43 protein-coding genes and 2 pseudogenes are annotated in these 49,327 nt (G+C 62.5%); 14 read left to right on the forward strand and 31 right to left on the reverse strand.

What is annotated here, in order from left to right; genetic code table 11:
- Positions 1-328: 328 nt before the first annotated feature.
- Positions 329-997, forward strand: a complete 669-nt coding sequence (locus tag AAHM40_RS22170) for a TIGR04211 family SH3 domain-containing protein (RefSeq protein WP_342246588.1) — start codon at positions 329-331, stop codon at positions 995-997.
- Positions 998-1,043: 46 nt separating this feature from the next.
- Here the strand turns inward: AAHM40_RS22170 and AAHM40_RS22175 are convergent, their stop codons facing one another.
- Entirely contained in the window at positions 1,044-3,047 is a 2,004-nt protein-coding gene (locus AAHM40_RS22175) for a peptidase U32 family protein (RefSeq protein ID WP_342246589.1), read from the reverse strand.
- 90 nt (positions 3,048-3,137) lie between these two features.
- Complete coding sequence (locus tag AAHM40_RS22180; protein WP_342246590.1) at positions 3,138-3,554, reverse strand: PaaI family thioesterase; 417 nt, start codon at positions 3,552-3,554, stop codon at positions 3,138-3,140.
- A 163-nt stretch (positions 3,555-3,717) separates the two neighbouring features.
- Here AAHM40_RS22180 and AAHM40_RS22185 point away from each other — a divergent pair, with 163 nt between their 5' ends.
- A complete protein-coding gene (locus AAHM40_RS22185; protein ID WP_342246591.1) occupies positions 3,718-4,497 on the forward strand; it encodes a CHAD domain-containing protein in 780 nt (259 codons plus the stop codon).
- Positions 4,498-4,511: 14 nt separating this feature from the next.
- Here AAHM40_RS22185 and AAHM40_RS22190 read toward each other — a convergent pair whose 3' ends face one another.
- The gene (locus tag AAHM40_RS22190; RefSeq protein ID WP_342246592.1) at positions 4,512-5,126 is read right to left on the reverse strand and encodes an NAD(P)H-dependent oxidoreductase; all 615 of its coding nucleotides are present in this window, start codon (positions 5,124-5,126) and stop codon (positions 4,512-4,514) included.
- 108 nt (positions 5,127-5,234) lie between these two features.
- On the opposite strand from AAHM40_RS22190, the gene AAHM40_RS22195 reads away from it, so the two are divergent.
- Positions 5,235-5,846 (forward strand): TetR/AcrR family transcriptional regulator, encoded by a 612-nt coding sequence (locus AAHM40_RS22195; RefSeq protein ID WP_342246593.1) that lies wholly within the window; start codon positions 5,235-5,237, stop codon positions 5,844-5,846.
- A gap of 19 nt (positions 5,847-5,865) precedes the next feature.
- Here the strand turns inward: AAHM40_RS22195 and AAHM40_RS22200 are convergent, their stop codons facing one another.
- From AAHM40_RS22200 to AAHM40_RS22210, 3 genes are all read right to left on the reverse strand, one after another.
- Entirely contained in the window at positions 5,866-6,711 is an 846-nt protein-coding gene (locus tag AAHM40_RS22200; RefSeq protein WP_342246594.1) for an alpha/beta fold hydrolase, read from the reverse strand.
- Between the two features lie 157 nt (positions 6,712-6,868).
- On the reverse strand, positions 6,869-8,245 hold the full coding sequence (gene nhaA, locus AAHM40_RS22205; RefSeq protein WP_342246595.1) for a Na+/H+ antiporter NhaA: 1,377 nt from the start codon (positions 8,243-8,245) through the stop codon (positions 6,869-6,871).
- A gap of 152 nt (positions 8,246-8,397) precedes the next feature.
- On the reverse strand, positions 8,398-8,949 hold the full coding sequence (locus tag AAHM40_RS22210; protein ID WP_342246596.1) for a GNAT family N-acetyltransferase: 552 nt from the start codon (positions 8,947-8,949) through the stop codon (positions 8,398-8,400).
- On the opposite strand from AAHM40_RS22210, the gene AAHM40_RS22215 reads away from it, so the two are divergent.
- The gene (locus AAHM40_RS22215) at positions 8,948-9,373 is read left to right on the forward strand and encodes a hypothetical protein (protein ID WP_342246597.1); all 426 of its coding nucleotides are present in this window, start codon (positions 8,948-8,950) and stop codon (positions 9,371-9,373) included. The genes AAHM40_RS22210 and AAHM40_RS22215 overlap by 2 nt on opposite strands.
- Before the next feature lie 71 nt (positions 9,374-9,444).
- Here AAHM40_RS22215 and AAHM40_RS22220 read toward each other — a convergent pair whose 3' ends face one another.
- Positions 9,445-10,701, reverse strand: coding sequence for an OprD family porin (locus tag AAHM40_RS22220; protein WP_342246598.1), 1,257 nt, complete (start codon positions 10,699-10,701; stop codon positions 9,445-9,447).
- 923 nt (positions 10,702-11,624) lie between these two features.
- On the opposite strand from AAHM40_RS22220, the gene AAHM40_RS22225 reads away from it, so the two are divergent.
- Positions 11,625-12,299 (forward strand): nitroreductase, encoded by a 675-nt coding sequence (locus tag AAHM40_RS22225; protein ID WP_342246599.1) that lies wholly within the window; start codon positions 11,625-11,627, stop codon positions 12,297-12,299.
- 125 nt (positions 12,300-12,424) lie between these two features.
- Here AAHM40_RS22225 and AAHM40_RS22230 read toward each other — a convergent pair whose 3' ends face one another.
- Entirely contained in the window at positions 12,425-13,693 is a 1,269-nt protein-coding gene (locus AAHM40_RS22230; RefSeq protein ID WP_342246600.1) for a sensor histidine kinase, read from the reverse strand.
- A 230-nt stretch (positions 13,694-13,923) separates the two neighbouring features.
- Positions 13,924-15,975: a multicopper oxidase family protein gene (locus tag AAHM40_RS22235; RefSeq protein WP_342246601.1), complete on the reverse strand. Its 2,052-nt coding sequence runs from the start codon at positions 15,973-15,975 to the stop codon at positions 13,924-13,926.
- A 307-nt stretch (positions 15,976-16,282) separates the two neighbouring features.
- On the opposite strand from AAHM40_RS22235, the pseudogene AAHM40_RS27340 reads away from it, so the two are divergent.
- Together AAHM40_RS27340 and AAHM40_RS22240 are read left to right on the forward strand one after the other, a co-directional pair.
- Positions 16,283-16,429, forward strand: a pseudogene (locus tag AAHM40_RS27340) (ISL3 family transposase); the annotation flags it as partial.
- 53 nt (positions 16,430-16,482) lie between these two features.
- Positions 16,483-16,701 (forward strand): nitroreductase family protein, encoded by a 219-nt coding sequence (locus AAHM40_RS22240; RefSeq protein WP_342246602.1) that lies wholly within the window; start codon positions 16,483-16,485, stop codon positions 16,699-16,701.
- Positions 16,702-16,857: 156 nt separating this feature from the next.
- Here the strand turns inward: AAHM40_RS22240 and AAHM40_RS22245 are convergent, their stop codons facing one another.
- Both AAHM40_RS22245 and AAHM40_RS22250 read right to left on the reverse strand, forming a co-directional pair.
- The gene (locus AAHM40_RS22245) at positions 16,858-17,193 is read right to left on the reverse strand and encodes a DUF883 family protein (RefSeq protein ID WP_342246603.1); all 336 of its coding nucleotides are present in this window, start codon (positions 17,191-17,193) and stop codon (positions 16,858-16,860) included.
- 152 nt (positions 17,194-17,345) lie between these two features.
- A complete protein-coding gene (locus AAHM40_RS22250; RefSeq protein ID WP_342246604.1) occupies positions 17,346-17,477 on the reverse strand; it encodes a hypothetical protein in 132 nt (43 codons plus the stop codon).
- Positions 17,478-17,716: 239 nt separating this feature from the next.
- On the opposite strand from AAHM40_RS22250, the gene AAHM40_RS22255 reads away from it, so the two are divergent.
- The 5 genes from AAHM40_RS22255 to AAHM40_RS22270 all read left to right on the forward strand — a co-directional run bounded on the left by AAHM40_RS22255 (position 17,717) and on the right by AAHM40_RS22270 (position 19,142).
- The gene (locus tag AAHM40_RS22255) at positions 17,717-17,875 is read left to right on the forward strand and encodes a DUF3309 family protein (protein WP_342246605.1); all 159 of its coding nucleotides are present in this window, start codon (positions 17,717-17,719) and stop codon (positions 17,873-17,875) included.
- Between the two features lie 117 nt (positions 17,876-17,992).
- Positions 17,993-18,328, forward strand: a complete 336-nt coding sequence (locus AAHM40_RS22260) for a DUF3509 domain-containing protein (protein WP_342246606.1) — start codon at positions 17,993-17,995, stop codon at positions 18,326-18,328.
- 81 nt (positions 18,329-18,409) lie between these two features.
- On the forward strand, positions 18,410-18,541 hold the full coding sequence (locus AAHM40_RS27345; protein WP_446731605.1) for a hypothetical protein: 132 nt from the start codon (positions 18,410-18,412) through the stop codon (positions 18,539-18,541).
- 259 nt (positions 18,542-18,800) lie between these two features.
- Positions 18,801-18,935 (forward strand): lmo0937 family membrane protein, encoded by a 135-nt coding sequence (locus AAHM40_RS22265; RefSeq protein ID WP_342246607.1) that lies wholly within the window; start codon positions 18,801-18,803, stop codon positions 18,933-18,935.
- A gap of 60 nt (positions 18,936-18,995) precedes the next feature.
- Positions 18,996-19,142 carry a lmo0937 family membrane protein gene (locus tag AAHM40_RS22270; protein WP_342246608.1) on the forward strand — a complete coding sequence of 49 codons (147 nt, stop codon included), beginning with the start codon at positions 18,996-18,998 and terminating at the stop codon, positions 19,140-19,142.
- A gap of 188 nt (positions 19,143-19,330) precedes the next feature.
- On the opposite strand, the gene AAHM40_RS22275 is transcribed toward AAHM40_RS22270, so the two are convergent.
- From AAHM40_RS22275 to AAHM40_RS22300, 6 genes are all read right to left on the reverse strand, one after another.
- Complete coding sequence (locus tag AAHM40_RS22275) at positions 19,331-28,042, reverse strand: GH36-type glycosyl hydrolase domain-containing protein (RefSeq protein ID WP_342246609.1); 8,712 nt, start codon at positions 28,040-28,042, stop codon at positions 19,331-19,333.
- A 664-nt stretch (positions 28,043-28,706) separates the two neighbouring features.
- Positions 28,707-31,880, reverse strand: coding sequence for an efflux RND transporter permease subunit (locus AAHM40_RS22280; protein ID WP_342246610.1), 3,174 nt, complete (start codon positions 31,878-31,880; stop codon positions 28,707-28,709).
- Between the two features lie 16 nt (positions 31,881-31,896).
- The gene (locus AAHM40_RS22285; RefSeq protein ID WP_342246611.1) at positions 31,897-33,066 is read right to left on the reverse strand and encodes an efflux RND transporter periplasmic adaptor subunit; all 1,170 of its coding nucleotides are present in this window, start codon (positions 33,064-33,066) and stop codon (positions 31,897-31,899) included.
- A gap of 169 nt (positions 33,067-33,235) precedes the next feature.
- Entirely contained in the window at positions 33,236-33,364 is a 129-nt protein-coding gene (locus AAHM40_RS22290) for a co-regulatory protein PtrA N-terminal domain-containing protein (RefSeq protein WP_342246612.1), read from the reverse strand.
- A 118-nt stretch (positions 33,365-33,482) separates the two neighbouring features.
- A complete protein-coding gene (locus AAHM40_RS22295; RefSeq protein ID WP_342246613.1) occupies positions 33,483-33,905 on the reverse strand; it encodes a cupin domain-containing protein in 423 nt (140 codons plus the stop codon).
- The gene (locus AAHM40_RS22300; protein ID WP_342246614.1) at positions 33,902-34,351 is read right to left on the reverse strand and encodes a carboxymuconolactone decarboxylase family protein; all 450 of its coding nucleotides are present in this window, start codon (positions 34,349-34,351) and stop codon (positions 33,902-33,904) included. The genes AAHM40_RS22295 and AAHM40_RS22300 overlap by 4 nt, the downstream gene beginning before the upstream one ends.
- 115 nt (positions 34,352-34,466) lie before the next feature.
- Here AAHM40_RS22300 and AAHM40_RS22305 point away from each other — a divergent pair, with 115 nt between their 5' ends.
- Positions 34,467-35,387: a LysR family transcriptional regulator gene (locus tag AAHM40_RS22305; RefSeq protein ID WP_342246615.1), complete on the forward strand. Its 921-nt coding sequence runs from the start codon at positions 34,467-34,469 to the stop codon at positions 35,385-35,387.
- A gap of 165 nt (positions 35,388-35,552) precedes the next feature.
- Here AAHM40_RS22305 and AAHM40_RS22315 read toward each other — a convergent pair whose 3' ends face one another.
- Positions 35,553-36,440, reverse strand: coding sequence for a formate/nitrite transporter family protein (locus AAHM40_RS22315; protein WP_342246616.1), 888 nt, complete (start codon positions 36,438-36,440; stop codon positions 35,553-35,555).
- 200 nt (positions 36,441-36,640) lie between these two features.
- Between AAHM40_RS22315 and AAHM40_RS22320 the strand changes: the two genes are divergently transcribed.
- On the forward strand, positions 36,641-37,105 hold the full coding sequence (locus AAHM40_RS22320; protein WP_342246617.1) for a PA2169 family four-helix-bundle protein: 465 nt from the start codon (positions 36,641-36,643) through the stop codon (positions 37,103-37,105).
- A 188-nt stretch (positions 37,106-37,293) separates the two neighbouring features.
- Here AAHM40_RS22320 and AAHM40_RS22325 read toward each other — a convergent pair whose 3' ends face one another.
- The 13 genes and pseudogenes from AAHM40_RS22325 to AAHM40_RS22380 form a co-directional block, all read right to left on the reverse strand.
- Positions 37,294-37,734: a PRC-barrel domain-containing protein gene (locus tag AAHM40_RS22325; protein ID WP_342246618.1), complete on the reverse strand. Its 441-nt coding sequence runs from the start codon at positions 37,732-37,734 to the stop codon at positions 37,294-37,296.
- A 51-nt stretch (positions 37,735-37,785) separates the two neighbouring features.
- Positions 37,786-37,962, reverse strand: a complete 177-nt coding sequence (locus AAHM40_RS22330) for a CsbD family protein (protein ID WP_342246619.1) — start codon at positions 37,960-37,962, stop codon at positions 37,786-37,788.
- 173 nt (positions 37,963-38,135) lie between these two features.
- On the reverse strand, positions 38,136-38,477 hold the full coding sequence (locus AAHM40_RS22335) for a hypothetical protein (protein WP_342246620.1): 342 nt from the start codon (positions 38,475-38,477) through the stop codon (positions 38,136-38,138).
- 707 nt (positions 38,478-39,184) lie between these two features.
- Entirely contained in the window at positions 39,185-39,598 is a 414-nt protein-coding gene (locus tag AAHM40_RS22340) for a cupin domain-containing protein (protein ID WP_342246621.1), read from the reverse strand.
- A 102-nt stretch (positions 39,599-39,700) separates the two neighbouring features.
- Positions 39,701-40,459, reverse strand: a complete 759-nt coding sequence (locus tag AAHM40_RS22345) for an SDR family oxidoreductase (RefSeq protein ID WP_342246622.1) — start codon at positions 40,457-40,459, stop codon at positions 39,701-39,703.
- Positions 40,460-40,926: 467 nt separating this feature from the next.
- Positions 40,927-42,306 carry a hypothetical protein gene (locus AAHM40_RS22350; protein WP_342246623.1) on the reverse strand — a complete coding sequence of 460 codons (1,380 nt, stop codon included), beginning with the start codon at positions 42,304-42,306 and terminating at the stop codon, positions 40,927-40,929.
- Between the two features lie 444 nt (positions 42,307-42,750).
- Positions 42,751-43,383: a TetR/AcrR family transcriptional regulator gene (locus AAHM40_RS22355; protein ID WP_342246624.1), complete on the reverse strand. Its 633-nt coding sequence runs from the start codon at positions 43,381-43,383 to the stop codon at positions 42,751-42,753.
- A 63-nt stretch (positions 43,384-43,446) separates the two neighbouring features.
- Positions 43,447-44,331, reverse strand: coding sequence for a methyl-accepting chemotaxis protein (locus AAHM40_RS27350; protein ID WP_446731606.1), 885 nt, complete (start codon positions 44,329-44,331; stop codon positions 43,447-43,449).
- Positions 44,305-45,078, reverse strand: a pseudogene (locus AAHM40_RS27355) (cache domain-containing protein); the annotation flags it as partial. The gene AAHM40_RS27350 and the pseudogene AAHM40_RS27355, both read right to left, overlap by 27 nt.
- A 247-nt stretch (positions 45,079-45,325) precedes the next feature.
- Positions 45,326-46,477, reverse strand: coding sequence for an acyl-CoA dehydrogenase family protein (locus AAHM40_RS22365; protein ID WP_342246626.1), 1,152 nt, complete (start codon positions 46,475-46,477; stop codon positions 45,326-45,328).
- A 29-nt stretch (positions 46,478-46,506) separates the two neighbouring features.
- Positions 46,507-47,592, reverse strand: coding sequence for an enoyl-CoA hydratase/isomerase family protein (locus AAHM40_RS22370; protein ID WP_342246627.1), 1,086 nt, complete (start codon positions 47,590-47,592; stop codon positions 46,507-46,509).
- A 2-nt stretch (positions 47,593-47,594) separates the two neighbouring features.
- A complete protein-coding gene (mmsB, locus tag AAHM40_RS22375) occupies positions 47,595-48,485 on the reverse strand; it encodes a 3-hydroxyisobutyrate dehydrogenase (protein WP_342246628.1) in 891 nt (296 codons plus the stop codon).
- 36 nt (positions 48,486-48,521) lie between these two features.
- A complete protein-coding gene (locus AAHM40_RS22380) occupies positions 48,522-49,295 on the reverse strand; it encodes an enoyl-CoA hydratase (protein ID WP_342246629.1) in 774 nt (257 codons plus the stop codon).
- Positions 49,296-49,327 lie beyond the last annotated feature (32 nt).

Consider the following 49,327-nt stretch of genomic DNA (forward strand, 5'->3'; position numbering starts at 1 on the left):
CCCCCCCCCCCCGCCCCCCCCCCCCCCCCCCCCCCCGGGGGGGGGGGGCGATAGCAGGCCCCCCGAGCAAACTCGCATAGCATCGCCCTGGATGCATTCCCGCGTCTCACCGCCCATCCCGCGCCGGTTATGCGAATGAACTCCTTCCGGGTGTCCGGTGTCTGTCTGCTGTCGGCCCATTGGGTGGATTGCATGGCCATTCGCTACACGGCTGGCTGCGCTGTCCCTCGCTCGATCTGATCGCGTTCCTGTCTAGAGCACTTCGCGTGGCCGGCCACTTTCGCGCCCGTATGCCGGGTTTTGTCCCATCGCCATGTGAAGATTGCCCATGCCCCTATCCCGTCATTTCTCCGCCGGTGTTTCTCCGTTCCAGCCTCGCGCCTTCGCTGCCCTCTTGTTGAGTGGCCTGCTGACGTCGGGTGCGCCAGCCCAGGCGGAGGAGCCCGCCGGCAACGTGCGCTGGGTGAGCGACAGCCTGACTACCTACGTGCGCAGCGGCCCGACCGATGGCTACCGCATCGTCGGTACGCTCACTTCAGGGCAGAAGGTCGAGCTGTTGACGACCCAGGGGGACTACAGCCAGGTGCGCGGTGAGAACGGCAGCACCGTGTGGATTCCCAGTCGCGACCTGCAGGAAGTGCCCGGCCAGACCGAGCGCCTGCCTCAACTCGAACAGAAGGTGGCTGAGCTAACCGCCGAACTGGAAGGTATCGACGGCACCTGGAAGACCCGTGTGCAAGGCATGCAGGAGACGCTCGACGCGCGCAAGAAGCTGATCGACGAATTGCAGGCAGCACGCTCGGCACTGGACGCCGAACTGACCCAGGCCCGCACCGAATTGCGCGACGCGCAGGCGCAATTGGGTGAGGAGAACAAGCAGGTATTGATGCGCTACATGGTTTACGGCGGCAGCATCGCTGGTGCCGGTCTGCTCGTCGGTCTGATCTTGCCGACCATGCTGCGGGTGCGGCGCAAGCGTAACGATCAGTGGGTCTGACGACGCGAGAAGCCCATCGGCCTTCCTTGGCGGTGCGCGCCGCGAATCAGTGCGGCGCGCGGTTGCGGATGGTCTTCAGCAGGTCATCGGGCGTGATGTGGCCGACAACGCTGCTCGCTGCGCTGCCCGGCTGTGGCAGGTCGAGGATGTGCCCCTTCATCTTGCCCACCACGTGCATCTCGCAGGGTTTGCAGTCGAATTTCAGGGTCAGCACTTCGTCGCCGTGGACCAGTTGCATCGGCGCCACCTTGGTGCGCACGCCCGTGACGCCCTTGGCCTGTTTCGGGCAGAGGTTGAAGGAGAAACGCAGGCAGTGCTTGGTGATCATCACCGGCACTTCGCCGGCCTCTTCATGGGCCTCGTAGGCCGCGTCGATCAGTTGCACGCCATAGCGGTGGTAAAAGTCGCGCGCTTTCTGGTTGTAGACGTTGTAGAGGAACGACAGATGCGCCTCGGGGTAGACCGGAGGCGGCACGCTGACGGCCTTGCGGTATCCATGCGGATGCGCGGCAACGCGGGCCACGGTCAGCGCCTCGATGGCTTCACGGCGCAGGGCCTTGAGCTGTGAGTTGGGGATGAAGAATGCCTGCGGGGCATCCAGTTCGATCTTCTCGGCGTGGTACTGGGTGGTGCCTAACTGACCGAGCAGGTCGTGCAATTGCTCCAGCGCCTGCTCGGGCTTGTTCGCCGCGCCGAACGGGCCGTCCAGTTTGACCGACGCGCTCACGCCTTCTTCGCTGGTAGCGGTCAGCTCCAGGCACGCTTCGCGCAGGGTGGCCTTCCACTCGACGCCAATGCGGCGCTCGGCAGAGGTCTTCAGCAAGGCCTGTTGCCAGTTGTGGTCCAGGTTGCGGGATAGCGGGTGGTTCGGGCGCAGACGGAAGAGCCCGGCCGGCATCTCGTTGGGCTCGACGCGGTAGCGCCAGCGCTTCTCGCCGTCTTCCTCGAACTCATCCTTGAGCTCGGCGATGTTGGCGCGGAAACCCACCACTTCACGCTTGACCAGCACGTTGAGGCCGTCGCCGTTGGACAGCGGCTCGCGGGTCACGGCGATCAGGTCGCGCTTGCCGACTTGCTCGACTTCGCCAACCAGCAGGCCGGTGAAGGTCGGTGTGTCGAAGGCGCCGATGTCGATCTTGCGTTCGGTGACGAAGTAGTCGGTGCTGCCACGGTGGAAGGTCTTGTCCGGGTCCGGCACGAAGAAGTGGTCGGTACGGCCACTGGAGGCGCGGGCGAGGTCCGGGCGCTCGGCGAGGATGCCGTCCAGGCGCTGGCGGTAGTAAGCAGTGATGTTCTTGACGTAGCTCGCGTCCTTGTAACGTCCTTCGATCTTGAAGGAGCGCACGCCGGCATCGACCAGGGCGCTGAGGTTGGCGCTCTGGTTGTTGTCCTTCATCGACAGCAGGTGCTTCTCGAACGCCACCACGCGACCCTGGTCGTCTTTCAGGGTGTAGGGCAGGCGGCAGGCCTGGGAGCAATCGCCTCGGTTGGCACTGCGGCCAGTCTGCGCGTGGGAGATGTTGCACTGGCCGGAGAAAGCGACGCAGAGCGCACCGTGAATGAAGAATTCGATGGCCGCGTCGGTTTCATCGGCGATGGCGCGGATCTGCTTGAGGTTCAGCTCGCGGGCCAACACCAGTTGGGAGAAGCCGGCCTGGTCGAGGAACTTGGCCCGCTCCAGCGTGCGGATGTCGGTCTGGGTGCTGGCGTGCAGCTCGATGGGCGGGATATCCAGTTCGAGCACGCCCATGTCCTGCACGATCAACGCGTCGACGCCGGCGTCGTAGAGCTGGTGGATCAGCTTGCGCGCCGGTTCCAGCTCGTCGTCATGAAGGATGGTGTTGATGGTGACGAACACCCGCACATGGAACTGGTGGGCAAACTCGACCAGCTTGGCGATATCTGCCACTTCATTGCAGGCGTTGTGGCGCGCGCCGAAACTCGGGCCGCCGATGTAGACGGCGTCAGCGCCGTGCAGGATGGCCTCGCGGGCAATGTTGACGTCACGGGCGGGGCTGAGCAGTTCTAATTGGTGTTTTGGCAGAGGCATGTCAATCACATTCGGCACGGGTGCAAGTGGCGCATTGTAGCGGGCATGCGCCACCCGGGCATCCGTGGGGTGCCGGATGGCGACCGATGATCAGGTGAGGCGGGCTGGAGGAATCGAGTAGGTGCCCACCACGTGGGCCACTGGTTCCTCCAGGCCCTCGGAATAGAGTGAAACCTCGCCCACGGCCAGGGTCTTGCCGATCTTCATCAACTGGCACTCGCCAATCACGCGTTTGCGCGCTTCGGGCTTGCGCAGGAAGTTGATGGTCAGGCTGGTGGTGACCGCGAGCGGTACGATTCCGATCTCGCCCAGCAGGGCGATGTAGAGCGCCACGTCGGCTATTGCCATCAACGTGGGGCCGGAGACGGTGCCGCCGGGGCGCAAGTCAGACTCGTCCACTTCCTGCGAAACCCGGGCGCTGCGGTCGCCCACGGCTTCGACCACGACGCGGGTCTGGGGAAATTCCTGCTGGATGAATCGGGCTATCGCTTCTTTCTTGTCGGCCATTCCGGACTCCCTGGTGTGCCATGGTCGAGCGGACGCTGCCACAACCATTCCGGCCTGTCCATGTCCGCTGCCTTAGCCGTCAGAGGCGTATTTGATCTCGTGCAATAACACGCTCATGTTGCTCGGCTAAGCTCCCCAGGCATGGTTTCGAAGGGTACCTGGAATGTCACTCACCGATTCGATCGTCGCTCAGGTTCTGGTGCTGGAAGTCGGGATTCATCACGCCTATGCGCGCCTTGCCTGTCGAACCGATGACGAGGCACTCCACGACCTGCGAATCAGCCTGCGCAAGTTGCGCAGCCTGTTGCGGCCCATGCGCCGACTGGAGGCCACGAAGGAACTGGATGCCGCCGCGGCCGATGTAGGCCGGTTGACCACGCCGGTACGCGACCTCGAAGTGCTGATCGCCGAACTGCAGCGCCAGGGCTTCCATGACCAGGCAGAGCGGCGCAAGCACCTGCTCGAATCCCGCTATGCCGTTATCGAGAACAGCGCCACGGTGCAACGCTTCATGGTCGTGCTGGATGGTTGGCCGGCGCGGATGCGTGAGGCCGATAGACAGGGCGAACTGGACCAGCTCCGCGACCGAATACGGATTCGCCTGCAGCGGCAGTTACAGCGTCTACGCGAGGCACTCGCCGACCCTGCATTCGACCGCCATGCGCTGCGTCTACTGGCCAAGCGCATGCGCTACGTCCATGAGGCGTACCCGAAGCTCTCACCCATTCCCCATGACGCCATCCCGGTCCTGAAGGCCGTGCAATCCGCCCTGGGGGATTGGCACGACCACTTCCAGTGGTGCCTCAAGGCCGACCAGGAGACGGACCTGATGGTGCTCAAGGATCGTTGGGAAATCGCCGGCGAAGCGGAACTGAAAGCCGCCGAAGTCGAGCTCTCGATCCTTGCCGAGTACCTGGCGGAACAGGCGCCCAAAGTGATGTAGGGCGCCCTGGCTGTTCAAGCGACGCCAGCCATTTCGTGCTGTGGAGTAACCTCGAACAACCTGAGACCGATGGAGCGCGCGGCCTCCAGTTGAGGCACCGGGTCGCTGGACTCCGATTCGAAGAACAGTTCGGAGGTCAGCACGCGGGCACCGCAGTAGTCGAATATCCCGTGATCGATCTGCGTTCTCATGGCCTGGCTATAGCCATGCCGCTCGAAGGTGCCGGCATCCGCGCCGGCTACGCCAATCAGGTGAACCTTGAGGTTTCGCAGTTTCTTCGTCAGGCCGCCTTCCAGGCTGTATTCAAACGCCCAGCCGTTGGCGAACACGCGGTCGATCCAGCCCTTGAGCAGCCCTGGCATCGACCACCAGTACACAGGGAAGACCAGCACCAGGGCGTCGGACCGGTCGATGCGGGCTTGTTCGGCGGTTACGTCGGCAGGCGGTGCTACCTGGTGGCGGTGGACGGCATGGTCCGCGAGGCTGAACCTCGGGTCGAAACCTTCCTGGGCGAGATCGCCGATCTCGGCGCTGTGGCCGGCCAGGCCCAAGCCTGCGGCGACCTGTGATGCGAGGCTGTGGGTGAGCGAGCGGGGATTGTGATGGGCAACAACGATCAGGGCATGCATGGTGAGAACTCCAAGAGGCTGATTGCGGCTGAGAGAGGCGCTCGATATGCTGAGCGCAAGTTACTTTCAGTAAGTTACGATTAGTAAGTTACTTTCGGTAGGTTCGCAGTGTCAACACATGAAGATCAGACGCGTCCGCGTCGCCGTTTATCCCGGGAAGAGCGGCAGCGACAGCTGCTGGATACGGCCTGGCAGTTGATCCGGGAGGAGGGCACCGACGCCCTGTCCCTGGGCCGGCTGGCCGAGCAGGCCGGCGTTACCAAGCCGGTGGTCTACGACCATTTCGGTACCCGGGCGGGGCTGCTTGCAGCGCTGTACATGGAGTTCGATGCACGCCAGACGGCGGCAATGTATGCCGCACTGCAGGCCAGTGATGAGAATCTGCAGGGCCGGGCCGGGGTAATCGCTTCGTCCTACGTCGAGTGCGTGCTGCTCCAGGGCCGCGAGATCCCTGGCGTGATCGCGGCACTGGCCGGCTCGCCGGAGCTTGAGTCCATCAAATGCGGGTTTGAATCGGCGTTTCTGGAGAAGTGCCGCGATGCCCTGGTGCCATTCGCCGGTGGGAACGGCATTGCTACGGCGGGTTTGCGGGCAATGCTGGGGGCGGCGGAGGCGTTATCCCATGCCGCCGCCACCGGGGAAATCACGCCGCAGGAAGCGCAGGACGAACTCCGCGCAACCATCGTGGCCATGGTCGAGCGCAGGGCCCAGCGCGGCTGATCCACGCTGCTGATTTTCCTCAGCCCGCAACAAAAGCCGCTATGTGCCTGGCGCTGGCGTACGGGTACTGCAGGTGCGGCCCATGGCCCGTACTTGGCAGCGTGACCAGGTGCAGGGTTGGCAGGGCGCGGCTCAGTGCGTGCCAGTTCTCGACCGGGAATACGATGTCATGGTCGCCGCCGAGATGCAGGACCGGCGTGCTGGTTGTGCAAAGCGCATCTAGCGCGGGCTGCAGAGGGAACATGGGATTGCGCGGCCCATCCCCCAACTGCTGGCCGGCCCATTCATGGGGCACCTCGGGGCATCTCCCCTCCTGGCGTGCAGCGATGCGCTCGGCGGAGCGGACGGCGGCTTCGCGGCTGGCAGCGGACGTCGGTTCGAAGAAGAGCTTTACGAAATCCTCGAAGTCGTTTTCCCGACGTGCCAGTTCGTAGAACAGCGCCTCGCCGGTTTTCACCAGTTGGCCGGGGGGCGTAGTGCCAATCAGTACGAGATGGCTGACCAGTTGCGGCGCTTGCAGCATGGCCACCTGTGCAGCAATGCCGCCCAGGGACCAGCCACCGAGCACGACCCTGCTCAGCCCCAAGGCATTGATCAGTTCGAGGGTGTCGCGGGCCAGCGATGCCGGGTCATAGGTGCGCGTTCCGCCAGAAAGGCCCAGACCACTGTAGTCGAACACATGCACCTTGAAGCCCAGTTCCGCGAGCTCGTCGAGAAAGGCGGGATCCCACGAATCCATGACGCCGCGGAAGCGAAGGCACAGGACCATCGGCGTGCCTTCGCCGATCACCCTGTAGGCCAGACGGCGGCCATTGCATTCAATGAATTGGTTGGGCACCTGACTGGCGGATTGGGCGTTCGGCATGACGTGGCTCCTTCTCGGCGTTGAGCGGCTTGGCCAGGAATGGCGGTAATGCGGTCAGTGCGCTCCGCGGCCGCAACACCTGGCCCGCAATGCAATGGTGGCAACCTTGCAGGGTAGACCAGGCTCAGGCGGCGGACTGGAGTCGTCGAGCGGTTCCTCAGCGCTCAGCAGGGCCGCGATCGCCGATCGCTCGAGCGCGGGCAGCCAGTACGCGTCCATAGGCCAGGCCGATGATGCCCGCTACGACAGAGGCCGCCAGGACACCAAGCTTGGCGGCGCTCAACAGGTCCTGCTGGGTGAAGGCGAGATTGGCGATGAAGATCGACATGGTGAAGCCGATCCCGGCCAGGCAGCCGATCAGTGCCATCCAGGACCAGGTCATGCCTGGCGGCAGGCTGCACCAACCCAGGCGAACCAACAACCAGCTGGTACACAGAACCCCCAGCGGCTTGCCCACGACCAGGGCCAGCGCGACGCCCGAAAGCACCGCGAGGGAGCCGGCCTCTGTGAGGTCCACGCCATTGAGGCTCACCCCGGCGTTGGCCAAGGCGAACAGCGGCATCACCAGGAAGGCGACCCAAGGGTGCAAGGCCATTTGTATGCGTGTTACCGGGGGCAGTAGTTCGCGCTGGGCCTGGCGGAGCTGTTTGATGGGTTGCATCAGCTCTGCGGCATCGCCGTTCGCGTTATGTTCGCGCGCGGCAAAATTACTGATAGCGCGGGTTGCCGCTTGTAATGGCGGCTCCACGAGCTTGACCGGACGGACGGGTGTCATCAGGCCGAGCACCACACCCGCCAACGTGGGGTGGGCGCCGGTTTTCAGCAGGCCGAACCAGAGCAACGCACCGGGTAGCAAGTAGGCATAGGCCGAACCGATTCCGATGCGCTGCAGGCCAAGCACCAGCAGGATTCCCGCTGCGGCGATGACGAATCCCACCGGGTCCAGGCCGCCTGAATAGAACAGCGCGATGATCAGCACCGCGACGATGTCGTCGATGATCGCGAGTGCGAGCAGGAAGATGCGCACCGAATTGGGTACCGAGCGCCCGAGCAGGGCCAGCACGCCCACCGCGAAGGCGATGTCGGTGGCCGTCGGGACCGCCCAGCCCTGGCGCAAGCCATCGGCGTTGTTGAGTGAGAGATAGAGCAGGGCGGGTACTACGACCCCGCCAAACGCAGCAACCATCGGCAAGGTGGCCAGTTTGAGGTTGGCCAGTGCGCCTTCGTGGATTTCCCGGCGAATTTCCATGCCGACCACCAGGAAGAACACCGTCATCAGGGCATCGTTGATCCAGAAATGCAGCGACTTCGAAACGACGAAATCACCCAGCCCGAAAGACAGCGGCAGGTGCCACAAGTGTTCGTAGCCACTGGCATGGGGCGAGTTTGCCCAGGCCAGTGCAACAGCCGCAGCCATCAGCAGGACGATGCCGCTGATGGCCTCGGTGTGGAGGAATTTATCAAGAACGGAGAATGCCTTGTCGGCAATACGCTGCGCAGCCGGCAGCGCCTTGGGGGAAGGGGCTTGGTTCATTGGTCGCTAATTCTCAGCAGCTTGTGCGGCGGCCCGACCAACACATGAAACCTGTCTGGTAACAACCAGACACCCGACGCGTAAGCTACAGCGCCTTAGCCGATTTGACCAGCCACTTGCCCGCCCCTTCATCCGAGGGGACGCCTCCTCCTTCACAGCACCAAGCTGTAGATCACTTGGGCCGGGTCCTGCGGGTCCCGGTTGCATTGGAAACCCAGTTCCCGGGCGAGGGCGTGCATGGGCGCATTGGCCGCGGCATCCATCGAGTACATTTCCTTGAAGCCATTCTCGCGGGCAGCCTGGATGAGGTGCCGCATCAGGACGGCGCCAAGCCCACGCTCCTGCCAGCCGTCAGCCACCGTTACCGCGCATTCGCATTGGCCTGGCTCAGCGGTGTCGGCATAACGACAGATACCGACCTCGACCAACTTGCCGTCCTGGTGAACTAACGCAACGAACGCCATCCTGAGCTGGTAATCGACGTCCATCAGGCGTTCGAGCAAGGCGGGGCTTGCTTCCTTGATCGCGCACAGAAATCGGAAATGGCGGGTTTCAGGGGACAGGTTGCGGATGAACTCGACCTCCCGCTCTCGGTCCTCCGGGCGCAAGGGTCTAATCAGTACGTGCGTGCCATTCTCCAAGGCTTCGACCCAGTGGTCTTCGGCAGGTACGGCGGGGATGTCGGCGATAGATTGGGTGGACATGCTGCGTACTCCGTTCGGGATACCGGCCTTGACTTCTACGCCACCCCAGCTGCGTTCATTTGATCGGGATCAAGCAATCGCTGGCGTCATCCCATCAGCTGACGAATTGCAGGTATCGCAGTCGAAATATCCGGTTCATATGCTGCGGGTCAACTCGGCGGTCGATACCCGGGTGCACGCTGGTGTCATCAGCCCGATGATTATCAGGAGGTTCGACATGGCCAAGATCATTCCTCTTCGTGCAGCTGCCTTGCCGCCAGCCAGGCGGACCGGACTGCGCGGCTGGATCGACCGCATGCGCAGCAACGTCGACCGGCTGGTGTATCAGCTGATCAGAATCCCGTCCGGGCGTGTCGGTAGCCAGCGCAAAGCAGCGCACGATGAAAAGGGGCAGGGCAGTGGCAAGGACAATGCCGGACGCTAGCAGTGCCCAACGGATTTCCTCGCAATGCTGGAGAATGGAGTCGCACCGGCGAACCGGCGCGACCGTGCGCATCAGAGAATGCTGAGCGGGTACTCGATGAAGGCGCGGACTTCGTTGAGGTCCGGGCCTACTTGGTTGTCGGCGCGGTAGATGGAGTTGCGCAGCTTGAAGGAGAGGTCCTTGGCTGGGCCGTCCTGCACCACGTACTTGAACTGGTTGAAGATCTCGCGTTCGGTACCGTCGTTCTCGCCGCCGGCGACGATATCGGTGCCACGCACGTAGGCGAATTTGTAACTCAGACCCGGTACGCCATAGGTGCTGAAGTCCAGCTCGTAGCTGGCCTGCCAGGACTGTTCGTCTTCCAGGTTGAAGTCGGAGTAGTAGGAGTTGGCCACGTAGATGGTGGTGCCACCGTCACCGAAGTCGTAGGCATAGCCGGCATCGCCGGTATTGCGCTGGTGGGCCACGATGAACGCGTGGGCGCCGATGCTGTACTTGGCTGCCAGGCTCCAGAGGGTGTTCTTGTCGTCCTGGCCATCACCACCGAAGGCCAGTGCGGCCACAGAACCGTCGTCGTACTTGGTGCGGTAGATGTTGAAGTCGAAGTTCAGCGCCTGCTCATCGGTGAACGGGATGTTGTAGTTCAGGTTGGCGTAATACTTCTTGTACATGTCCTCCACGTCGGAGTGGTAGAGCGACACACTGAGATCATCACTGACTGCATAGCTGCCGCCGATCACATCGATGCTCTTCAGGTGGTTGGGGTCGCGCGCCGGGTCGCCCATCGGGCTGTCGCCGGTGAAGCGGCCGACGTTCAGTTCCAGGCCCTCGATTTCCTTGCTGGTAACCAGGGTGCCGGTGAAGGCCTGGGGCAGCAGGCGGCTGTCGTCATGGGCGAGTACGGGCAGGCTGGGGAACTGGTTGCCGTACTTGAGCACGGTGTTGGAGACGCGCAGCTTGAGCACGCCGCCGGCTTCAGAGAGGTCGTCCACCGGATGGCCGTCGCTGTCGGTGTCGAAGAAGGCGCTGTAATTGCGGCCCCGGCCGCTGTCCAGCTTCACGCCGAGCAGGCCGTAGGCGTCGACGCCGAAACCGACGGTGCCCTGGGTGAAACCGGATTCGAAGGTGCCGATGAAACCCTGGCCCCAGGTCTTGGCGTCGTTCGTACGGTCCTTGAAGTCACGGTTGAAGTAGGCGTTGCGTAGCAGCAAGGTCGCGCTCGCATCTTCGACGAAGCCCTTGGATTCGGATTGCTCGCTGGCGAGGGCGGGCAGGCTGATGGCGGCGGAAACCGCCAGTGCCAGGGCGCTCAGAGGGTTGAGTTGCATCACGGGTGCTCCTGATGGTCGTTTTGTTGGTATTGGGATTGGCAGGAATTCAAGGCGCTATCAATGACCAGGAACAACGACACTGCCCCAGTCGTGACAAGCATACCCATTCATTATCGTTCTGGTGGCCGGCTGTGCCGACGCGATGCGCGCAAACAGTTATCACAGTTCGGATAACTGAAAAAACTGTAATCATCAATTTCATCTATCAATGATATCAATGTTTACGAAATTTACAGGACGGGTATCCTGCCTCCTGATGAAGGATTAACTTGCACAATCGCTTGTGTGAGTTGGAAGATGCTTCATCGAGTTACTCTTTGGTTTAGGCCGCTTCTTCGGAAGCGGCTTTTTTATGCGCGTAGCCATGCAGGGGTTGTCTGGATCATGTCAATGCGATAGGGAAGTTTGCAAAATTGCACTGAGCATTGACATTAAACTTAATCTGTTGATTCACCAACAATTTTATCGGTCTTAAGACAGCTTATCCGAAACTTGTCAAGCCCCATAAAATGTTGCCGACAGGGCGGCTAACAGCTAAATAGAAAGATTCCCATGGGTTGTCATCAATAGTTGCTATCAAGGCGTTTGATTTGGGCGTCGAGGTGAAACCAGTAAACTGGGTCCCGATGAAGATTTTGGCCGGACGCACTTTCTGGTCCTCCGCCAAGAAATGCGATCGGCTCCTCCGCTTCATCGTTCCTTTGGTTTTATTTAATGGCCGCCTTGCCCAAGGCGGCCTTTTTTTTATTTTTGGAAACAGTCACCGAACGCTCTTACCGCCGCCGGCAAGGTGCAGGCGTTCGCCCGCTGCCAGTATGAAAGCGGGCTCATTGGGGAGATGAGGGCTGTGCCTCACCAGGGTATTGATGTTCGAACCGATCTCGAGTTGACTGCCGTTGAACCCGCCAGGAAAACACACCATGTCCGTAGCCGAACTACTGAAGAAACGCATTTCCGTACGCGCGTTCAGTGACAAACCGGTCATTGCGCAACAGGTGCTGGACTTGCTTGAAACGGCGCGCTGGTCACCCTCGGGCGGCAACCTGCAGCCGTGGAAGGTGATTGTGGTCAGCGGCGCCGAAAAACTTGCCGTGGAACGTCTGGCCATGGACACACTCGCGCGCACCCCCCGGGGCGAAGCGGGCGATCACCCTATCTATCCGGAAGGATTGGCCGAACCCTACCGGACACGTCGTTATCGAATCGGCGAAGACCTCTATGCACTGATGGGCATACCGCGTGAAGACAAGACCGCACGGCTGCGTGCGGTGGCGCGCAACTACCAGTTCTTCGGGGCGCCAGTCGGGCTGTTCTTCGTCATTGACCGCTCCATGGGACACGGCCAGTGGGCGCACCTGGGCATGTTCATGCAATCGTTGGTACTGGCAGCGGAGGAGCAGGGGCTATCGACCTGCATGCAGGAGGCGTGGGCGATGGTACGCCAAAGCCTGCATCGGCACTTTGGGCTGCCGGAGCAGGAACTGGTTTATTGCGGCATGGCTCTAGGCTATGCGGATCCGTCGGCGGCGGTGAACAACTTGCGCTCCGAGCGCGCGCCGGTGGAGGAGTTTGCGGTCCTCAAGGGATTTGATTGACGGGGGCAGGGCTTAGCCGTGCAGTCATTTGGGGGTCGTGTTCACGGGAGGGAAGGTTCGAGACATACCCCAGGCGTTATCGGAGGTCCCATCATGATGGATAGCACATCGACTCACTGACTAGTTCAACCTGCAAACGCCATCTGCAACGCCTGGCTATGTCTAATGTCGAACTCCAGGACGTATCGGCTACCTCCCGAAGTCGCTGACGTATGGCGCACCGCCCAACCCAGGTGATCTGCCACTCGCTTGACGATGGACAAATTCAAACCAGGCCCGCTACTGGTTTCGCCATGAGCGCATGTTGGTCGTTTGAATGGTCCCCTGTTGGGGGCGTCAGATACCCCGGTCCCGTTGTCCTCGATTGCGATCCCTTCAGCACTCAATTGTATGGTTATTACCCCCCTTTCAGTGTGCAAGCAGGCATTACGAAGGAGGTGGCTCACCGCAATGGAAACCAACTCCGGAATGGCGGGGACGAGCACGTCATCAGTCGCGATAAACTCAATCTCAACAGGTTTTCCCAGCAGCAGCGGCTGGCAGCGCTGCAGTTCCTGCTCAATCAACGGGCGCAAGGCTATACGGAAAAGATGGCTGCTCTCGGGCACCCGCGCCAGTTCCAACAAGGCGCCCATTTGTTGAGCGATGTCCGCAGCGTTTTGCCGAATACACTCGGTCATCGCCTGCAATTTGGGATGATCCTTCAACCGCCGCCCCAGGGCTTCCGCTGCCCCTAGCAAAATAGTCAGCGGATTGCGCAGTTCATGACTGACGTCAGCCGTGAACCAACGCTCGCGCTGGAGGGCCCGGTTAAGTTGATTAGTGCGATCCTCGATCGCACGGGCCAATACGCCGAGCTCGTCAGTTGAATCGAGCCCGGGAAGCCTGTCCTCTCGCTGCTCATCCTGAACTGCGGAGGCTAGTTCGGTCAGGGGCAGAATCACCCGGCTTGCACTAGCCCGCCCAACGAGTAAAGCCATTGCGAGGCCGCCCAGAAACGCCAGGCTCAAGGCAATATAGGTGAGGTCTTCAATCGCTTCGAAGTCGCTTTGGTCATCCACGACGGCATAGCGCTGGCCCTCCGACTCGCCAATCAACACGTGCAAAGTCCGACCGTTTAGACGCAACTCATGGATTCCTGAGTTCAAGCTCCGCAAAGACTGTGGCAGCTGCTGACCGACGAAGAAGCTCAGGTCACTCGCCTGCAGCTGCGTTGTGCTGTACAAGCCTTCGGTCCAGAGTTCGGTTACTCGGACCAGGCGCTTATCGATTAGTTGGCTCTCGATCTCCTCGATCACGAAGAAAGCTGAGCCGGCGAATACTCCACCAATGATCGCCGCTAACAGCACAAAGGCAGCGACCATCCGGCCGCGTATCGAACTACGGTTTTTCATCGGTAGCCACCAAGCAACGACCCGTTGTGGTCATGTTGCACATTTTAGGCTGGGGCAGCGGAGACGCTGAGCCGTGAGCATGCACCAGGCGATGCAGAACCACCCACGCAGGATCAACGGTCGCTGGCGAGAACGCTTGCCTCAATGCTTCCCGGATCCCTGCGTCCGAGGGTCCATCGACAGTCGCAGGGATGGCTGGGGGCAGTGGGACCGTCCAGTTACCGTATCGTTCAAACCACCTGGAGTATCCGCATCATCTCGTGGTCCTCATGGGAGAGGATGTGGCAGTGCCATACATATTGCCCCGACTTGTTGAAGTGGGCTTTTACCCGAACCATCTGGCCCGTGGGATTGCCGGACTCGGGCTCGGGGTTTCCCGGCAACGCGATGACCATGTCCCTGGGGGCCGCCTCGAAGTACTCCGGTCCAACGGGAGCTGGGGCAAAATTTGTGACGAAGGAAATTTCCGGTGCCTCGCCGGTCATACCGTCGTGCTGATGCGTCATCTGCGAGCCGGTGACCTGATACTCGAATACTTGCCGGTCGAGGATCTCGAAGTTGACCAGATGCAGGTGGACGGGGTGTGCGTCGGCGGTGAAGTTGTAGATCTCCCAGATCTCCGTGGTGTCCACGCCCGGAGTTTCGGTTGTGGGTTGGAACCACGCGTACGCGGTGGCGACATTCGTGGCGTTGAGGCTGCCATCCTTGACGGTGCCCAGCAGAGGCTGGAGCCGCCCGAATTCATCCATGCCTTCGAAGAGTGCGACCCTGCGGGTCGAGGCACCGCCGGATACGCCCGCATAACTGGGGAGGCTTACCGGGTTGAAGGTGTCCGGCACCCCGGATTTCGGCTTGACCACATCGAAGGCCATGACCCGGTCGGTTTGGCGATCGTCGAACAGGTCTTCCGGGGCAAGGTCATCACCGAAGGCGCCGCCAAACGGCGTATCGCCCCCGAGGTTTTTCATGATGACGCGGCTACCGGCGGGGACCTGCGAGAAGTCGACGACGACGTCATAGCGTCCGCCTGGCTCGAACACCAGGGTGTCGGTCTGGCGCGGAGTGCCAAGTCCCTGATCGCTGCCAATGACCCAGAAGGGCAGAGGTGCGCCTGCGCTGGGGTGCTTAGGATCCGTGACGTGCGTAGCGACTGCTACGAACTGGAGAACCATGAACCGCGAATCGCAGCCATTCACCAGGCGCAAGCGATAGTGACGCGGCTCCACGTTGGCCTTGGGCCAGATCTTGCCGTTGACGACGATATGATCGCCGAAGAACTCGGCCAGCGCGGTCGGGCCACCGTTGGGGAAGAGTTCGGGAGGTAGTATCGCGCCTTCGCCGGTGATGAAGTCGGCGTAGGCGGGATCGCCCGGAAAGGCCGGATAGAACAACGCGCCCTTCTCGGTGAACATCCGGTCCTGGATGAGATAGGCAAGTTCGTACGGATAGGCGGGGAGATTCAACGGGTTGTCCGTACGCCCCGTATCGAATTCGTCGCGGACGAAGTACTGGCCCGCGAGACCTGCATAGACGTTGAGTCGTGTAATGCCCAAGGCATGGTCGTGGTACCAGAGGTGGTTGGCTGGCACAGCGTTGTTGTAGTGGAAGCGGTCGGTGAATCCGCCTTCAACGAAGTCCCACTGCGGCCCCTTTACCGTGGCATAGGGGCTGTAGAAGAACTCGGGATTGCCGTCGAACTGGAAATCGCTGTTCCCGCCATGGAGGTGGGTGCTGATCGGTACGCCATTCTCCCTGACGCTGAACTGCCGGTAGTCGACGCCGTTGGCCGAGTGTTCGCCGTGCAGCGAGTAGCACCAGTGCAGATTGGTATCGAGAGGAAGCAGGTGCTGCCTGCTCTTAAGTTCGTTCTTCCAGCGCACCAGAGTCTCGTCGGCTCCGCCCGCCGAGCTGCTGACGACCTGGATGGTCTGCCCCGGCCAGCTCACAGTCTTGTTTCCGTACCCCCAGACCCGGGTCCACAACTTCTTGGCACTCTTCGGGTTGATCAGCCCAGTCTGCTGCTCGGTTTCACTGACGCTAATGTTGAAGTTCGGCAGCTTGCTCGGGTGACCGTTACTGTTGAGGTCTTTGAAAAGGAACGCCGGATCCAACGCGTTGGGTGCAAGCTCGACGAACTTCGGTTGTAGCACTGGATCGCTCAGTAAGCCGACATTGGAAAGGAGTGCTACCGCCTGGGCCTGACGTAGAAAGGGGTGGGCGGGAAGCAGATAAGCGCCTGCGGCGAATGCGCTGTACTGCAAAATTTGACGTCTCGTGATCATATCGAAATCTCCCCATGCAAGGGACGAGAGACTGGTGGAGCCCTTATCAGCAATTGGCTGGAGGAAGGGTTGATCTCTTGTGGGCCGTGCTGAGGCGTCTCGAATTGACCTAAATCAACAGTTGAAACTGCGAACTGCAAGTGCATGCACGAACGGTGCTACCAGGGGAGCGAATGGTGTCGGGACTCAAAATACTGAAGTTCCTCTGATCTGGGCGGGATTGTTCAAGATGGTTCTCCATCCGAATCATGTTGGCGATGTGCGATGTGCGATGTGCGATGTGCGATGTGCGATGGGGTAGGGTCTGGTCCTGCCCATCAGCCGCGTCAGCCGCCTCACCGGCCTGCACTGGCACACCCTCAAGACGCTGGATAAACGCCGCCTGGAAGCAAAGGTCGGGGCCTTCGAGCCGGGCGACGTACGCCGCCTGCTTCCCCGGAAAGGCGCGATGAACCTTTTTTATTTCTGGAAACAGTCACTGAACGCTCTTACAGCCGCTGGCAAGCGTTGGTACTGGCAGCGGAGGAGCAGGGGTTATCGACCTGCATGCAGGAGGCGTGGGCGATGGTACGCCAAAGCCTGCATCGGCACTTCGGGCTGCCGGAGCAGGCGTTGGTTTATTGCGGCATGGCTCTAGGCTATGCGGATCCGTCGGCGGCGGTGAACAACTTGCGCTCCGAGCGTGCGCCGGTGGAGGAGTTTGCGGTCCTCAAGGGATTCGACTGAGGACCTATCCGGCTATCTCCATGGGGTTCGACCCGAGCAGGATGGCGGCGCCATTGCCTACCCGCTGCGGCTACGTGCGCAACGCAACCGAACTGGCGGCAGTCGGCTCAGAGTAACGTCTGCAAACCTCTGGGCGATGACAGGTGGGGTCATGCATCAGCCACGACGGGCAACTACGAAGCCGAACAGGAAGGCAGCGGCGGCGCTGGCGCCTATCACTTTCCAGGGCTGTTCGTGGACATAGTCGTTGGTGGCGGTAGCAGTCCTGCGGCCTTGCTGGGCAAGATTGTCGCCCAACTCGCCGATTGATTCCCTGGCCGTTGATATCCGCTCGTTGATTCTGGTTCGGGCTTGCGCCAGTTCGTCGCCGCTGAGCGTTTTGGTCTCCTTGATCAGGTCCTGGACGTCTGCGAGGAGGTTGTAGAAATCGCGTGATATTTCCTGGCTGGCTCTGCCCGTTGTCGAGCCGAGGCCGTTTGATTCGATACGCATGGGGTGACTCCATTGATGTGCAGTGGTGTGATCCGCGTGCGGGCCTTGTCGCGTTCGCTTTATCGAGCCCGGCGCAGTCGGGTATTCATACTGACCTCATCTTCCTGTCTCGTCTGTTCGCTGGGACGCTTAGCTGAGGGGATGGATGTTGCTCAGACCAGGTTCTGCCATACCTCCGCATCGGCCAGCTTTTCCTGGCTGACCTGTTTCTCCTCGCCATGGATTGGGTTGAGTGCATAAGTGCCGTCCACCTCTGAGACGGCCTGCCCCGTTGTATGCGTCATCGCACCTGGCGGGCACTCCACGATCGAAGGCCCGCAGGGCATTAGCCATCTTTTGCTTCTCTACGCCTGCGCCGGCATACGCAGTGCTGACGTCCAGTTCGATGCGCGCGAAGCGGCTCTGTTCGGTGTCGTACAGAAGCGGCCCGTAATTAAGGTCAATGTGGATGTCGGCAGATTGCTGCACTCCGACCGAGTGACAGCAGTCAGACATCTGAACGCGTACATCCGAGGACATCGCCATGAGCTTGGGCACCATCCTGTTAGTCATCCTCATCCTGCTGTTAGTCGGTGCATTACCAAATTGGCCGCATAGCAAAAGCTGGGGATATGGGCCAACCGGCGGGTTGGGCATCTTGCTGATCATCGTCATCCTGCTACTGCTCACCGGGCGGTTATGAGTGGCTTGAAGTCGGCATCGCTCGATGCAACACGAACCGATCAACTGCACCAGGAGCCCTGGATCTCAGACGATTTCACCACCACCGCTGCAGTCTCTGGGCGCAAGGGAGGTACGTATGCAATTCACATCACCCCTTTTCTCGGGTGCCTTTCCTGGATATGAGGTGTCACTGGCGTCGCGCCCGGATGGCAGGGTGCTGATGGTGCTCGCCCGGCACGGAGAGTGCCGTTCAAGCAAGGTCATCGATGCCGAGGCGTTGTCCAACCTGGCAACGGCGAGCAAGGTGATCAGGCAGATCCAGCGCGACCTGAGGTTGCAGGAGGGCAGTCTGAGATGGCACTCGCCGGATGGTCACTTGATAAGTCTTGAGCTGCCCACCTACCAAGGTGGCCCACTGTGGCAACCCTACATCAGGCGCTGGAAGGGGCTTGGCAGCAGCAGGCGATTCTGAAGTCCGAATCGCCTCCTGGGCCGGTAAGCTCGGTGGCGCGGCAACGTCCCGGAAGACGCCAACAAAGAGCTGGCCAGGAATATTGCACTGGGCGTCAGTGGAGTCGACTCCGTGGATAACCAGATCGTGGTGAATGCGTTGAAACCGACGCCGATCGAGAGCGTCAGGAACACCGCGAGGACGCTGGGAATGAAGTCGCCGACAGCTGGATAACGGCCAAGGTGTGAAGAGCGTTCGCTCGACAGAGCTTCGTTACTGACCCAATGCGCTGAAACCTCAGATTCGTCATGGCGCGTCTTGCCGGCTGTGACGCCATGACCCGCAGTTTCCAGGCCCGGTACTGACCACATGGTCCGGGTTCTGGACCGCACGCGTACGATGGCGCACAGACAGCCTCTGGCAAGCGCCTACAAACTGGTCTCCTCGATACAGGTACGAAGTCATTCGTGGAGGTGCAGTCATGGTAGGTGCAATGGTGATTATCCTGCTCATCCTGTGGGCGCTCGGGCTTATCACGTCTTACACGCTGGGCGGACTCATTCACATTCTGTTGGTCGTAGCGCTGGCTGGCCTGGTGTTCCTGATGCTACAAGGCCGGCGATTCTGACGCAGCAGATGACACTGCACCGCGGGTACCGTGGGCGCAGATTTCAAGAGGAGAACTCAAATGCTCCAAACCATTCTGATCGTGTTGTTGGTTCTGTGGGTGCTGGGACTGGTCACGTCCTACTCCATGGGTGGCTTCATCCATATCCTCCTGGTCGCGGCGGTCGTGCTGTTCGTGCTCATGCTCATTCAGGGACGACGTTCATGATTGTGACGCAGGAAGATCGGCGATCTTCTTGCCACTAAGGGGTAGTCCCTGGCCTCCAGGGCCTCGCAAAAAGGCCAACCCTCCTGGTGGTCAGGGCTCAAACCGGATCACGTTATCGATACAGGTTCCGACTTTTCTCCAGGGCCGGGACTGTTCGCCGAGGGCAACGGAAGCTGCCGTGTCTTGTTTCAGGCCGTGCCATCCCCGTGCCCCGATGTGTGCGCGGCCCTGTCCTCGGGCCCGGCTCGCGGTTGCACGAGGCCGCAGGGTTGGCAGTGGACTTCGACATGGTGGTCCTGGCCATCGTCCACCAGGGGTACGCGGCCATCATCGCGCTTTTCGCCATCAAGGCTGACCTGCTGTCTTCCAGGCACGACATCGGTCTGCACCAGGTTGATGTGGTACAGCGTCGAGCCGAAGCGGTAGTCCAGGCGGTACCCCCGCGAGGCTGCCTGCAGCACGGGTGCGAAGCTCAGGCTTGCGCCCTCGCGGTGTACGCCCAACAGGGATTCGAGGATCAGGCGGAACATCCAGCCAGCCGCGCCGGTGTACCAGGTCCACCCGCCACGGCCTTCGTGCGGTGACATGGCATAGACATCGGCTGCCAGCACGTAGGGCTCGACTTTGTACGCTTCGATCGCGCCAGCTAGGCCATGGCTGATCGGGTTGATCATGTCGAGCAGTTCCCAGGCTCGTGCGCTGTCGCCCATTTCGGCGAAGGCCATGCTCGCCCAGACCGCTGCGTGGGTGTACTGACCGCCGTTCTCGCGTACACCGGGTACATAGCCCTTGATATAGCCAGGATCGGGTTGCGAGCGGTCAAACGGCGGTGCAAGCAGCAGGATCAGACGGGATTTGCGCTGCACCAGGTGCTCATGGAGGGAATCCATGGCCTGCCGTCGCCGCTCGGCCGGAGCAGCCCCCGAAAGGACACACCAGCTCTGGGCGATGGAGTCGATGCGGCATTCCTCATTGCCGGCCGAGCCGAGCGGCGATCCGTCATCGAAGTAGGCACGTCGATACCAGGCGCCATCCCAGCCGTGCGTGTCCAGGCTTGCACGTAGCAGCGCCGCCTGCTGGTTGCAGCGCACGGCAAAGGGGGTATCGCCATGCTCCTGCGCGGTCACCGCGAACTGCTCCATGACCGCGTGCTGGAAGAAGCCCAGCCACACGCTCTCACCCGTACCCAGTTCACCGACCCGGTTCATGCCGTCGTTCCAGTCGCCGCCCCCCATCAGTGGCAGTCCGTGGGCGCCGCGTGCCATTCCCCGTTCCAGCGCGCGCAGGCAATGCTGGTAGAGGCTTTCCTGCAGCAGCGAACGCTCCGGCAGGTCATAGTAGGATTCCTCGCCCGCATTCAGTTCACGTCCTTCGAGGTAGCCGACCCGCTCCTCGAGCACGGTCTGGTCGCCGGTTATCCGTACATAGCGGCTGACGGCCAAGGGCAGCCACAGATAGTCGTCCGAACAGCGCGTGCGCACGCCGCGGTCCAGGGGAGGGTGCCACCAATGTTGCACATCGCCTTCCAGGAACTGATGGGCCGCGCACAGCAGCATGTGCTCGCGCGCGCTCGCGGGCGTCGTGTGCAGCATGGCCATGCTGTCCTGCAGTTGGTCACGGAAGCCATAGGCGCCACCAGACTGGTAGTAGCCGCTGCGGGCCAGGAAGCGCGAGGCGATGACCTGGTACAGCAGCCAGCCATTGAGCAGGAGATCCACTGCGGGCTCTGCCGTTTCCACCCGCACTTGGCCCAGGGTTTCGCGCCAGTACTCGCGTACGGCGTGCAAGGCTTTATGGGCTGCACCAGGGGCGAGGGCATTGCGCAGCAGGTCCCTGGCAGCCCCGGCGTCCGGCTCGGCGCCCAGACAGAACACCAGTTCGCGTGAGGCTCCGGGGGCAAGTTCGATGCCGACCTGGAGGGCGGCGCAGGGGTCAAGGCCGCCGCCGCATTGCCCCAGGAGTTGCCCCTGGGCCATCGCGGCCGGTGCTTGGAGATTGCCGTTGCGGCCTATGAACTCGCTGCGGTCAGCGGTGTGGCTGCGGCGTGGCGGGGTCACCGCGAAAAACGCCACCCGTCCGGGAAACTCCATTGAGTAGGCATTACGCGCGAGCAGCGCGCCGCTTTCGCTGTCGAGCTCGGTGACCAGGTGCATGGCGGTCTTGTCCCGCAGGTCGCCCAATACCCACTCGACGTAGCCGGTAACGGACAGTTTGCGGGGGCGGCCGGAAAGGTTGCGGACTTTCAGCAGGGAATACTTGATCGGCGCATCGAGCGCCACGTAGACCCAGAGTTCGCTTTCGATACCTTCTTCGCGGTGCTCGAAACAGCTGTAGCCAAAGCCATGGCGTGTCACGTACGGCCCGCTGCCGCGCCGGGGCAAGGGCGTGGGCGACCAGTAGTGGCCGGTCTCGTCGTCGCGCAGGTAGAGCGCCTCGCCACCGGAATCTCGAACCGCATCGTTCTGCCAGGGTGTCAGGCGGAACTCGTGGGCATTGAGGTTCCAGGTATAGGCATTTCCACTTTCCGAGATGACGGTACCGAACGCCGGATTGGCCAGCACATTGACCCAGGGAGCAGGGGTGGCGACACCGGGTTCCAGCTTCAGCACGTACTCCTTGCCGTCGCGACTGAAACCTCCATAGGCGTTGGCCAGGCACAGGGCGGGGTCGGCGACGCCGGTGGCCGGCACCGGCGGTTGTGTCGGCGGGAGGATGAGGTCCGGGTCGAAGCGCTGCCAGGGCGCCTTGGGCTGCCGGCGAAGTACCTGGTCGTGCAGTGTGCCTGCGGTGTCGCTGAGAATGATCCGCGCGACTGCTTTGATCAGGGTGCGATCTTCTTGCGAGAGCTGTTGCGCCGGCCTCACGAAGATCCCGCCGGGCCGGTCGATCAGGTTGGCCTCGGCGCCAGAGGTGATCAGGCCCATGATCAGGTCCTGCAATTTCTGCCGGTAGCCCGCGCTGTCCTCGTTCCAGATCACCAGGTCGACCGCCAGGCCCTTCTGTCGCCAGTAGGCGTGGGCCTGCACCAGCTGGCGCACCAGCTCGATGTTGGCCGGATCGGCGATCTGCAGCAGCACGATTGGCAAGTCGCCGGAAATGGCCTGGCCCCAGAGGCCGGACTGGTTGCGCTGATTGCTGGTCAGGGCGCCGTTCTTGGCTCGTAGAGCCCCATTGGCATAGAGGATGGACGCAGCCATTTGCTCGTAGAGCCAGGCATCTGCCAGGGATACGTTGAGCTGACGCAGCAGCACCTGACTGTGGGTCCAGGCGAGATCGAAAACCCGGTCGGCAAGGTGGCGGTCGCGGTACTTGTCGATCAGTTGCAGGCAGCCATCGCGGCTGTCGCTGACGCCGCTGACCAGGTCGAGGGTGACGCTCTCGCCCGCATCCAGGGAGATACGGCAGCGGATCGATGCAACAGGGTCGAGGACGGAACCGGAGGCGCCACCCAGCGCCTGCGCGTCGGAATCCATGGCCGCCGGGTTGACCAGGCTGCGGCCCCGGCCGATGAAGCGCGCGCGGTCGGTCTCGTAGGAGATGGCCTCGATGTTCGCCCCATGCACCGCCAGCAGGTGACAGAACCAGGGTGCCTGCTCCTCGCGCGAACGTGGCCGGCGCGTGCAGAGGATCGCCTGGAGTGGCTCGAGTAGTTCGGTCTGTACAAAAAGATTGCTGAACGCCCGGTGCAACGCATCGCTGATGGCCGGTGCCAGCACCACTTCGGCATAGCTGGTGATCTCGATGCTGCGCCGGGCGCGAGCGCGGTTGGTCAAGGTGATCCTGCGCAGTTCGATGTCATCTTCCGGGGAAACGACAATCTCACTGTGGGCGTCGAAGTCACGATGGCGAACGCGAAACTCCGCGCGGGCATCGGAGAAAATAGCTTCATACTGGTCCGGGCGTTTCAGCGTCGGCTGGTGCGCGGCGGACCAGAATTCATCGCTGGCGATATCGCGCAGGTAACAGAACATGCCCCAGTCATCGCAAGTGACGTCTTCGTGCCAGCGCGTGACGGCCATCTCGCGGCAGCGACTGTAGCCGCCACCGGCGCTGCTGACCATCACGTGGTAGCGGCCATTGGAGAGCAGTTGCACGGCGGGCTGACGGCGTCCCGGATCTGCGTATATACGCAGCCTGTTCTCGACGGGACGGGTGGCGGTGCTGCCGGCCTGGAAGTCGTAGGTGTACTGGTACTCCTGCGCGCTCTTGGGCACACGCTCCTGCAACAACAGCGCACTCGCCTGGAACTGCGGATCCGACTCGAAGCGCTTCTGCATGGGACGATCGAGCAACAGGCTGGCCAGTGCCAGCAAGCTCATGCCCTGGTGGTGGGCCATGAACGAACGCACCACTGCAAAGCCTTGTCCTCGGGGCAGGCGCGCCTGGGTGAAGTCGATGGCTTCGTACAGACCATAGCGTCCGGCCAAGCCTTGTGTGGCCAGGGCTTGCAGATTACGGCAGGCCAGCTCAGGGGCTATCAGCAGGGCGAGTGCCGAGGCGTAGGGTGCCACCACCATGTCATCGCCAAGGCCACGCTTGAGTCCCAGGCCGGGTACGCCGAAGGCCCGATACTGGTAATTGAAGTGCGCATCCAGCGTGTTGTAGCCGGACTCCGATACCCCCCAGGGAAGCCCCATCTGCTGGCCGTATTCGATCTGCCGGGCGACCGCGGCGCAGCACGTCTGGTCGAGCAGGGTGCCTTCGTAATTCGGCATCACCAGCAGCGGCATCAGGTACTCGAACATCGAGCCGGACCAGGACAACAGGACCGGTACTCCCCGAGTGCTGGTGAGCAGGCGGCCAAGGCTGAACCAGCTCGACTGGGGCAATTGGCCCTGGGCGATCGCCACGAAGGTGCTCAGCCGTGCTTCGGACGCGAGCAGGTCGTAGTAGCTGCCATCCCGGCGGCGTTCGTCGACGTTGTAGCCGATACAGAACAGGTTGCGCTCGCTGTCATATAGGAAGCCGAAGTCCATCTCCGCGAAGCCGGCCGCTGCCTCGGCCAGGCGCTCGGCATCGCCGATCCGTGCGGCTGCATGGCGGCGCACTGCGGCCACGCTGTCTCGCACCGATTCAGGCCACAGGTCGGCATCGACTTGGGCGAGTTGGCGCCAGGAGGGCAGGGGCGAAAGGTCTGCGCAGGCGGACTCAACGTCGGAGCCGGGCAACTGGCAGAGTCGCAACTGGTCGTGCAGGTCCGCGCATTGTGCGCGTAGGGCTTGCAGCCAGAATGCGGCATCACTGTCGGGCGCAGCTTCGCTGGCCGTCGCCAGTTCCTCCACGCGGTCGCGCAGTGTTTGCAGGCAACCGCAGGCTGCCGCCAGCGATGTCGGCGGCTCTGCCAGTACGGCATCCAGCAGGTCGCGAAGCCTGCGCAGGGATGGCCTCGCGTGTTCTTCTTCGGCGCAAGCGACCTCCAGGACGGCAAGGGTGTCTTCGAGACCACGCAACTGGTTCGCCTGGAATGGGCTATCGTCCGCCAGCGCCAGAAGTCCGGGGCCCAGGGTCAGCAGCATTCCCGCCAGGTTGCCGCTGTCCACGGTCGAGACATATTGCGGGGCCAGGGGCTGCAAAGTCTGGGTGTCGTACCAGTTGTAGAAGTGCCGGCGGTGACGGTCGAGACGCGCCATGGTGGCCAGGGTGTGTTCGCAGCGCTGTAGCAGGCGTGTCGCACTGAGGTAGCCGAAGTCATAGGCGGCCAGGTTAGCCAGGATGGCGGCCCCTATGTTGGTCGGTGACGTGCGGTGGGCGAGGGTAGGGGTGGGGTGCTCCTGGAGGTTATCGGGCGGCAGCCAGTTGTCCTCGGGGGCGACATGCTGGTCGAAGAATGCCCACGTCTGACGCGCCAGGTTGCGCAGAAAGCGCAGGTCTACTGCCGCTGGAGCAAAGCGCTTGGGTGTCGACGGCCTGCTCAGTCGCCAGGCGATGGCGGGGCTGGCCAGCCACAGCAACAGCAGGGGGGCGGCCGCCGCCAGGGCCGCCGGTTTCATCAGCAGCAACGCCGCGAGCAACACGGCCAGTGCCGGGCCGATCCACATCATCCGGTACAGGCCGCTCAGTTGGTTGGTGCTGGTGCGTTCGACTTCCCGTGATGGGCTCCACTGCAACAGCCACGATTTGCTGACGTACATGCGCCACAGCGTGCGGAGGATGGCGTCGAGGCTGTAGTGGCTTTCATGGGGCAGCCAGGCCAGGCTCAGCAAGGCGCGGGAAAAATGCTGGGAGGAGGTGCGCAGGCAGGCGGTGAGGTGCTGCCCCAGCGACATGTCATGGGGTTTGCGCACCAGATCGAGCAATGATGCGAGCAGGGGCGTGAGCATGCCGATGGCGAGTATCGCCAAAGTCCAGCCCAGGGGCTGGTCCACGAGAAGCCAGCCGGCCAGGAACATCGACAGAAACGCGGCGGGTTCGAGGCTGCGCCGCAGGTTGTCGGCGATCTTCCAGCGCGACAGGGCATCAAGACGGTTGCGCTCGTGGCGCCCTTGGGCGTTCGGCGCCCAGGGGAGGGTCCAGGGCAACAGTTGCCAGTCGCCGCGAATCCAGCGGTGACGGCGCTTCACATCACTGCTGTAGCGCGACGGGAATTCCTCGTACAGCTGCACATCGCTGAGCAGCCCGGAGCGTGCGAAGCAACCCTCGATCAGGTCATGGCTGAGGATCCTGTTATTCGGGAACTGGCCGTTGAGGGACCGCTCGAAGGCATCCACCGCGTAGATGCCCTTGCCGATGAACGAGCCTTGTTGGAACAGGTCCTGGTAAACGTCCGATACGGCACGGGTATAGGGGTCGACGCCGGCATCGCTGCCGAGCAGTTGGGCGTATACGGAGCGCGCCGTGCTCGGCAGGCTGATGCCCACCCGTGGTTGCAGGATGGCGTAACCACCGATGATACATGGCCGCCGGGGATCGAACCGGGCGCGGTTGAGCGGGTGAGCCAGGGTGCCGACGAACTGCCGCGCGGCATCACGCGGCAGCTGAGTATCGGTGTCGAGGGTGATGACGTACTGCACCTGACGGAGGATGTCGATCCTGCCGACAATCAAGGAGAAGCGATCCAGGCCGGTACCGCGCAACAGGGCGTTGAGCTCGGAGAGCTTGCCCCGCTTGCGCTCGAAGCCCATCCAGGTTCGCTCAGCCGGGTTCCAGCGACGCGCGCGATGGAACAGGAAGAACCGGTCTACCGCGCCGCCGGGGTATTTGAGGTTCAGCGCTTCGATACACCCTTGCGCCAGGGACTGCAATTCGACGTCCTGCTCCTGAACTTCGGTGCCGGCGTCCAGGAAATCGCTCAGAAGGGCGAAATGCAGGTTGTCGTCGCGGTTGGCCAGGAAACGGACCTCAAGGCCTTCGCACAGCTCGTCGATGTCCTTGGCGCTACCGATCAAGGTGGGCACCACCACCAGGGTGCGAGCCTCGGTGGGGATACCTTTGCTGTAATCCAACCGTGGTAGTTGGTGGGGAGTCACGGTCAGGGTGACCAGCCAGTTCACCAGGCTGACCGCCAACCGGCTCGCCATCAGGGCGGCGGACAGCGCCAACAGGGCCACTGCAATGGTAGGCAGCCCGCTGGCCAGCGCCCAATGGATGAAAGGCCAGGTCAAGCCCAGTGCCAGCGCGATCACCGGGCCCAGATAGAAGAGCAAGGGCGCGCTCCGCAATAAGCGTTCCCAGCGTTCCCGGAGTGTCAGGCGAACTCCCAGGCGTTGTTCGAGTTCAGGCCGTCCGTTGTCGATGAGGTAGTAGCCAACGTGGCCGGCGATCGCCTCGGCCGGCGCGCGACTTGCCAGCTCGAGGGCGGTGCGGGCAACGGCTGATTCCGAGTGTTCGCAGCGCTTGGCCAGGTGTTCGACCACATGCCGATAAAGGTCCCGGGTAGCGAACTCCATGGTGCTGTACACACCGGAGGGGTCCTCTTGCAACGACTGCTCGACATGGCTCATGGCTTCGACGAAGTCACGCCAGTTGGTTGCCGACAACAGGCGCAGGCTGGCAATGCTGTTGCTGACGGCTACCTGGTCGGCGGCTTGCTGCTGGGCATCAGCCGATACCAGGCGCTCGATGCTCAGCCCGGATTCGGCCAGATGCTGTTCGATCCAGCTCAGCGGCAATGCCAGCGCCGCGCTCTGACCTTGCAGGCGGCGGGCCAGTTCGGCGACGAAGGAGCTGGTCATCGGCGGCGAAGCGCGCGCCATGTCGGCCACTGTCAACACCACGCTCTTCGGGTCCTGCTCGGCAGTCTCGGCCAACCGATCCGCCCAGTCATCGGCCAGGTTGCGGTCATCCCAGTTGGCCATAACGCGTGAGGCCACGCGGCGCAGGTTCTCGATCAGCGCCAGGCGCAGCATGATGGGAATAGCCCAGAGTTCGCCGAGCTTGAGCGGGGTCGTCGCCTGGTAGGCGCTGACGAATCGACTGAGGCTGTCGCAGTCTACCCGTCCATCTCCGTGGGAAATGGTCTCCAGGGCGATGTCATAAACCCGCGGTAGCCCCTCAGAGCCGCCGGTAGCCAAGTGCGGCAGCTCCCGGCAGTAACCCGTCGGAAGGTGTTTCCGGGCGGTGCGGATCTGCTCTTCGATGAGGTAGTGGTTGTCCAGCAGCCATTCCCCGGCGGGCGTAATGCGCCGGCTCGACAGCGCGGCAGCCGTAAGAATCCTGCAACTGCTGGCGAGGGTCGCTTCGTTGTCGGCCAGCCGCTGCAACAACCCGTCCGGCTTCCTGAGGGGGCTGAGCCGGTGCAGCCCAGCGAGGAGAGGGCCATGCTGCTCCATCTGTTCCGCGCTGAAGAGGTCAGAGCGCAAGTCGGGCTCATACTCGAAATGTTGGAAGGCCGTCCGCCAGCGCGAGAGCAGGGCGTTGAGAGTGGGTGGCCGGAGCGATGCCAAGGTATGCAAGATATTCATCGCAGTAGTCGCCAATAGCGTCGGAATGCTCGTGCGCATGCCCGGCCGCTGGGGTCACGGCACGCAGTGCCGCAACCCCATCATGCAGCTACCCGGGTCACGTGCTGTGCAAAGTTGCCTGATCGAGTCTGGGTGGAGAGTCCACAGGCGTCTGTCTGCTAGCGCACATAGGTGGACGTTGCGCCGTTCGCCGGTCGAGCGGGGATTCCCCGCGCATTTTTCCCTGAGGTAGCCATGCACACTGACGCGGCGGCAACGTTCTTTGCGGACGTCTCGCCGAGTTCCCTGTTAGAGCGGTGTCTCTTTTGCCACTTCACGGGGCTGATGTGGAACCAGCGATTGGATGCCCGGCTGAATTCGCTGGCGTCTGAATAGCCGAGTAGTCCTGCGATTTGCGCCAGGCTGATGGACGGGGCAGCCTGCTCATCCGATTCGGATCAGCCCCTGGTGAGCGCACTTCTCCAACAGCCGGATAACGATTGTGACGTGATAGGGGCTAGTCGCTCGGCGCCTGCTGCTGGGGAAGAGGGAGAGACACGGATTTCGTAGAGGCAAGGAACCAGCTGCCGGCCTTTTGATCTGGCATGAGGGACCGAGCAGCCAGCAACACCGTTGAATGCAACGGCGGTATTGCTGGCTGCCCGGCTTCAAGTTGACGCAGCAGTTAACGGTGAGGTGCGTAAAGGGGAGCTCCATCGACTATGGGACGTGCGATTGACTCTCCGGATAGCTTGCGAATCGCCACGTAGAAGATGGGTGTCAGGAACAGACCGAAGAGCGTCACCCCCAACATGCCCGCGAACACCGTGACCCCGGTGGCCAGGCGAATCTCGCCGCCGGCGCCCTGGCCTAACAGCAGCGGCACGGACCCTGCGATGAACGCGATGGAGGTCATGATGATCGGGCGCAGGCGCAGGCGGCACGCCTCGATGGTGGCCTCTAGGGTCTCCCGTCCCTGCATTTCCAGCTCCCGCGCGAACTCCACGATCAGGATGGCGTTCTTGCAGGCCAGCCCTATCAGGACCACAAGCCCCACCTGCACGAAAATATTGTTGTCGCCACCGGTCAGCCAGACGCCGAGGAGCGCGGAGAAGATCGAAGCCGGCACGATCAGGATCACCGAGAAGGGCAGGAGCCAGCTTTCGTACAGCACGGCAAGGGTCACGAAAACCAGCAGGATGGCCACCGGGAAGACGATGATCGCGGAGTTGGACTGGGTGACCTCCTGGTAGCTCAGGTCCGTCCATTCCAGTTCGATGCCCGCTGGCAATACCTTCGCAGCTATCTCGGTGATCTTCTCGATGGCCTGGGAAGACGACATCACTGTTGGATCGGTTCCGCCGATGAGGTCGGCAGCCGGATAGCCGTTGTAGCGGATGACCGGATCAGGGCCAAAGCTCTGCTCGACGCGCACGACCGAGGAGATGGGTACCATGACGCCCCGGTTGTTGCGCACTTGCAAACTCTCGATGTCGCTCACCTTCTGCCGATAGGCAGCATCCGCCTGGACCATGACGCGGTACACGCGGCCGAACTTGTTGAAGTCGTTGACGTACACCGCGCCGAGATAGGTTTGCAGGGTCTCGAAAATATCCTTCACGGACACACCCTGGACCTTGGCCTTTACCCGGTCTACCACCACTTCGAGTTGCGGGATGTTGGCCTGGTAGGAGGTCACCGGATAGGACATGCCGGGCGTGGCGGCGATCTCTGCCTGGAGTCGGGTCAGGGCGGCGTTCAGCGCCGGAAAGCCCAGACCCGCGCGGTCCTTAAGGTAGAGGGAATAGCCCGAGCCATTGCCGAGCCCTTGGATCGGCGGGGGCATCAAGGCATAGGTGTAACCGCCCTTGATCTTCGAGAACTTCTCGTTCAGCTCCGCCGTGATCTCCGTTGCAGTGCGGGTCCGCTCGTTGAAAGGCTTCAACACCACATAGGAAGCCGAAACGTTCGGCGTGTTCACCGTCTGCAGCGCATTGAAGCCGATGTAGTCGGAAACCAGCTCGACGCCTTCGGTGGAGCGAGCCGCATCGCTCATCTGCCGCGCTACCTCTGCCGTCCGCGACAGCGAAGCACCGCCCGGAAGCTGCGCGCCACTGAAGAGGTAGAGCTTGTCCTGGGTCGGGATGAAGCCGGCAGGAACCTGGTTGAACAGGTAAGCCGTGCCGCCCAGCAGGACCAGGTAGAACGACAGGAAGATGCCGCGCCTGCCCAGCGTTCTGGCTACGGAGCGGCCGTAGCCGTTGGAGCTTTTCAGGAAGAAGCGATTGAACGGCGTGAAGAGCCAGCCGAGGCAGGCGGAGATCAGCCTTTCGAACCTGTCCTTGGGCGCCCCGTGGGGCACCAGCAGTTTGGCTGCCAGGGCGGGCGAAAGGGTGAGCGAGTTGATGGCGGAGATGACGGTGGAGATGGCGATGGTCACCGCGAACTGCTTGTAGAACTCACCGGTGATCCCTGAGAGGAACGCCATCGGAACGAAGACGGCACAGAGCACCAGTGCGATGGCGATGATCGGGCCGGACACTTCCTCCATGGCCTTGTGGGCGGCCGCCTTGGGTGTGAGCCCTTCGGCGATGTAGCGCTCCACGTTCTCGACGACCACGATGGCGTCGTCCACCACGATGCCGATGGCCAGCACCAGGCCGAAGAGCGTCAGGGTGTTGATGGAATAGCCGAGCAACAGCAGGAACACGAAGGTGCCGACGACAGACACCGGCACCGCCGCCAGCGGAATGAGCGAGGCTCTCCAGGTCTGCAGGAAGAGGATGACGACCAGGATGACCAGCACCACAGCTTCGATCAGGGTGACCTTCACCGAGCTGATCGAATCCCGCACGAACGTAGTGGGGTCCCACACGGCCTGGTACTTGACGCCTTCGGGGAAATCCACGGCGAGCTTGTCGAGCTTGGCGTAGACCGCGTCGGCCACTTCCAGGGCGTTGGCGCCGGGGGAAAGGAAGACGCCGATGGTCGTGGCGTTCTGGCCGTTCTTCTGGACGCGCATGGTGTAATCGCCGGAGCCCAGCTCGACGCGCGCTACATCGGCAAGGGTCACGACCTGACCTTGGTCACCCACCTTGAGCACGATCTCCTTGAATTCGTCTTCGTTTTTCAGGCGGCCGCGAACGCTGATGGGAATCAGGAAGTTCGTGGAAGTCGGCGAGGGTTCCGCCCCCAGCTGGCCGGCGGATGCCTGGGCGTTCTGTTCACCGATCGCGCTCACCACGTCGGATACGGCAAGCCCGCGAGAAGCCAGCTTGTCCGGGTCCAGCCAGACGCGCATGGCGTAGTCGCCGGCACCGTAGAGTCCGACGTTGCCGATACCCTGGATTCTGGACAGCTCGTCCTTGACGTTGAGGGTCAGGTAGTTGCGCAGGTACAGGGAGTCGTACTTCGGGTCTTCGGAGAAGAGGCTCACATACATCAGCGGCGTGGGCGACTGCTTCTGGGTAGTCACACCGTACTGACGCACTTCCTCCGGCAGCCGGCTCAGCGCCTGGTTGACCCGGTTCTGTACCCGCACTGCTGCAGTGTCGGGGTCTACCGAGGGCTGGAAGGTGACGATGATCTGCAGGGTGCCGTCCGAGCCCGAAACGGACTTCATGTACATGATCCCCTCGACCCCGTTGATGGCTTCCTCGAGTGGTGTTGCGACGGTTTCCGAGATTTCCTTGGGATTGGCGCCGGAATAGACCGCACGCACTACCACGCTCGGCGGCACCACTTCCGGGTATTCGCCCACCGGCAGCTGCGGAATGGACACCATGCCCAGCGCGAAAATCACCAGGGACAGCACGATCGCGTAGATGGGTTTTTCAATGAATATTTTCGAGAAGTTCATGGCGGCTCACCTGCGGCTACATGGTGATTTCGACGGGGGCAACGACAGCGCCCGACACGGGCACTCTATGCAGGCCGTTGACCACGATGCGGTCATTCTTCGAGAGTCCTTTCGATACGATGCGAAGACCGTCATCGGTGAGCGCGCCGAGGACGATGTCCTGGCGGCTGACGGTGTTGTCTTCGGCCAGCACGTAGACGTACTTCTTGTCCTGGTCCGTCAGGACTGCCTTGTCATCCACCAGGATGGCATCCGCCTTTCCTGCGTTGGCCAAGCGCACTCGCGCGAAAAGGCCAGGCGTGAATTTGCGCTGGGTGTTGTCCAGGGTGGCGCGCGCCCGGATGGTGCCAGTCTGCGGGTCGAGCACGTTGTCGAGGAAATCCGCCTTGCCCGAATGAGGGAACCCTTCTTCGTTCGCCAGCCCCACGCGGACGGCAACGCCGGACTTGGATTCCTGACCTTGCGCATAGCTCAAGAAGCTTTTCTCGTCCGGATCGAAGTAGACGTATATGGGGTTGATCGAGACGACCCTGGTCAGCACCGATTGGTCCGCGACGGCCAGGTTTCCGAGGGTCAGTTGCGCGGTGCTCACCTTGCCGTCGATGGGCGAACGCACCTGGGTGAACTCCACGTTCAGCTTCGCCACCGCAACAGCGGCCTTGGCTTCTCTGACTGCGGCTTCGCTTTGCAGCAGGGCCGACCGCTTGGCGTCGGCGGCATCCCGGGAAATGGCGCTCGTGGGCAACAGGCGTTGGGCGCGCTGGTTTTGGACCTTGGCCAGGGCGAACGCCGCCTGGGCCTGTTCCAGGCGGGCGAGGGCGCTGTTCAGTTCAGCTTCGAAGGGGCGGGGGTCGATCTCGAACAGCAGGTCGCCGCGTTTGACTTCGCTGCCTTCGGCGAATGCGATCTGGCGGATGTAGCCGCTGACTCGTGGACGAATCTCGACGGCGTCGGTTGCCGCGATGCGCCCGTTGAACTCGTTCCATTGCTGGGTTTCCTTGTGCACCACTCGCGCGACATCGACGCTGGGGGCGACGGACGGTGCCGGGGTATCGGCCACGCCTTCCTTGCAGGCGGTCAACCCCAGCGAAAGCGCGACCAACAGCGCGATAGCGGAAAACCCGTTGCCGGTTGCCGGGACGTACTTCCGAACTGAAGTTCCTCTGTTCTGGGCGGGATTTTTCACGGTGGTTCTCCGTCCGCATCATGTTTGCGGTGCGCGATGGGTTAGGGGCTGGGCGTGCTTATCAGGCCGTCTTGAGCGCCTGACGAAGTGCTTAGGGGTTTACGCGGCCGTCCCTGGCATGGGCGTTTCCGGGCCACTTGAAGGCTTCAAGGAAAGCACCGGTTGCTGCCTAGCGGCTGATGGACGAGGCGTGGCGGGCGTCGATCTGTTCGATCAGGCGATCGCTGCCACCCTCGGCAAATACCGGGGCTGCAGTACCCACGACGGCACAAATGAACAGGATTTTGAGGGCTTTCATATCGATCTCCGGAACGTGATGTTCGAGTAAGGGTGGCGCTCTCGTTTCCATCGAAAGTTGCGAGAGCACCGATTTCCGCGCGCAACCGGGGGAGGCCGCGTTGCCGCTGCAGGGCGAACTAGGGTTTCAACTTGACGGGCTGGACGAGCGCCTCTTTGCCGTCGGACAACAGCCAGGCCACCAATGAAGCCGGTTCCGAAGCGCTGGCATTGCGGGTGACACGGTGCAACTGCATGGGGCTTTCGTACCAGGCGTCGCCCGCCTTGAAGCGCTGCGGAGCATGGCCGTCGAGGGCAGATTCCACTTCACCACTCAGCACCACCACGAAGACGTGTCCGGGGTGACGATGGGGCGTTGAGGTGGCGCCAGGGGCAAAGTCCACGCGTACCGCAGTGGCCGTCCTGTATAGCTGGGGCGGCAGTGTGGTCTGCGCGACCGGCGTGACGATTTCGTCTCCGGCACCGCCGCTCCCGTGGGCCAGGGCAGCGGTACTGAGCAACCCCATGAAGGCAATTCCGATGGTCTTGGTGAGCAGGTTCATGGCGCTAACTCCGGCTGCATCGCAAAGCCGACGCCGAAGCGGTTCCAGGCGTTGATCGCGGCAATGACGAAGGTGAGTTCAGCCAGCTCCTGCTCGGTGAACACGGCGGCCACCTGTTCGTAGACCTCATCGGGCGCATGACGCGTGGCAACCAGAGTCAGCGTTTCGGTCCAGAGTAGGGCGGCGCGTTCACGATCGTCGAAGAACGGTGTTTCCTTCCAGACGCTAACCGCCATCAGACGCTGGAGGCTTTCGCCTTCCTTGGCCGCATCGGTGGTGTGCATGTCAATGCAGTAGGCGCATCCGTTGATCTGAGAAGCGCGAATCCGTACCAGCTCACGCAGGGAACGCGGCAGCACCGATTCGGATGCGGCTTTTTCGAGGCCCATCATGGCCTTCATGGCTTGTGGAGCGGCTTGGTAGTAGTTGAGGCGTTTGGAACTCATCGCTGAACTCTCCAGAGTGGCCGAAGGATTTCGGCTCTGGAGTGAACTTTATTGGTCGAATAATCGTGGATAAACTAGCTTCAATCGTATTCATTGTGCGGAAATCAGGATAATCATGGCCTTCGATCGATTGGAAGCAATGCGTGCCTTCTGCCGGATCGTGGAGGTGGGAAGCTTTACCCGGGCAGCGGAGGCGTTGAACGTAGCGAAGACCACCATCTCCGGCCAGATTCAGGGGTTGGAATCGTTGCTGGGTGTGAAGCTGCTGCACAGGACCACGCGACGAGTCACGCCTACCACGGATGGCGCCGCCTACTACGAAAGGGCTCGCTCTGTGCTGGATGATCTCGACGAACTTGAGGCGTCGGTTGCCCGGAGCCGCAGCGTGGCACGTGGGAGGGTGAGGGTTGAGATGCCTTCCGGCGTCGCGACTTGCCTTGTCATCCCGTCACTACCGGAGTTCACAGCACAACATCCGCAGATTCAGCTGGATATCGGGTGCAGCGAACGAGTGGTCGACCTGGTCCAGGAAGGTATCGACTGTGCTTTCCGGGGTGGCCTGGTCGCAGATCAGGACCTGGTGTGTCGCCCTGTGGGGCTGATGCGCTTCTGCCTCTGTGCTTCGCCTCTGTACCTGATGAACGCCGCGCCCATTCTCAAGCCCGACGACATGCTGCATCAGCGGTATCTCGGTTTTACCTTTCCTAGCTCAGGCAAGCAGATGATCCCGATATTGCGGCGAGGCGACGACAGCTTCAGGATCGAACAACTGCCGGCAATGCGGTTCAATAATGGCGGCGCATACATCTCGGCCGGGTTGGCGGGCCTTGGCATCGTTTCGGTTCCACGCGCGGAGGCGAGTCCCCATTTTCAGTCGGGGGCTCTGGTGGAGGTCCTGCCTGACTGGGAGATGGACGGCATGCCGATCAGCCTCGTGTATCCCCCGACACGGCATTTGTCTGCGCGCGTCCGCGCCTTCGCAGAGTGGGGAGCAGCGCTAATGGCCAACGATCCGCTCTGGACGACGAAACGCTAGGCCCAAGGCACGTGCTTATTGAACTGTGCGGGTCGCGGCCGCCTATCAGGGCTGTTCTTTCCGCCACGCTGGGTGCGGATTTCCTGTCGACCTCACGCCAGAACGCCTGATTGGCGATACCGCCTATGGCAATGCCCCGATGCTGACCTGGATGGTCGAGCGCAACTAATCTTCGTCCTGCTGCGCGACCCGCTCGCGTTGGCGCTCGCGCTCCGCCTGCTGGAGTTCCACATCGCTGCGGATCTGGGCGTGACTGATCAGTGCGAAGATGAAACTGCCGCCGACGATGTTGCCGGCCAGGGTAGGGGCGGCGAATACCAGCCAGAACTCCATCCAGCCCAGCTCGCCCGCGAACACCAGGTAAGCGGCCTCTACCGAGCCGACCACGATGTGGGTGAAGTCGCCCAAGCCCATCAGGGTGGTGATCATGACGATGATCCAGAACTTGGCGTTTTCCTGGGCTGGGATCATCCAGACCATGGTGGCGATCATCCAGCCGGAAACAACGCCACGGGCGAACATCTGGATGGTGTCGTTCTCCATCAGCTTGCGACCGATTTCGAGAAACGCCGCGTCGGTTTGCGCGTCGAAGATCGGCAGCCTGAGCATCACGTAGGCGACCAGCAGGGTTCCGACGAGGTTGCCCGCCAGTACCACGCTCCAGAGCTTGCCCAGGCGGCCGAAGTTACCCGGCGTGGGTTTGTTCATGACGGGGAGTACCGCCGTCAGAGTGTTCTCGGTGAAGAGTTGCTGGCGGGCCAGGATCACCGCGAGAAAGCCCGCCGAGTAGCCGATACTGGAAATCGCCACGGCACCCTCAATGCCATCCAAGCGCGCCCGCAGTAACCCCATGCCCATCATCGAAAGCCCCATGGACAGGCCAGCCGCAAGTGCTGACCACCACAGCGCGGCCACCGTACGTTGCAACTCCTGGTCACCCTGCAAACGGATGATCTCATGGACCACCGCGGCTCGCGGCGACTTGCCCTTCTGTACTTCGCGCTCTTCGCTGGGGGAGAGGGCGGGAGTTTTGTCGCTGTTGCTCTTGTCCATGGCGATAACCTTTGCAGGATGGCTACTCACTTGTGACCGTGCCCCGCGTGAGTGGACTCCATGCCATCCATCGCAGCACCAATGACCGCTGGGGAAATTACCTGAACGATCATCACCCCGAGCACGTCGGAACCTGAGGAGGCCCGTATCGGGTCAGCCATCCACCTACTGGTCGCAGCTGCGGCAAGGAGCAGAAACACATGGAACTCACAGAAGATCGCAAAGAGATCGTTCACACCCTCAACAATCTCATTGAAACCAGCAAGGACGGCGAAGCGGGCTTCAAGGTTTGTGCCGATGACGTCAAGCGACCGGACCTCAAGCAAGTGTTCATGGAGCACTCGCGGCAATGCGGTACGGCGGCAGCCGAATTGCAAAGGGCGGTGTTGGAACTCGGCGGCAAGCCCGAAGACAGCACCAGCGTCAGCGGCGACCTGCATCGGCGCTGGGTAGACCTGAAATCCCTGGTGACCGGCAAGGATGAGGAAGCCATCCTCAACGAAGCCGAACGCGGCGAGGACGTGGCCAAGAAGCACTATGCCGAAGCGCTCCGCAAAAACCTGCCGACGGATATTCGCGCAATCGTCCAGCGGCAGTACGAAGGCGTGATGCGCAATCATGATCAGATCAAGGCGCTGCGCAACGTAGAGCGTGCCAGGGGCTGACCCGTATAGCGTCGGTATTCGTGGTGCTGGACGCGCCCATGGCCCGGTCTTGCACCGGGCCTTTTAATTTGAGCAAGGCAGCGAAGGTCGCCGTGGCCATCAATGGTGTCCGCCACGTGAAGAACGGCCTGGTCCACAAGCCCGGTCCTGTAAGCGCCGGGCCTCTTGCTTGCCACCTGCCATAGCGCTTACAGGCCGCTGGAGCCCGCGGGTTTGACAGGCTGATAGTAGGCATGAATTTCCTTTTGCCATGCCTGGTCGGCCATGTTGGGCCAGTGGCTCTTGTCGAAGCCTGGCGCCTCCTTGAGGCGATCCTTGTCGACGTTCAAGGTAAAGCGCTTGTGTTTCGTATCGAGCGTCAATGCTTTCCAGGGGACCGCAAAGAGTTTTCCTCCCATGCCCAGGATTGGTCCGAAGGACAGGACCGCGTAGATCACTCGGCCCGTGCGCATGTCCAGCATGATCTCCTTGATGTCGCCCAGGTCTTCATCCTTGAGGTTGTAGACATCGTTGCCGATCAGGGTGTCGGCCCCCATCAGCTCAGGCCCGGGTCCTTGCCTGGTTTCCGGGCCCAAGTCAGTTTCGTTGGTGCGGTACATGCCGAAGGTGTCTTTTTCCACATAGTTCATAGTGATCTCCAGTCGCAGCAATGATGTCGCTTGCCCATCGATTGAGCGGACTCAACCGTCGTTCGTGAGATCTTCCCTGAGGTCGCCATAGTGCTCCTGGATCTTCCCGGCGGTGTCTTGCACTTTGCCTTTGTTCTCCAGGGTCTTGTTGCCGATGATCTTGCCGGTAGCTTGCTTGACCTGGCCTTTCACCTGTTTGACCTGACCTTTCACTTGATCTTTGTTCATGGGGTGCTCCAGCAGTGTGGGTGAATGAAACGCGCCGGGGTTCTGGCTCTCAGCGCCCGGCCGTCCAAGGATGAGCACTGCTCCCTGCAGCGTCTGTACGGAAACTCACATTGCCATTCCGACGAGCTGAGTCGATGGAGAGAAGCAGTACGCAGGGGGGATGCTCCGCGCGACTAGATCATCTGGGCGATCAGAACGGAGTTGGTATAGATCAGGCTGCCATCGCTGGCCCGATGCCCGACCAGGTGGAAATGGCCGCGGTGACTGTCCGGGTCCAGATAGACGCGCAGCTGGCAATCGGACAGAGGGCTATATTCCACAGGCATGCTCAGGTCCAGGGTCGTCATGTCGACATCGACCATGACTTCGGACAGGTGGCTCTTCTGCAGGTATTCCTCGGCCTGCTCCAGGCGTAGATGGTCGTTTCCAGTCAGGTAGAACTGGATATCCTCCACCGGGGTGGACCGCTGCCCGCTGCTGGTCTTGCACCAGCCTTCGATGGTCAAGGTACTCATGGCTCTGCCCCCTTGGGCTGATGCCCGGCCGGGATTGGCTGTGAAGACCAGCGTGGCAGCCTTCACGCGACCGGTCGGTACGCTGGCCAACTTAGCCGTTCCCTTAACTGGTCCTGCCGCTACTCATAGAAGTGCGGTCAGGGCAGGTGCAGTTGTGATTCTGTTGATAGCCCCGACGGTTTCATCCACTACCTGCTGGTTGTGGCCACCGGAGCGCTGGTGTTCCTGATCATGCAAGGCCGACGCGTCTCATGCTGTCGTTGTCAGCTCCGCCTCGCGTTTCCGGGCCGTAGATGCGCAGAGTGCGCGGTGCGGGCACCCTCGTTACTGCAACCGCAGTGTGGATCTAGAACCGGGTTTTAGCGGGCTCGCTTAACTGGCCGGGCGCGCAGGGACGTAGAGCAGCAGGGGCCGCCAGAAGGTCTGGCTTCAACGTTGTCGGTCGAGGTCGCGCCGCTCGAAAACACCATGATCGCGCCAGCAGCCGAGACCACCACGGCGCCGATGCAAAGCTGCAGACCTATCACTGTTCTCTTGTTGTGCCGCGGTACTTCGGCCTTGGTCTTGGAGCTTCCGCCGTGGGCCTTGGTGACCTTCTCTTCTGGGGGGCATTGTCTTGTTTCCTGTTGCAAACCGATAACCGCGCAACGTCCCGGCGGCAGTAGCCTGCCGCCGGGGTGCCGAGCGTCGATCAGCGCGTTGCCCTGCTATTTATTTGCGGGCGTGACGAGTTCCTTTTCGTTGCTGTCGAGAATGAACACGGCCTTCAGGCGAGCAGGTTCCGTGTCACTGGCGTTAGCGCTTACCCCGTGAAACGAGCCAGGCTCTTCGACGAAGTGTTCGCCGACCTTGTAGACCTTCTCTGGCGAGCCATTGACGCTGCTGCGCACCGCGCCTTCAAGGACCGTGGCATAGATGAAGGCCGACTTTGGATGGGTGTGGGAGGGCGACGCGCCGCCCGGCTCGTATTCGACGAGCACAACTTTCATGCTCTTGCCAGGGACGTTCGGCAGAGGGTGATCGAATACCACCGTCACCTTGCCTGGAGCCCGGTCGCCAGCCGACGCGGGGGTAATCGAGAAGACTGCAAAAGCTACGGCTAAGAAAAGTCGAGTGAGCATGACAATTCACCTTCGAATGTATCTGTGGTGAAAGCGCGGCCCACTGCCGGGCCGACGCTTTGCGGATTTGTTCATGGGTCTGACGTGTCCAGGGGATTGTTATTATCCGACCTTGACTTTCGACTCGGCGAGCCAGTCCTCGAAGCGGATAGCGCCGAGGCGTGCGTTCTTGCCGGGGGTCAGTGATCGATCGTCGAGAAGGGCGCCGAAGTAGCGCGCACGCACGTCCGGTACGACCCTGCGCATGTCCTGCGTTAATCGCAGGAAGCGCCTGACCATTTCGTCAAGCGGCACGGCCTCGGGACCGGCGACTTCGAGCGTGCCGTTGACCGGCGGTGCGACCGAGACATCGGCGAGCGCCGCCGCCACGTCGTCGGACGCGATCGGCTGGAACAGCGCCGGCGACAGGCGAATCTCCTCGCCGACGACGGCTGCCTGCGCAATGCCGCCGACGAATTCGAAGAACTGCGTGGCGCGCAGAATGGTGTAAGGAATACTGGACGCCTTGATGATGTTTTCCTGGGCGACCTTCGCCCGGAAATAGCCGCACTCGGGAAGCCGTTCGCTACCGACGATCGACAGGGCGACATGGTGGCGGACGCCAGCCGCCGCTTCGGCAGCCAGCAGGTTACGGCTCGACGTCTCGAAGAATTCGAGGACGGCCTGGTCCTCCCACGACGGCGCATTCGCCACGTCGACGACGATATCGGCACCCTCCATCGCGTGGGCCAGGCCTTCGCGGGTGATGCTGTTCACGCCCGTGCTGGGACCGGCTGCGAGTACGTCATGGCCGCGCTCGCGGAGGTTCTTCACAACTTTCGATCCGATGAGGCCAGAGCCTCCGATGACGACGATTTTCATGGGGTCTCTCCGCTTCTCGACGGCAACCATTGCCGTCGGTGTAGAGAGAGAGTGCGCGCGCGCTGCAGGGAAGTCCTTGTACGTGCCTTGAGTTTCCCTTCGGGGAAGCTTGGTTATTCGTCCAAGTAAATGGTTGTTCGACTGGCATCCCATGCCGTCGGCGGTGCAGCCAGTTGCGCGCCGCCGCATTATCACCTTCAGGTACTTATCACCAGTCGTCCGCGGCCCAGAGCCGAGGGCGCCAGGCTAGGAGATACTGACCTTGCAATACGTGTTTGGAGGACCAGGAATGCCGGGAACTGGCCTTGCGCGGGCAAGTTGTGGCCGTCGACCCGCAGGAAACGCCTCCATCCGCGCTCGTCCTCCCGGACAAACCCTCGCGGTGCCGGGCGTCTCGTCGGCATTGGGCCGAGCGATTGACCTGTGGGCGCTACATCTGCCCGCGCCGCTCTTGCGATGCTGACCCGTTACGGCAGCGTGAGCCCTATGAGTGCCGACTCGAAGTTTCCGCTGTAGGTCGTACTGCCGGCCGGTATGGACGCCTCGTGTGGAGGAATCGAAACCGTGCCCTGCGGATCCACGAGCGCTCCCGCAGGGGTCGCGACGGTGAACTTCGGCGAGGACAGTTTCAGCGACGCGTCCAGCAGCGAATACGGCGGGCCCTGGCTCGTCGTCGCCGCAAGCCGCACCGTGTTGTCGGCCGCAGCCGCGACCCCGCCGCCGGTCTCAAAGCCGGTGCCACCCCAGGTTGCCGCGGCCGTCACCTTCTTGCCCGTCGATTCCAGGCGCGCGACGAATGCATCCTGGGAGCCGACGCCCAACACCGTCGTTGTGCCGGCGAGAAGAACCGAGCCGTCGGGCGCCACCGCGATGCCTTCACCTGTATCGCCGCCCTTGGTGCAGCATTCCTTGCCGAACAACAAGCTACCATCGGAGCCGATCTTCAGGACCAGCGCGGCGATGCCGACGATGCCGCCCTTCGCCGCCTGGATGGCGCCAGCGGTGTATATGGACCCATCCGCGGCGGCGGCCATTCCGCCGCGCGCATCCACGACCTCGCCTGCCCCATACGTCCGTGCCCAGACCAGGTCACCCGCTGGCGTCAGCTTCAGCACCATCACGTCGAACTGGGAGAGATCGCTTCCCCGCAGTTTAGAACTGGCCGCGTAGATGCTGCCGTCGTCTGGCGAGACAGCCATCGCCTCGAAGCCGGCAGCATTGTCCCAGAGCCGTTGCCAGACAAGAGTGCCCGTCGGATCGAATTTCAGGACGAACACCCCGGCGGAGCTCGGGCCGAAGCTGGTTGTCCGGCCCGCGACGTAGACGGAACCGTCGCTGTGCGTCGCCACGGCGCCGGCGCTATCGGACTGGGTACCGCCCCAGGCCCGCACCCAGAGCAGGTTGCCGTTCGGATCGAATTTCAGCAACACGGCGTCTCCGCCTCCGTCCGCGGTGATGCCGGCCACGTAAACTGAACCGTCGGTAGCGACCGCCACTGACGCATCCGTCACCCCGACGATGGTCGGGCCGTTCCAGATCCGCTGCCAGACAACCGCTCCATTGAAGACCTTGACGATGAACATTCGCGTCGCGGGCTGGCCGAACGGGTCGAAGGCAAAACTATCCGTCGAGCCGACGAGGTACGCGCTGCCGTCGGCGGCCGTGGCGACGGCGGTTGCGACTTCGGCTCCAGTTCCACCCCATGTTGTCTCGGTGAGCAAGACCTGCCCGTGCGCCGGCCTTTGTACAAGAGCCAGCAGGACCAAAACCAAGCTTGCAAACAGCACCTTCCCGACCGCGATTCCATTCCGTCGTGTTAGCGAGGGACGAACGCAGGTATGCGTCATGGCGTTTCTCCTGTTAGGAGCGAAAAGGACCTGGAAGGCGCAGGTGGGATATAGCCGAACCGCTCGAAGCGAGTCGTCGGCCACCCGCTGCACGCCACGACAGCGCAGTACGAGCAGCACGAAGGTTTCCAGGTTGCCAACCCTCAAGTGTAAAACAGCGTGCAAAACATTCCAGATATCCGGGGTAAACAGCGTCCAATAGTTTCCCCCCTGGGTATGCAACCCTGCAGCCTTTAGCCGATGTTGAAGCCTGGGGCTTGGTCGCGGAGGAAAAGCTACTCGATCGACGTAAGGCCGGACCATTCAATGGACGGGGATCGTTGATCGCGGTAACAAGCGTGGGTAACCGGCTCGGCGGTAGAAGTACAGGAGGCGATGTCGCTACGGCATGAGGATGGGGGGCTCGGAATAAGACAATTCCACGGTTTCGCCTTGCCGAATGGCTCAGCGAAACCGATTCGTGCCGATGGCCCCTCGCAACGCGCCGATGGCCATCTCGCGCAGCAGGGTGATGTGCGCCCCGCTGGAGAATTGCTGTGTGTGAAACCGCGAAGGCAACTGGTTGAGGAGGAAGACCATGCCACGGGCCACGCTACGGAGGGCCGGGTCGTCGACGCCGTGGGCAAGCTGCCTGAGCGGTGCCAGGAAGTGCTCTTCGTAACGTTGGCGCAAGGCCAGGATGTTGCCCCGAAAGCTGTCGCCCAGGTAGTGGAAGTCATGTTCGGCCAGTTGGAAGTGCGCCGCCATGGTCTGGTGCAGGTCGAGATGGGCATCCACCAGTGCGTGCAGGCGCAGGACGGGTGTCTGTATGCGGCGCTGTACTTGGCCGGCGTTGGCGAGCAGCTCGGAGTAGAGGTCCTCGATCAGTTCCTGCAGCAAAGCGTCCTTGCTGTCGATGTGGTGGTACAGCGAACCCGCCCGAATACCCAGGCAGGCGCCCAGGTCACGCATGCTGACCTGGGCGAAGCCGCGTTGGGAGAAGAGTTCCAGAGCCTTGCCGAGGACGTCGGCATGCCGGTCGCCCTTGGCGCGGGACGGCGTCGAGGTGGATACCGCGTTGGCTTGGCCATGTCGCATCACGTCGTGCCCCATAGGTAGGTGGTGCATATGTTCCGGAGCTGGCGGAAAGCCAGGGCGGGTTTACACCTGGAATTGTTTCAGGGTCTGGTTCAACTGGTTGGCCAGCGTTTCAAGATGACGGCTGGACTCATTGGACCGGTTGGCCGCCAGGGCACTTTCTTCGGCCAGGGAAGCGGCCTGCGTCACATTCCGGTTGATGTCCTCGACCACCTGGGATTGCTCCAGAGTGGCACTGGCGATGGACGCATTCAGGCCCGTCAGGTTACGCAAGGAGAGGGCGATTTGCTCCAGACTCTTGCCCGCCAGGCGTGCCTGCTCGACTGTAAGCGCGGACGCTTGGCTGCTTTCGTCTATCACCTGTACGGCGGCTTCTGAGTTGGCCTGCAGGCGCTCGATCATCGTCTGGATTTCCGCCGTGGATCTCTGTGTGCGTTGCGCCAACAGCCGGACTTCGTCCGCGACCACGGCGAACCCTCGACCTTGTTCACCCGCTCTCGCGGCCTCTATGGCGGCATTCAAGGCCAGCAGGTTGGTCTGCTCGGCGATGGCGCGGATAACCTCCAGCACGGTGCCGATCTGGGCGCTGTCTTGGGCCAGTGACTGGATGACATCCACCGCCTTGCCGATGGTGCCGGAAAGCTGGTCGATCTGTTCCAGGCTGCTGTCGATGTTGTCCCGGCCTCGAAGTGCCTGCTCTTCGGCATCGCGCACTTCGCTCGCGGCGTGCTCGGCGTTTCGTGCCACCTCCTGCACGGCGTAGGAAAGCTCCTGTACTGCGGTGGCGACCAGCTCCATCTGCTGCAATTGCTGCTGGTTCTGGCGCTGGGCATCGCCGGCAATGACTCCGAGGGATTGCGAGGCCTGGTCGAGTGAGTCGGCAGTTTGCAGCGTGTGGCCGATGACGCCGCGCAGCTTGCGGGTGAAGGCGTTGAAATGACTGCCCATGGCGGCCAACTCGTCGCGCCAGTTATCGTCCAAACTGCGTGTGAGGTCGGCTTCGCCGCTGGCGATATTGGCCAAGGCACTGACCGCTTCGCGCAACGGAGACGCGATGCTGCGGGCAATCAGCATGACGAGGGCCGCGAGCAGTAAACCCGTCAGGAGCAGAATGCCCAGGGCGCGGAAGACCTGCATACGGAATTCGGCCTGCACATCGTCGACGTAGATGCCCGAACCGACTATCCAGCCCCAGGGTTTGAATAGCTCGACGTAGGACACCTTCTGCACCGGCTCATCGGAGCCGGGACGTGGCCAGCGGTAGTGGACCAGACCTGCACCGTCGCGTTTGGCGATGGCCACCATCTCATCGAACAGCGCTTTGCCATCCGGGTCCCGCGTGCCGGCCATAATCTTGCCTTCGACCTTGGGGCTGGGGTGCATGACCATACGGGTGTCCAGATCTTCCAGCCAGAAGTAGTCCTCGCCGTTGTAGCGCAGGCTGCGCATCAGCTCGATGGCCTGTCGCTGGGCCTGTTCACGGCTGAGTTTCCCGGCGCTTTCCTGCCCCTGGTAGTAGCGCAGGATGCCGCTGGCGGTCTCGACGACGTGTTGGGTCTTCAGCGCCTTTGCGCTGTGCAGGTCGCCAAGGTTCTGGCTCAGCATCAGGCCGGCGAGAGCCAGCAATAACACGAGGGCGGTCAATAGGATTAGCGACAGGCGGTGGCTGATGGAAATATGGCGCAGGCCGGGCATGGGCGTGGTCTTCTTGTTTTTGATGGGCGATATCCGGGGCAAGCCCTGTACCCGCGCTTACCAGACCTGCCGGAAAACCGCGCCGGAGCTGTCGTCCGGCATGCAACAGTCCGGCCGGCTGCTCTTGCGCCTGTTTCCGAATGAGGCAGCCGTTGTCTCATGCCGGTAGTCGGCTAGCGCAGTGGCTCAATGCGATAAAAAACCGGGCGCTCCACGGGAGCGGAAACGCCCGGAAAGCGTGGGTGACTCAGAGTAGGTAGCTGGCCAGTTCGCGGGCGATCACGAGTCGCTGCACTTCGCTGGAGCCTTCGTAGATCTGCGTGATCCGGGCATCCCGGTAGTACTTCTCCACCGGGTAGTCCTCCAGGTAGCCGTAGCCGCCATGGACCTGGATGGCGCTGGAACACACCTGCTCGGCGATTTCCGAGGCATACAGCTTGGCTTGGGAGGCTTCCGACAGGCAGGGCAGGCCAGCGCTCTTCAGGCGGGCGGCATGCAGGATCATCAGGTGCGCGGCATTGAGACGGGTCTGCATGTCCGCCAGCAGGTTGCCGATGCTCTGGTGCTCGATGATTGGCTTGCCGAACTGCACCCGCTCGCGGGCATAGCCCAGCGCCGCTTCAAACGCCGCACGGGCGATGCCCAGGGCCTGGGCGGCGATGCCGATGCGGCCGCCTTCGAGGTTCGACAGGGCGATGGCCAGGCCCTTGCCGCGTTGCCCCAGCAGGTTGGCTTCCGGGACCACGCAATTGCTCAGGGTCACGGCGCAGGTGTCCGAGGCCTTTATGCCCATCTTGTGTTCGCTGCGATCGACATCGAAGCCGGGCGTGTCGGTGGGCACCAGGAAGGCAGAGAGGCCTTTCTTGCCCAGTTCCGGGTCGGTCACCGCGAACACGATGGCGAGCTTGGCGCGCTTGCCGTTGCTGACGAACTGCTTGGCGCCGTTGAGCACCCAGTGGCCGTCCACCAGCTCGGCACGGGTGCGCAGGTTGTGCGCCTCGGAACCGGCCTGGGGTTCGGTCAGACAGAAGCAGCCGATGGCCGCGCCACTGGCAAGTTGCGGCAGCCACTGGTCCTTCTGCGCCTCGCTGCCGTAGTTGAGGATGGGGCCGCAGCCGACCGAGTTGTGGATGCTCATCAGGGCGCCGAGGGCGCCGTCGCCGGCAGAGATTTCCTCCACCGCGAGGGCGTAGGCGACATAGTCGATGTAGGTGCCGCCCCATTGCTCGGGCACCACCATGCCGAGCAGGCCCAGTTCGCCCATCTGGCGCACCAGTTCGTCGTCGATCCAGCCGGCCTTTTCCCAGGCCTGGGCGCGGGGTGCCACTTCAGCGCGGGCGAAATCCCGCGCCATGTCGCGGATCATGCGCTGTTCTTCGGTGAGTTCGAGGTCGTGCATCGTGCTTGTTCTCCCGCAGGATGGCACCGTCAGGCGGTGCGAAGAGGTTTACCGGCGGCGTTCGGGAAGCCGCTGAAGAAGGACAGCACCCGCTGTTGGGTCAGTTCCGCCAGGGTCGGCGGATTCCAGCGTGGGGTCTTGTCCTTGTCGATGATCAGGGCGCGTATGCCCTCGATGAGGTCGCCCTTGTCAAACCACTGGTCGTCCAGGTGCAGTTCCAGGGCGAAGCAGTCGCCCAGCGACAGGTGGCGGCCCCGGCGTAGCAGTTCCAGCGTCACGGCCATCGCCAGGGGCGAGCGGTTATCCAGCACGCGCACGGTTTCCTCGGCCCAGTCGCAGAACTCGGCGCAATCCTCGGCCAGCAGCGATTGGCGGATGGCATTGATATCCGGCTGGGCGAAATGCCGGTCGATGGCCGGGCGCAGCGCTTTCAGCTCCGAGCCTGGAATGCGCTCAGCGGCCAGGGAACCGAGCAACTGGGCGAGGTTCTCCCGTGGTGCGTAGCTCCAGTTGAGGTTGTCCAGGGCCTGGTCGAGATCCGCAATCCGTTCGCTGGGCAGGCAGTAGTCGGCGAGGCCCGCGTACAACGCATCGGCTGCGCGCACCTGGCAGCCGGTAACGCCCAGGTAGATACCCAGCTCGCCCGGCAGGCGCGGCAGGAAGTAACTGCCGCCGACGTCCGGGAAGAAGCCGATGCCGACCTCCGGCATGCCCATGCGCGTGCGCTCGGTGATGACGCGCAACGAGGCGGCCTGCGCCAGTCCCATGCCGCCGCCGAGGACGAAGCCGTCCAGCAGCGCCAGGACCGGCTTGGCGTAGTTGTGCAGGTACTCGTCCAGCGCATACTCCTCTTCGAGGAACACCTGGTGCTGGTTGTCACCGGCTGCATGGCTCTCGTACAGCATGCGGATGTCGCCACCCGCGCAGAAGGCCTTCTCCCCCGCGCCACGAATGACTACGGCGACGATGTCCGGGTCCAGCTCCCAGGCCCACAGGTGTCGATGCAGCTGGCGCACCATGGGCAGGGTCAGGGCATTAAGCCCGGCCGGGCGGTTCAGCGTGAGGTGGCCGACGCGGTTGCGCACACTGGCCAGGATCGGCGCCTCGTCACTCATGCTCAGGCTTCCCGGCGGAACAGGTTGATGATCGCGGAGAAGTCCAGGCCGCCGTGGCCTTGCAAGCTGAAGGTCTGGTACAGCTGCTGGGCCGCAGCGCCGAGCGCGACCGGTTGTTTGGCGTGGCGCGCGGCCTCGGTGGCCAGGCCCAGGTCCTTGAGCATCAGGTCGGTGCCGAAGCCGCCACTGTAGCCACGCGAGGCGGGGGCGTTCTCCAGCACACCGGGGAAGGGGTTGTTGATTTCCGAACTCCAGCAGCGGCCGCTGGAGGTATTGATGATGCCGGCCAGTACCTTGGCGTCCATGCCCAGGGCGACGCCCAAGGCCATGGCTTCGGCGACGCCGACCATGGAGATGCCGAGCAGCATGTTATTGGCGATCTTGGCGACCTGGCCGTTGCCGGTGTCCCCACAGTGGACGATGTTCTTGCCCATGGCGGCGAGCAGGGGGTGGGCCTGGTCGAAGGCGCTGTCGGTGCCGCCGACCATGAAGGTCAGGGTGCCCGCTGCGGCGCCGCCGGTGCCGCCGGAGACCGGTGCATCGAGCATCGGATTGCCCTGGGCGGCAGCGGCCTTGGCCACTTCGCGGGCACTCAGCGGGTCGATGGTGGAGCTGTCGATCAGCAGCACGCCCTGGCCGACGTTGGCCAGCAGGCCATTGGCGCCCAGGTAGACGTCCCTCACGTGAGCGGCGGTGGGCAGCATGGTGATGATTGCGGCTACACCGTCACGGGCCAGTTCAGCCGGGCTGCCTGCCGTGCGCGCACCGAGCTCCACGAGCGCGGCAGTCGCCAGCGGCGAGGGGTCGAACACGGTGAGCGTGTGGCCTGCCTTCAGCAGGTTGCGGGCCATGGGGCCGCCCATGTTGCCGAGGCCAAGGAATCCGATATGCATGTTGGCGTCCTCTTGGAGTAGTGCCGGAAAATTCGGTCAGCGGTGGGTGAAGTTCGGGGCGCGCTTTTCAACGAAGGCGTTCATGCCTTCCTTCTGGTCGGCGCTGGCGAACAGCGAGTGGAACAAGCGCCGTTCGAAGCGCACGCCTTCATTGAGTCCCAGTTCGAAGGCGCGGTTGACGCACTCCTTGGTCATCATGGCGGCGGGCAGTGATTTGCCGGCGATGCCGCGCGCCACGGCGAGGGTTTCGTCCAGCAGGGATTCGGCCGGCAGCACGCGGGCCACCAGGCCTGCACGTTCGGCTTCCTCGGCGGTCAGCTGGCGGCCGGTCAGGCACAGCTCCATGGCCTTGGACTTGCCCAGGGCATGGGTCAGGCGCTGGGTGCCGCCGATGCCCGGGATGACCCCGAGGGTCAGCTCCGGCAGGCCGAAGCGGGCGTTTTCGGCGGCGTAGATGAAGTCGCACATCAGCGCCAGTTCGCAGCCACCGCCAAGGGCGTAGCCGGCGACCGCGGCAATCAGCGGCTTGCGTCGTGCACCGATGCGGTCGGCGGCGGCGAAGAAGTCATCCAGGTAGATCTGCGGGAAGCCGAAGGCGGACATCTCCTTGATGTCGGCGCCGGCGGCGAAGGCCTTGGCCGAGCCGGTGATCACGATGCAGCCGACTCCGGCGTCGCCCTCCAGTTGGTCGAGCGCCTGGTTCAGCTCGGCGACCAGCTGCGAGTTGAGGGCGTTCAGTGCCTTGGGCCGGTTCAGGGTGATCAGGCCGACACGTTCCTGTACCGAGACCAGCAGGGTTTCGTATTCCATGGTGTTTCTCCAGGCGGGGGGGGGGGGGGGGG

This window comes from Pseudomonas sp. OTU5201, assembly GCF_038440135.1.
Taxonomy (GTDB): Bacteria; Pseudomonadota; Gammaproteobacteria; order Pseudomonadales; family Pseudomonadaceae; genus Metapseudomonas; species Metapseudomonas resinovorans.

Excerpts from the sequence above, each read along its gene's own strand:
- AAHM40_RS22380 (WP_342246629.1), bottom strand. The coding sequence starts at position 49,295 with ATGGAATACGAAACCCTGCTGGTCTCGGTACAGGAACGTGTCGGCCTG.
- AAHM40_RS22250 (WP_342246604.1), bottom strand. The coding sequence starts at position 17,477 with ATGACGCATACAACGGGGCAGGCCGTCTCAGAGGTGGACGGCACTTAT.
- AAHM40_RS22325 (WP_342246618.1), bottom strand. The coding sequence starts at position 37,734 with ATGAACTATGTGGAAAAAGACACCTTCGGCATGTACCGCACCAACGAA.
- AAHM40_RS22280 (WP_342246610.1), bottom strand. The coding sequence starts at position 31,880 with ATGAACTTCTCGAAAATATTCATTGAAAAACCCATCTACGCGATCGTG.
- mmsB (WP_342246628.1), bottom strand. The coding sequence starts at position 48,485 with ATGCATATCGGATTCCTTGGCCTCGGCAACATGGGCGGCCCCATGGCC.
- AAHM40_RS22225 (WP_342246599.1), top strand. The coding sequence starts at position 11,625 with ATGTCCGTAGCCGAACTACTGAAGAAACGCATTTCCGTACGCGCGTTC.
- AAHM40_RS22235 (WP_342246601.1), bottom strand. The coding sequence starts at position 15,975 with ATGATCACGAGACGTCAAATTTTGCAGTACAGCGCATTCGCCGCAGGC.
- AAHM40_RS22170 (WP_342246588.1), top strand. The coding sequence starts at position 329 with ATGCCCCTATCCCGTCATTTCTCCGCCGGTGTTTCTCCGTTCCAGCCT.
- AAHM40_RS22355 (WP_342246624.1), bottom strand. The coding sequence starts at position 43,383 with ATGCGACATGGCCAAGCCAACGCGGTATCCACCTCGACGCCGTCCCGC.
- AAHM40_RS22175 (WP_342246589.1), bottom strand. The coding sequence starts at position 3,047 with ATGCCTCTGCCAAAACACCAATTAGAACTGCTCAGCCCCGCCCGTGAC.
- AAHM40_RS22215 (WP_342246597.1), top strand. The coding sequence starts at position 8,948 with ATGCTGCGTACTCCGTTCGGGATACCGGCCTTGACTTCTACGCCACCC.
- AAHM40_RS22345 (WP_342246622.1), bottom strand. The coding sequence starts at position 40,459 with ATGAAAATCGTCGTCATCGGAGGCTCTGGCCTCATCGGATCGAAAGTT.
- AAHM40_RS22330 (WP_342246619.1), bottom strand. The coding sequence starts at position 37,962 with ATGAACAAAGATCAAGTGAAAGGTCAGGTCAAACAGGTGAAAGGCCAG.
- AAHM40_RS22370 (WP_342246627.1), bottom strand. The coding sequence starts at position 47,592 with ATGAGTGACGAGGCGCCGATCCTGGCCAGTGTGCGCAACCGCGTCGGC.
- AAHM40_RS22295 (WP_342246613.1), bottom strand. The coding sequence starts at position 33,905 with ATGAACCTGCTCACCAAGACCATCGGAATTGCCTTCATGGGGTTGCTC.
- AAHM40_RS22185 (WP_342246591.1), top strand. The coding sequence starts at position 3,718 with ATGTCACTCACCGATTCGATCGTCGCTCAGGTTCTGGTGCTGGAAGTC.
- AAHM40_RS22245 (WP_342246603.1), bottom strand. The coding sequence starts at position 17,193 with ATGCGTATCGAATCAAACGGCCTCGGCTCGACAACGGGCAGAGCCAGC.
- AAHM40_RS22305 (WP_342246615.1), top strand. The coding sequence starts at position 34,467 with ATGGCCTTCGATCGATTGGAAGCAATGCGTGCCTTCTGCCGGATCGTG.
- AAHM40_RS22315 (WP_342246616.1), bottom strand. The coding sequence starts at position 36,440 with ATGGACAAGAGCAACAGCGACAAAACTCCCGCCCTCTCCCCCAGCGAA.
- AAHM40_RS22180 (WP_342246590.1), bottom strand. The coding sequence starts at position 3,554 with ATGGCCGACAAGAAAGAAGCGATAGCCCGATTCATCCAGCAGGAATTT.
- AAHM40_RS22275 (WP_342246609.1), bottom strand. The coding sequence starts at position 28,042 with ATGAATATCTTGCATACCTTGGCATCGCTCCGGCCACCCACTCTCAAC.
- AAHM40_RS22350 (WP_342246623.1), bottom strand. The coding sequence starts at position 42,306 with ATGACGCATACCTGCGTTCGTCCCTCGCTAACACGACGGAATGGAATC.
- AAHM40_RS22210 (WP_342246596.1), bottom strand. The coding sequence starts at position 8,949 with ATGTCCACCCAATCTATCGCCGACATCCCCGCCGTACCTGCCGAAGAC.
- nhaA (WP_342246595.1), bottom strand. The coding sequence starts at position 8,245 with ATGAACCAAGCCCCTTCCCCCAAGGCGCTGCCGGCTGCGCAGCGTATT.
- AAHM40_RS22365 (WP_342246626.1), bottom strand. The coding sequence starts at position 46,477 with ATGCACGACCTCGAACTCACCGAAGAACAGCGCATGATCCGCGACATG.
- AAHM40_RS22255 (WP_342246605.1), top strand. The coding sequence starts at position 17,717 with ATGAGCTTGGGCACCATCCTGTTAGTCATCCTCATCCTGCTGTTAGTC.
- AAHM40_RS22340 (WP_342246621.1), bottom strand. The coding sequence starts at position 39,598 with ATGCTCACTCGACTTTTCTTAGCCGTAGCTTTTGCAGTCTTCTCGATT.
- AAHM40_RS22320 (WP_342246617.1), top strand. The coding sequence starts at position 36,641 with ATGGAACTCACAGAAGATCGCAAAGAGATCGTTCACACCCTCAACAAT.
- AAHM40_RS27350 (WP_446731606.1), bottom strand. The coding sequence starts at position 44,331 with ATGGGCAGTCATTTCAACGCCTTCACCCGCAAGCTGCGCGGCGTCATC.
- AAHM40_RS22265 (WP_342246607.1), top strand. The coding sequence starts at position 18,801 with ATGGTGATTATCCTGCTCATCCTGTGGGCGCTCGGGCTTATCACGTCT.
- AAHM40_RS22230 (WP_342246600.1), bottom strand. The coding sequence starts at position 13,693 with ATGAAAAACCGTAGTTCGATACGCGGCCGGATGGTCGCTGCCTTTGTG.
- AAHM40_RS22200 (WP_342246594.1), bottom strand. The coding sequence starts at position 6,711 with ATGCCGAACGCCCAATCCGCCAGTCAGGTGCCCAACCAATTCATTGAA.
- AAHM40_RS22300 (WP_342246614.1), bottom strand. The coding sequence starts at position 34,351 with ATGAGTTCCAAACGCCTCAACTACTACCAAGCCGCTCCACAAGCCATG.
- AAHM40_RS22270 (WP_342246608.1), top strand. The coding sequence starts at position 18,996 with ATGCTCCAAACCATTCTGATCGTGTTGTTGGTTCTGTGGGTGCTGGGA.
- AAHM40_RS22260 (WP_342246606.1), top strand. The coding sequence starts at position 17,993 with ATGCAATTCACATCACCCCTTTTCTCGGGTGCCTTTCCTGGATATGAG.
- AAHM40_RS22190 (WP_342246592.1), bottom strand. The coding sequence starts at position 5,126 with ATGCATGCCCTGATCGTTGTTGCCCATCACAATCCCCGCTCGCTCACC.
- AAHM40_RS22290 (WP_342246612.1), bottom strand. The coding sequence starts at position 33,364 with ATGAAAGCCCTCAAAATCCTGTTCATTTGTGCCGTCGTGGGTACTGCA.
- AAHM40_RS22335 (WP_342246620.1), bottom strand. The coding sequence starts at position 38,477 with ATGAGTACCTTGACCATCGAAGGCTGGTGCAAGACCAGCAGCGGGCAG.
- AAHM40_RS22220 (WP_342246598.1), bottom strand. The coding sequence starts at position 10,701 with ATGCAACTCAACCCTCTGAGCGCCCTGGCACTGGCGGTTTCCGCCGCC.